The sequence below is a fragment of the Vibrio nigripulchritudo ATCC 27043 genome, from assembly GCF_000222685.1.
Lineage (GTDB): Bacteria > Pseudomonadota > Gammaproteobacteria > Enterobacterales > Vibrionaceae > Vibrio > Vibrio nigripulchritudo.
In genome coordinates this window covers 1-40,443 of sequence record NZ_AFWJ01000212.1, presented here as the reverse complement: position 1 = coordinate 40,443, position 40,443 = coordinate 1, and the positions used below count along the sequence as shown (strand labels likewise).

Below are 40,443 nucleotides of genomic sequence, written 5' to 3'. Positions count from 1 at the left end.
ACCATCAGCAGAAACTCAGAAATTCCTAGACTGGATGGTTGCTGCTGAAGCGCAATCTCTGGTAGCGAAGAAAGGCTACATCACAGTTAACTAATTAAAGCTGTACGAACACTTTGCTCAGCCCGCGAGGGCTGAGCGTTTTCCATTTCGAAACTTTCGAATATGAGTATTTTTTATGACCATCGCGATTAATAGTGAAAAGTCTATGAATGGCGAAAATGCATCAAAACCGCGTCAGCTTCGCAGACAAAAGCGTGTTGACTGGCGTGAACGCATTTTCCACTCTTTGTTTCTTAGCAGTGCCATTATCGGTATTGTTTCTCTTGCCACCATTGCTTACTTCATCTTTGCTGAAAGTATCCCAGCGTTTCAGGAAGCAGGCGTAACAGGCATTGTAACCGGGCAAGACTGGCTACCTCCAGCGCTATACGGTGTCGCAACCATGATTGTTGCATCGGTAGTATCGACCTTTGGCGCTGTGATTGTCGGTGTTCCTATTGGTGTTCTCACCGCGATTTTTATTGCGGAAATCGCACCGAAACGCTTGGCAGATATCATCCGTCCTGCGGTCGAGCTTTTGGCTGGTATTCCATCTGTAGTTTACGGCTTCTTCGGCCTGGTCATCATCGTCCCTTTGATTCAGCAAGTGTTTAATGTACCTGCGGGTAACACCATTCTTGCCGGTATCATTGTGTTGGGTGTGATGATTCTTCCTACTGTTATCACGGTTTCAGAAACCTCGATTCGCGCCGTCCCAAGAACATACAAAGAAGGTTCTCTGGCACTGGGTGCATCGAAAATCTACACCATCTTTAAACTGCTTGTTCCAGCCGCTCGCTCCGGGATCATGACGGGCGTGATTCTGGGGATTGCCCGCGCTCTGGGTGAAACCATGGCAATCATCATGGTAATGGGTAACGCGCCAGCAATGCCTGAAGGCATTCTGGATTCTGCCCGTACCCTGACGGCGAACATTGCGATAGAAATGTCTTACGCAAGCGGTGTTCACGCAAGTGCACTCTACGCAACGGGTGTTGTGCTTCTGGTATTCATCATGGTGTTGAACGCTGTGCTTCTTTACCTGAACCGTGAGAAGGCGAAGTAATCATGAATAATAATCAAGCAATGAAGCTGAAGCAGGCACGCAATTTCAAAGACGGTGTGCTCAATACATTCGTATGGATCTCGGCAGCGTTAACCGTCGGGTTTCTGTTCTGGATCATCTGGTACATCTTGTCCAATGGCTTAAAACATGTTGATTGGGCATTCATTACCGACAACTACACTCGCACAGGCGACGAGCAGGGTATTTTCCCGATGATTGTGTCGACCATCTATATGGTTATCGCGTCCATCGCTGTGGCTGCTCCGCTGGGCATCATGACTGCTATCTATCTAACTGAATACGCCAAAGTCGGTAGCAAGCTGGTGAAAATTATCCGTTTCTGTACCGAATCGCTGGCGGGGATTCCGTCGATTATTTTCGGTCTGTTCGGTATGACGTTTTTCGTGGCGATTCTTGGCTTAGGCTTCTCGATTCTCTCGGGTGCGCTAACACTGAGTATTCTGATTCTGCCAGTGATCATCCGTACTACGGAAGAAGCACTGATGGCGGTGCCACAAACTTACCGCGAAGGCTCTTACGGTCTTGGCGCATCGAAAATCTACACTATCTGGCGCTTGATTTTGCCAAGTGCAATGCCAGGTATTCTTACCTCGGTCATTCTTAGTATTGGTCGTGTCATTGGTGAGTCTGCTCCTGTCTTCCTGACAGCGGGCATGGTTGCTCGTATCCCGGATTCTTTGCTGGATTCTGGTCGTACGTTAACCGTCCACCTATACAAGCTGACAACGGAACTGTTCACCATTGAAGAATGGAATCAGGCTTATGGAACAGCCACTGTCCTTATCGTCGTGGTATTGGTCATCAACATGATCACCAAACTGATTGCAAAACGCTTTAACACTGCAACGTACTAATTCCGCCGCAGCAGACTGACACAGAATTTAAGAATTGAGAGCAAGAAAAATGAACAAGTTTGATATTGAAAATCTAGACCTTTACTACGGCAGCAATCAGGCCCTGAAAAGCATTAACCTGCCAATCCCCTCTCGTCAGGTGACCGCATTAATCGGTCCTTCGGGTTGTGGTAAATCCACCCTTCTGCGTTGCCTGAATCGTATGAACGATCTGATCGAAGGCGTGAAGATTGAAGGCAAGCTGGATATGGATGGCGAGAACATCTACGGCAACATCGACGTAGCGGATCTTCGCATCAAAGTGGGTATGGTTTTCCAGAAGCCGAACCCATTCCCGATGAGCATCTACGAGAACGTGGCTTACGGCTTGCGTGCTCAGGGTGTGAAAGACAAGAAACATATCGATACTGTGGTTGAAAGATCACTTCGTGGTGCAGCATTGTGGGATGAGGTGAAAGATCGTCTGAAGTCGCACGCGTTTGGTTTGTCTGGTGGTCAGCAGCAACGCCTGTGTATCGCACGTACCATTGCAATGGAACCCGATGTGATTCTGATGGACGAACCGACTTCTGCACTCGACCCAATTGCCACCCACAAAATTGAAGAACTGATGGAGTCTCTGAAGCAGGACTACACCATTGTGATCGTGACGCACTCCATGCAGCAGGCACGTCGTATTTCAGACCGTACCGCTTTCTTCCTGATGGGTGAATTGGTTGAACACGATGACACTCAGGTGATTTTCAGCCAGCCGAAAGATGATCGCACACAGGGTTACGTGAACGGCGACTTCGGCTAACAAACGGCTTTATCAGAACCGCTTTTACTGGCATAGACTTATAACTATAAGCGATGGTAACTCTTGCCCCTCCACTGGAGGGGCTTTTTTCTACCCTAACAGTTTGCGTTAGTTTTAATCTCTTCAATCAGGGCGTTAAGTTGAACTACGTATTCCTGATGGTTGGCGAAAGGAACTTCAAAGTCTGTAAAAGCGACGCCCGCGGTAGCGCCTTCAATTGAAAATGAACTGGCAATATTCACCACAGCCTGCTGTTCATCCTGATGGAGTATGTAGCCATCGGCGCGGATCTGCTTTATCTGAGACTGGATCTGAGCTTTCTGAGGTTCTGTCCAGTGGGCTATTCGGGATTCGATTTCTTCGTCATCCAGATCCGCCAGAAGTACCTGTCCAATGGACGACTGAGAGACATGGTAAATATGGTAACCACCTAACCCTTCCGCTGGGCTTTGATCTGCTTTTGCGTGGTACATATAGACCACCATATCTTTCCACAGGACTCCGATAGCCAGAGTGCGATCCGTGTAATTGGTTCGGATGGCAACACTGGTGGCACTGCGAAACAAAACCGAGCTATGAAAGCTTTGGGCCGCCAGCAAATGCACTGCAGGACCGGGCATGTATTTCTTCTGCGCATTCTGTTCTGCCATGCCGATGGATTTTAGCGTTCTGAGTAATCGGTTTACTCGTACGACGTTAATGTCCAGACGCTCTGCCAGCTCTTTGTTGCCAAGTGGGGTATCGCTGGTGGTCAGTTCCTGAAAACAGCGGATCCCATCAATTAAGCTTTGGTTTGGTTGTGACGACAAAGTACTTCTCCTCAAAATCAGGAAGAAGGCTCACGAAACTTCGCAAGTCTTCTTCTGTTTCTAATCATGCCATTCCTTTGGCTTTATACTCAAGTAACCTCAACAAACCCTAACCACCCGTAACCAATGCAGGAAGGAACAGTGTAATAGTCGGGACAAAGGTAATGATCAACAGCGTAATCAATATGGGCAGATAGAACGGAATGATCGCCCGCACTAATGCGCCATAACTCACCTTAGCGATGTCCATCATAATGAAAAGAATCACCCCAAATGGCGGGGTAATCGCACCAATCAACAGGTTAAAAATCATCATGACGCCAAACTGTGTGGGGTCCATTCCAATGGCTTCAACCAAAGGCAGCAGCGTCGGGACACCAATCAGCAAGATGGCGGTTGTTTCCAGCAGCAGACCAGCAATCAGCAACATGCCATTAATCATTAAGAGCAGCACGATGGGGTTGTCTGAAATAGCCAGCAACGCTTGCTGAAGAGTCGCTGGGACATTCAGTACCGATATCAGCCATGAAATTGGCGCAGCGCAGGCGAGAATAAATACCAATGCGCCAATGGTGTAAACCGTTGCTCTCAATGCATTAATGAAATTGCTGTAGGTGAGCTCTTTAGTGGATAAACCGAGTACCACCGCATAGATGGTCACGATAGCCCCTAATTCTGTTGGTGTTGCGACACCCGTCAGCAGACCGCCAATCAAAATAATGGGGGCGAGCAGACCGGGCAGCGCTTTCCACGCGGTATAAAGCACGTGCTTGAACGTGGCTCTGGGCTTTACCGGAGAATAAACCCGACCCGTCACCGACAAGAAGTAAATCAGCAACATCAGAATGCCGCCCAGAAACAGCCCTGGGATAATTCCGGCTAAGAACAGTTTGGCAATTGATTCACCCGAAAGCACCGCGTAAATCACCATGATGACGCTGGGCGGAATGATAGGACCAATGATAGACGACGTCGCCGTGACCGCCGCGCTGAACGCTTTGTCATAGCCCGCTTTTTTCATCGCTTTGATTTCAATGGTGCCCAACCCGGCGGCATCAGCGGTAGCCACACCAGACATACCGGAAAACACAATCGAGGCGAGAATGTTCACATGCGCCAGACCACCATGGATATGCTCCACCAACGCGCGAGCAAAGGCGAAGATGCGATCGGTAATGCCCGACACATTTAACAGGTTACCTGCCAGCACGAACAGGGGAATGGCAAGCAACGGAAAACTTTCCAGAGAGGGCGGAATGCGCTGCGGGATGATTTTGAGACCAGCAGCCGAAAACAGTGGCATACCACCTGTCCATTTCTGAATCAGAATGAACACGACGGCGGCGGTTAGCATCGCAAAGGGAACGGGCATGCGAAGGAATATCAACCCGAACAGAATCGCTAAAAGTAGAAGTGCTTCCATAGTTAAACCAATGCCTCCTGATCCGCTTTGCGTTCAAACATAACGTCATAAGTGATGGACATGCAGATGGAGACGAAGCAGTAGATCAAAGGGACCGAATTGTAGAACGCAATTGGAAAGTTCATCGGCAGTGAAATAGTACTGCGGCGCAGCTCGGTTTTAATGATTGGGCTGATGTGAAACAGCAGAGTAATCAGAGTGACCACAGTAATGATCGACATGATGATACTGAGCGCGCGAGCAATCTCCCCTTTAGGGAATAAATCGACAATGATGTGCCTTTTCTCTTTAGTCGCAACCGCAGCGGATAGGAGCGTCAGCAGAATGAACATGATGGTGACGGCTTCTTCCATCCAGGCAATCGGCGCGTTAAAGAAAAAACGGGCAATAATTTGATAAGCAATGGTGGCAACAATAGCAAGGGTCAGAAACATGCACACAGCCATTTCAATTTTGCCCTGCCAGCTAATCAAGGACTTAAAGAATTTTTGCATTCGAAACTCCTGTGAAATGCATGGGTACGGGCACGCTCAGTTAGGTAAGAAGAAGCGTGCCCTTTGTAGTTATAGTTTCTGTACCGCTTCAAATAAGCCTTTTTTCCACAGACCCTGATCTTCCACCTTGCTAACGGCTTTCAGTGCCGCTTCGCGCAGAGGAGCTGAGTCGTATTCATTGATGGTGGCACCAGCCGCCTTCATCTTAGAAAGCACCTGCTCTCGGCGGTTAGTCGCATCATCGTATGCCCATCTGGACGCGTCCTTGGCAGCCTGAACCAGAAGCTTCTGATGCTCTGCAGACATGCTGTTGAACTTGTCTTCATTAAAGACGATGGTCGATGTTGCCCAGACGTGGTTAGTCAGGTAGATGTTAGGAGCAACTTCATGAAAACGCTGAGCAACAGCCGCAGTTGGGGGGCCTTCCGCGCCGTCTACAATGCCGGTACTCATAGCCAGATACACCTCGCCCCACGCCACCTGAGTTGGCTGAGCACCTAATGCTCCCCATAGCTCAAGGTATGACTGGATTTGCGGGATACGCATCTTTCTGCCTGTGAATGCACCATCTTTACCAAGTGATTTCACAAGGTAAGCGATACGAGGTTCAGTAGGTCCGGCAGAAAGGACACGGATGCGATCTTCTGTGCGCATTTCTTCCGTTAGCCCCTGAAACAGCTCGCTGTCGAAGAAGTCAAACATATGTTGACCGTCGCGGAACGTGAAGCCCCAGGTCAGGATCTGAGTATCGGGAGCATACGAAGACAACCACGCTGCGGCAGTTCCCAGCGCATCGACAGAACCAGAGGCAATCTGATCCATCACCTGCGGTGGTGTTCCTAATTGCGTACCCGTAATGTAATTGACTTTGATTTTGCCGTCAGAACGCTGTTCAACCAGCTCAGCAAAGTGTTTGTTCATCTCGTCCATTGGTGAACCAATGGAGTCGGCGTTAACAAGAACGAACGTTTCAGCGGCAGCAGAAAAGGCTGCTGATAATGCTAAAACTCCGCCCAGTAGTGTGGATTTCATATTCATAATCTTCCTTAATCGTTGTGAACACGATATGCCTATTAGGTTTACCTGCATAAAGGTCAGCAGACCCTGTTGAGAGCGGTAAACGTTATGGATTTCAAACGAGTAGTTTCAAATTCTCCTTGTTTCACTATCGGTTATTTCTGAAAGGTTTGCTTTCAACTTATTGTTATTTGTTCTGCGCAACTTCTTTGAGCATCGCGCTAAAGCTGTATTGGGGTTGATAGCCCAACATCTGCTTGATCTTTTTGTTACTGGTCACGTAGCGAATCGCTTTACCGGGCATGTAGACATTGGTAACCGGCAACCCAAGCTGGTCAGCGATTTGAGGCACATCTTTGTCGAACTCGACCACGTCATCCGGTTCCAGATTGAACACCTGATTCGCCGCGTTTTCGTGAATGGCTGCCAGCAGGACGCCCGCCGCTGTGTCTCGCACATCACAGATGTGCATCATGTAAGGTTTGTTGTCTTCTTCACCATACTGAATGATGATTTGCTCCCCCTTGTCTGCCAAAGGTTTCAGCTTGTCTGCGACCTTCTGATTTCCGAAGAATTCCAGTTGCCTGATCTTCCCACTCAGGAAGAAACGGGCACCAGAAAAGAAAGAGTTGGGGTCGATAAGCTCGTCAGCCGACTGAGTATGAGGGAAACGAAGGACACAGGTTTCCAGCCCCTGCTGCTGGTAGAAAGCCACCAGATCTTCGCCTAACTTCTTGGTCAGTCCATAGAAAGAGCTGGGATTGCGAGGGTGATCTTCCGTGATCGGCAAGAACTTTGCGTTGATTTCCGGGTAGACTTCTCCGGTACTGGCAAACACAAAACGCTTGATGGTGTTCTTTTGGCTGGCAGCTTCAAGCAACATCTGCGTCGCGGTAACATTCGCCTGATACATGGCACTGTTGTCCTGCTTTCGCCAAGACATAAACGCTCCGATATGAAGAACAATTTCAACGCCCTCCATCGACTGATTCAATAACTCTGGATCACTGAAATCTGTCTGAATGTGAGTGTATTGCTCCGCCTCTAAGCGGCTTTCCTGCAAATCCAGCCCTATGACTTGATTGCCTGAATCCAGAAGCTGCTGTGCGAGCACCGATCCAATCCGACCTGAAGCACCTGTCACAAGATACGTTGTCATCCTAATTCCACCTTTTTAATTTCTGTTCTTTTTAGCCTAGAAGGTTATTCATCTATACGAATACCAAAAACCGCAACCGGTGCTCCCTGAGAGTTTCTGAGTGAAAGCCCCAGCTTCTCTAAGGGCTTTTCAGGGTTGAGCTCAATCCGGATTACACCCATTCGGTTGTCGTGGATCTGCCGATAAAGCTGACCATTTACAAAGCACCGAATCTGGTGAGCCAGAAGAGGCATGACCCGATCGTGATGGCGGTATTGCACGCTTTCCAGCGGGTGGTCGTAATCGCAGTCCAGGTACAGCGTCAGAGTTTTAGCTGTTACGGGCTTGTCCCATTCCAGCGTAATATTCGGATATGGGTCGCTCGGTTTTGCCATCCAAACGTTGGGCAATGCTGTCGGTCTTAACGCCCCTTTGGTTAAAGACTGTTTCGAAAACGAGTGCAGAGAAGTTGCCGACTGAAAGGCTATGTTTTGACCTTTTGGTCGTCGCTCCGGAACCCAGAACTCAAAACTGTCGACACCTAACCCTTCAGGTGCGTCCTGTTTCGCTTTAGTACTGACTTTTGCCAGCCCACCTTGCTTAACGGTAAGAATCCCGGCGGCGAAATCCTGACTTAGCCCTATGGACACTAATGGGTTTTTCTTGAAGCAGACGAATTGGTACTGGCTGGCAAACTCACCCTGTAGAGGAATGCTTATCAGCTGCTCACCAGAAGTCAGCGTGTGTTTGTGCTCGGCAACCACTCTTTCCGGGGTGTGATTGCTTGGCTTTTCGGCTACCCGAATCTCAATGGTCAGTTCGGTGGGTTCACTGGCAATGCAGGGCACAGTAATAAGGTGATCCCCAGAATTGGTAACAGGCAAAAGCTGACCGTAACTCTCATTGAGTGGCTTCCATCCACCGGAGTGTTCAAAGCCCGTCAGTCGGTATTCGGAACTGACAGTAATCTTCGCTTCAGAGACCAGATTATCGTGACTTAATGCATCGAAGTCCGGCACATAATGCCCGTCTGCTGAGAGCTGATTTTTCAGGGTATGCATCAGCTCAGAATCAGGCAGTTCATGTGGTAGGGCATTGTGTTTTTTACACACGGCTGCCGCTGTGCCGATTGCCTGCCCAACCGCCGATGAAGTGGCCATCACTCTTGTACTGCCAAACGCAACGTGCGAAGCAGAAAGTAACCGACCATTTAGGAACAGGTTACGAATGTTTTGGCTATACATACAGCGGAATGGGATGCCGTAGATGCCCTTTGCGTGGTATTGGTTGCAACCTTGCTCCTGACCGTAAATGCCGTCAGCAGGGTGAAGATCAATCGACCAGCCACCATGAGATACTGAGTCTGAATGCGGAATTTGCTGAACGATGTCTTTTTGCGTCAGCATGTAGGCACCTTCACCGCGTCGGCTTTCCCGTTTTCCGGGTATTGTTCCGACCCATTCCAGCGCAAGGTTTCTGGCTTCAGGAAACTCGCCGGAATTTTTAATGTAGTTCCATACGCCGTAGACGATCTTCTGAAGCTCAATTTTGATCTCTTCGGACTGATGAATGGTATCCAGCCTTCCACCCCACTCAATCCACCAAAGCGAGCAGCCATGCTCTGATGTTTTAAAGCTGCGATAACGGGGGATTAAAGCGGGAACGTCTTTAAGAGCAAGTTCCGGTGCCACATAGTCGACAGGGTGACCAACGTCTTTGGAGTAGAAATACAAAGAGTGCCCCAGCAGCTTGCCATAGTCTTCGCCGGGAGCCATGGGCTCATCAAACTCCTCAGCCTGTTCTGCGCCCATTCGATACGCAGCACCAGACAAGTGGACCAAAATTCCGTCACCGCTTGAATCGGCAAACAGTGAACCTGTAACGTGATACATGGTGCTGTTTTGAGAGTTAAATCCGTGCACTTTACGGATCTGGTTATCGGAACTTTCGCAGTGAAACACCACGGTGTTCACTAAAAGCGTCAGGTTGTCCTCTCTGTCTGCCCAGTCTTGCAGAATAGAGTCGAAGATCACCGGGTTGCCCCCCGGATTTCGGAACTGATTTTCAAGCAGAAGCTCGTTAATGATCCCGCCTTCGCGAGCCCAACGATTGTTGTTTCCACCATGAGATGTCGCCCCTAACACCCAGAGACGAACTTCACTTGAGGCGTTTCCGCCCAATACCGGTCTGTCCTGAATCAGAACAACCTTAAGCCCGTTTCTGGCAGCAGCGATGGCTGCGCAAAGACCAGACAGCCCTCCTCCGACAACAACTAAATCCGAATCGAGATTCTTTATTTTTAAGCTTCTTGGCTCTGAAGCAGACTCTTTAATCATATTTAATTTCTATAATAGTAATATCTATAATAGAAATGATCATAAAATAACCACTCATCAAATGATGTGACTCAAGTAACAAAAATGTTAATAGCGATGTTGGGACGGAAAAGTGAGGATCTTGGGCGAATCTAACTCTTTGAAAAATAAAAAATGCCTGACGGAGTCAGGCATTGGATTCAGGTATTTGAATTAGAATTTAAACTTCTTATTTAGGAGGGATCTCTTTATCCATGAACCATTGAGGAGGAATCCAGGTTCCATCGATATGCTTGTTACTCCAGCGAGAAATGGCTTGAAGGATCGGCAATATTTCCATGCCTTTGTCTGTAAGCAAATATTGGTAGCGTTTTGGACGTTCCTGATAAAGCTCTTTGGTGATAAGCCCTTCTGACTCCAGTTTTTTTAGTCTCTCTGCCAGTCGGTTTGTCGGGATATGTTCTGGTGAATCAGCCAGTTCACCATAAGTCTTTTTACCGCAGTGCAAGTCCCTCAGAACCACAAGTGTCCACTTGTCACCAAAGATATCTAACCCGTTAACAATCGGGCATCCAGAACGCAAAAATGCAGGTTCGCTACTCGAACTAGTGTTACTCAAAAGGTGCCTCCATGCATAAATTATGTGTTCTTCGGAGTATAAAAAAGTTACTTGCAAAATTGAAGTGACTTATTTAATGTTAAAGATACTTCAATTTCGTAAGTAACTGAGCCAACCGTTCACATGAACAAACAAGGAGAGGTGTCATGAGCAAATTAACAGGGCGGTGTCTATGTGGACATGTTCGCTATGAATGCAATTCAGAAGCAATTATGGGCGGTCATTGTCAATGCAAGGACTGTCAGAAAATTAGTGGCTCTGGCCACATGTCTAACATCGCAGTACCAAGAGGAAGTATTACGTTTTACGGGGAAATGGCTTTTCACGAGAAAGAAGCAGATAGTGGAAACATGATCCGTAGAGGGTTTTGTCCAAAGTGTGGGAGTCACATTTATGCGGAAAACTCTGGTATGCAGGAGATGGAGTTTATTCGAGCGGGCAGTTTAGACGACCTTGAACAATTCCAGCCAAGCATGGTGGTTTATTCCGACAGCGGCGCTTCCTGGGATCACATGCCAGATGAGCTGCCCAAATTTGGAGGTATGCCAAAAATGTAAAAACCGGGCATCTGAAATGCCCGGTATAGTCGACTGGTTATTAATTACAGGTCTTAATAAACGACCAGATTCCCCAGTAATCGTAGTATGGGTTGTAGCCCCACTGGTTGTAGTTAGACTCGAACAGGAAGCCATTCACTACAGCGCGATCACCTACATAGTAGAACTTGTACGGATCCCATTGACCTACACCAGCACACTCATCCGCTGGCGGCGGTGGTGGAGGAGGTGTTGTACCACCGCCATCAGGTGTGATTCCTGATTTCTGGGTGATCCAGGAAACGTAATCCGTCACGTCAGTAAAGGCGGTTGCGGATGTACAGTTTTCCAGCCCCCAGCTAACTGCGCCGAAAACGTAATAGTCGCTGCCAGAACGGGCAACCCAAGGACCGCCACTGTCGCCGTTACATGAGGTAGACGAACGGTCGTAACCACATATGTAAGCGCCAGATACGGAAATGCCGTTCATCAGGCTGGTACATTCAGAATTGGTCACCACTTCCAGGTTCGTCGCCTTCAGTACCGGGCTTCCGGCGTTGGAATTGCGGCTGGTTCTGCCCCAGCCAGATACTTTCAGGCTCTGACCCGGAGCAGCCAGGCTGGCTTTGATTTGAGGAGTTGGCAGTTTCGCTGGTGTATAAGCGGAACTTACGTTGCTGGACAATCGAAGCAACGCAATATCGTTTCCGTTTGCCAGACTACCTGTCCAGTTTTCGTGGACATAAATTCTCGAAACCTGATGTGTTTCCCCTTGCGACGTTCTCAGGTCTGATGCACCAATTCGAATCTGCACCGAGCCAGCGGATGATCGTTCCACACAGTGTGCCGCGGTCAGTACCCACTGAGGTGAAATCAGAGTACCGCCACAAAATTGCCGCCCCGATGAGACTAACGCAACTTGGTACGGCACGGTGGAATGGTTGACGGTTGACCCGCCAATTATTCTCGGTTCCACACTTGGTTCTGCAGCCTGGACTTGTGCCATGCCTAAGGCTGTAACGAACAGCGCGGTAAGCAGGCTGTTTTTTCCTTTCATTTTATTATTTCCTTTCTACATAGACTTGTTACTCAGAAAGTCGTACCTGACTTTCTAAACGAAGCCTGCAGAGACAGCTTAACTAACTGCAAGCGATACACTGACCGACGCCTTCCCTTGCACTGGCGTCAGTCTGGTGTGCTTTTTTCTTGGTGCTATTAAAAATGCAAAGTGACTATTATATTTATTCTTACTATATGAAATGAGTTTCCCTTGTTTTTTGGTTAGCTTTAAAGTAAATAATTAAGTTTGATTTGATTTAATAAATACTAATTGAAAGTCAGATATTAATTATCGACTTTTAAATTTGGTGGTTATTTAAATAGGGGAGTGGCGTTTAAATTAAAAATTCTATTTAGTTAATTGTGAGTATTGTCACTAACGGTATTTTTGTATGGAATTGAAGTCACAGTGCAAAGTTGAAATTCAATTTGATGGTGGTTTCTTAATGTGATTTTACTTCTATTTTTAAATTGTGGTCGATAACTTAATGTTTATATAAGGCGTTGTTTTTAAAGGTTTGTACAGGTATTTTGTAGAGGGTTTTGAAATTACTCCCACTGAATTCTACGTTTAGTGTACAGGTATGTTATATGACTTTTTATTTGAGTGATTGATAATTTATAAGGTTCTAATATTTATCAATTGAGATTATTTCCCATTTAATATTTGAAATTGATCTCATAACTATTTTATAAATTGATTCTTTTTTGATACATGGATAAATGTTGACTTTATTCTGAAGGTTTATCTATTTTATTTTTTAGAAAAATTTCATTTCAACGCATTATTAATACAGAATATTAAAACTACCAATTAACCACTCTTATATTGTGTATTTAATAAGCCAAATAATAAATTTTATTTAAGGGGTGTTTTTGAAAGAGAAAGTATATACCCAAGTGACCTCAAGATGCAGGATTCAGAGCCTCATATTCTGTTTCAGTTCAAGCCTCTCTATACCAAAATCAGGAACGCAGCGGAATGACTGGTCCTTTCCAAGTTCTTTGACGATGAAATGGGACAGAATATGGGCTCCCAAGGGCGAGTTTAACTGACTTTCATACTGCGTTACCGATTTTTGATTTAGAGCCACTAGATCTTCAAATCGGTGTCTTGTCTGAAAGCCAGTTCCCTATTCTTAAATAGAGAAGTCGCTGAACCGAGTATCTTGAGGTCACTTGGGTATGAAGCCAGCATTTCGCTGGCTTGGGTTACTAAACTATTCTATTCATTCTGCTCCTGCATTTAGCCGACCAAGAACATCCAGCCCTTGTTGATGCCAGAAATGCAGCAGGTCGATGAAAATCCAGTTTTCAGCCAGTTTGTCGCCATCGCGTCGGTAGATGTCGATCACTCGCATATCCACGGGTTTATTGAAGGCGGGCATGCCCATAAAGCCGCCTTTTGGGGTTAGCGTTAGATTTGGCCATCCAAAGAAACCACCGAATTCCCCTTCGGCTAAACGGCAAATATGCCCGTTGAAGATTCGGTCATCAAACGCTTCACGAAAAGGACCAGAATGCTGTTTGGCGTAACGTTCGATGGTGTAGCTGGCACCGATTCCGGCTGGTCCCCACCATATCATGTCGTCGTGCCACGTCAGTGCCAGTTCTTCCTCCAGAGACAGCGCATTTTTCCAGTTACCAATATCACTGATCATACTGTTAATGAGTGCCAGTGTTTTATCACTTTCCTCCGGTGACGGTGTATCAATCATCACGCCGTTGTGTGTCATCGGACCGGGTTGCACCATAAATGCCCCCGTTTGTGGCGGAAACGGGTTTACTCCCGCCTGAACCATCAGATGAGGAATGTCAAAGAACATCGCGGTTTGTTGAATTTTGCCATTCGAGACTTCATGAAACTCGCAGTAGCGTAAAAATGCCATCTTATGAGTCGCTGGAATCCCGAGCCAGTTTTGATCCAAAAGCCCCATTAAGTGCCCCATGGAAACCACCCAAACAGAGGAGTCATCGGACAAACTGTTTTGTGCCGCCATCAGCACGTCTTGTCGGCGCTGAATACGTTTTAGGGATTGCTTCAATGGCTGCCAGAACGATGTACTCAATTCATTCAGTGAGTTGATTTCATTGAACGGATGGCACCCTCGCCATTGGTAATGTTCTGAGGTGTGGCGCGCCAGTACTTCCTCCACATTTTCTGGGCTGGCGTTGTCTAGCTCTTTGAAAAATGCCAATACAACCTGTTTGGCATTTTGAGTGTCTGATGACATGAATTTTCCTTATATAACCTGAATCTTGAGGTCACTTGGGTGTAGAACGTTAGCCTTTCACTGCGCCAGCGGTCAGTCCTGATACAATCTGACGCTGGAAGAAAAGCACTAAGAAGAACAGAGGCACCATGGCAGACACTACTGCGGCAACCGCAAACATCACATTGCCTTCTACCTGAGTTGTGCCAAGGAAGCTGGCGATCTTCGGAATCATGGTCTGATTATCCTGGCTGAGCAGCATACCAGTGACGGCAAAATCGTTGTAAGCCAGCAAGAAACTGAACAGCCCGGTCGTGACCACCCCCGGCCACATCACCGGAATGATCACGTGACGAAATGCCTGAAAGCGAGTGCACCCATCCACCATGGCACTCTCGTCCATGTCTTTCGGGATATTCAAAAAGAACGAATGCAACATCCACAAGGTGAAGGGCTGATTGATGGCAACCAGCACTATGATCGTAGTAGGCAAATGCCCCCATAAATTCCATTCGAAGAAGGGCAGCAGGTAACCGGACACCAAGGAGATGTGTGGCATCGCGCGAAACACCAACGCAATCATCAAAATCCATAATGAATAGCGAAAACCGGAGCGCGCCAGCGCGTAGCCGCCCAATGTGCCAATGGTCAGAGAAATCACCACCGCACAAACCACCACGACCATGGTGTTTATAGAAGCGACCCAAAAGCCTTGTTCTACCCATGCGCCGTAATAACCCTTGAAGGTGAACTCACTGCCTGTTTCGACCAGAGTTTTTACCCCATAGATGGCGTTCATCCAGTCAGACTTTGAAAAGAAATCGCCCTGAACTTTAAAGGAGCCCCAGGTGGTCCAGAGGAAAGGTCCTGCCGCCACAATCAACCATCCGATCACAAATAAAATCGAGGCGGTTTTCAGCCATGGGGATTTTTTATCTATTGCTTGTTCCATGTGCATTTCTCCTACGCGGGTTTCTTATTAAATCCACGCCAGGTGCGGATCAGTACAGGGGTAAGCAGAATGGCGATACCCACAATGGTTAACATGGAAGTCGCGGCGGCCGAGCCAAAGAGCTGTGCGTCGCCTTCTTTCAGATCGTGATAAATGATCCAGCTTAGCGAGGTAGCGTTGGCTTCGGCAGCAAACCCAACAATCGGTTCAAATACGCGGAAGTTATCCATCAACTGCATCAGGGCAACGAATGTGACTAGCGGTGCCATATGAGGAATCACAATATAACGAATGCGTTCCCAGCGAGATGCCCCGTCGATCATCGCCGCTTCAACCGTATCCGTTGGTACGGTTTGCAAACCGGCATAAAACACGATGAAAGAGAAAGGAATCGAGTGCCAGACGCCATACACAAACAAGGTGATCCAAGTGAGTGTCGGTGACGCTTTCAACGATAAATCGGGATCATCAAATAAGATTTGCAGTGAAGCGCCAATCACACCGTCGGCATCGATCATCCAGAACAGAATCAACGAACCGATAAGTGGCGTAACAATCATGGGCAGAAGCGAGAAGAAGATCGTCGGTCCTTTGAAAAGCTTGGGCAACGCATTTACTCCAAGCGCGACCAGCATCCCCAAAACAATCACTAGCGGCGTAACAATAAAGGTATAACTGAGGGTAAAAATCAGCGCCTTGTAAAACGGCATATTCAGCAGTTTCGAGGTGAAATCAGACAGAGACTCTGAGCTGTCCCACGCTTCGCCCACTTCGGAAAACGCCAGATGATTTCGGTTAGTGTAGGTGCCGAAACCGTTGAAGCGTCCTAACGGTTGCTCCTCACGCAGTTTGTTGGTGGCATCCAAATCGATGGCAGTGGTTTTGGTGCAGCCAAAAGGACCACACTGTTCGGTTTCTATCACCACTTGCTCGTGCTCGACATAAAGCGACTGCACAAAAATGGAGACGATGGGAAAAGCGATCAACAGAATCATGATCGTCAGAGACGGCCACATAAACTGCAAAAAAGTGCGATGGGGCATACGTATAACCTCAATGCCAGACACCACTCCCTCTGACTTTTCTCAAGCGAGAGGGAGTGGGAGAAGTGAATTACAAGAACCCTTGTTCTTTCGCAGACGCGGTATAAGCGGCTTCGGCATCTTTCAATGCCTGTTCTGCGGACTCTTTGCCTTGCAGGAAGTCGGACAGTTCAGAACCAAGTGCGGAGTGAAGCGACCCCATATAAGGCAGCATTGGGTATGGGCGCGCTTTGTTTTGCACAGAGTCGATAACCCCTTTAGCCGCATCGTTAGGCTGATAGCCTTCAATCAGCCAGACCGCTTTTTCGCTGTTGGCTTTCATCATTTCTGTTGAAGTGGCCTTAACCATCACTTTGAATGTCGCTTCGGCATCTGCGTCTGAAAGATTCTTAGAGACTGTCCAGCCATCCCACCATAATGTGGTGGCAGGCAAACCGCCTTTCTCCAGCGATGGGGTACTGACTAAACGAGTGGAAGCCACAATGTCTGGCTCAGATCCTTCATCGTCTAAGATGGCACTGCCGCGCGATCCCCACATCACGGCAAACGCCACTTTTCCGTCTTCCCATAACGACTGAGTCACGTTGGAATCAAACGTCAGATAGTCTGGGTTAGACAGTTCCGTCAGGGCTTTGAGCGTATTCAGTGCTTTCACCCCCATCGGGTTGTTGATATTGGGCTGTGCGCTGTTGCCTTTAAAGAAATCACCGCCCGTTGCGCAGTACATATTGATGAATTCCTCACCGAGGTTCCAGCCAGTTTTGGTGTTCAGGGCAATAGGATTAGACATAATGCCCTTGTCGCGAATGACTTTCGCCGCAGCAATCAGTTCGTCGTAGGTTGTTGGCGGCTCTACGCCAGCCAGTTTAAGGATGTCTTCGCGGTAGAAGAGATGCTGACTGTTCGCCATGAATGCTACAGCCATGACTTTGCCATCCACACGAATCAACTGAGAAGGTTGCAGGCTGGCACCGTATTTAGCCACTAAATCATCCAAAGGACGAACCAAGCCTTCGTTAAGTAACGGAACAATCGAGCTGGTGGAGACGATAGCGCTTGAATACTTCGCAGGGTTGGCTTTGAGTGCCGCTACCTGAAGATTACGGTGGTCTTTCGTCTGGTTTTTGGTCACCGTGACTTTATCGCTGGCGCACGTTTCTGCCATGTTGGCCACGGCGTGCAATGCAGGGAAGTCGTTGGAAAGAATGCTTACTTTACCCGACTCCACTCCACAACTCGCGTACACGTTGCTTGCGCTGGCGATGGCGACGGTGGCAGCAGCACGCAACGCCCATTGAGTTACATTTGCCATGTTTTCTACTCCTTTAGCTGGCAGCATCAAGTGGGCAATACCACGACAGGCGGCTGATTTCGCCGTTAAACGACTTGGATAACTCAGCAGCACTTCCTTGCCCTTTTCCTAAAAAATGGGAACGTATGCAAAAATCCTATGCTTTAAAGTTACGTTTGATCAAGATTTGTATTTTATTTGTGAATAAATTGTATTTATTTATTTAACTTTATGAATTTAAATAATTTATTTTAATTTCTAAGTGTTTTGAGTATCGCTGTAACTCTTTGAATTATTGAAAATATCCGGTTTTTCACACTTTTTGATTGAATTGTTATTAGTGTGATCATCTTCTAATTTGCTTAAATTGTGACCTTGTTGATTAAAAAGTCGTCTGATAATTTTGAATACGTACCCAAAATTTGAAAAAGGACATTTCATGGCGGAAATACAACTACGACACGTCAATAAGCGTTGGGGCGGATTTATCGGGGTCAACGACTTTGATTTGACGATCTCCGATCAGGAGTTCCTGGTTTTGCTTGGTCCCTCCGGTTGTGGAAAAACCACCACCATGAGAATCATCGCAGGGCTTGAAAGCGTTTCTGATGGCGAAATTCTGATTGACGGAAAAGTGGTGAACGAGCTTGAACCAAAGGATCGAGACGTCGCCATGGTGTTCCAGAGCTATGCGTTGTATCCGAATATGACGGTGTATGAAAACATCCGGTTTCCGCTCAAGGTACGTAAGATCGACCCAGAAACTCACGATGAAAAGGTCATGAAAGCCGCAGAGATGGTCGAGCTAAATGAGTTCTTGCATCGCAAACCTTCAGAGCTGTCTGGCGGTCAGCGCCAGCGTGTGGCTTTGGCTCGGGCGATTGTGCGTGAGCCGAATGTCTTTTTAATGGATGAACCCTTATCTAACCTCGACGCAAAATTGCGTGTCTCGACCCGCGCGCAAATCAAGAACCTGACACACGAGCTCAAAGTCACCACGATTTACGTGACGCACGATCAAATCGAAGCCATGACTCTGGCCGATCGTGTTGTTGTCATGAACAAAGGGGTGGTTCAGCAAGTGGGTTCCCCAACCGAGATTTACAACAACCCTGCCAATACCTTTGTGGCGAGCTTTATTGGCTCCCCGGCAATGAACTTAGTGGAAGGTACGATTACCGACGGCACATTCGAAGCTGAGGGGATCACCATTTCTGGTCTGGATGCTTCGTTGTCTGGCAAGGTCACATTAGGTTTCAGAGCGGAGGACGCCAGTTTGAGCGGGGAGTCTGCTCAGGTTCAGGCTGATGTGTATTCCATGGAGCTTCTGGGTGACGCCACCATGATCACCGCCAAAGTTGGTCATGCGTTTGTCGCAATCAAGGCGGACAAAGATTTCAGAATCGATATTGGTCAGCCCTTTTCGGCACACATTCCCATTGCTTCATGTCACCTGTTTGATGCACAGACCGGAGCGCGAATTTCCCCTGTTTTGGCGGAGGCATCATGAAAGGTTCAAGACCTCAGCAAGCTGAATTATCCCGCGATACCGATATGAGCAAAACCGACGAAACCCGAGCGGTGATCGAAGGCATGGTTGACGGGTTAAACGATCACCGAATTGACGACATAGGTCAGTTTTTCTCTCAGCAGTTTCGTTGGTTAGGCAATCAAGGATGTGGCAGGAAAAACGGGCTGCAAGAGTTTCAGGAAAACTGGCAGCGACCTTTTCAAGCGGCATTTTCCGACAAATCGTGTGTCGATGAAGCGCGTTTGTATATGGGGGAATGGGCAGCAGCATTTGGTCGACAGGAAGCCACCCACAGCGGCGAGTTTATGGGCGTTGCCCCTACAGGGAAAAAAGTGGAAATCCGCTATATGGATTTCTGGAAAGTGCAGGACGGAAAAATTGTCGACAACTGGGTCATGGTGGACTTTCCCCATGTACTTGCGCAGTTAGGGGTGGACGTCTTCAACGGTGAAGGCTGGGAAGCCTATGACCGGGGCGAACGAACCCCACCAAGACCACAGCGATAGAAGCAATCAAACAGGATGAATGGAAATCATGACAATTGAATATTTAAAAAGCAGCAAACCAGAGCAGGACAAAGCGTCAGATAACGCCAAGGTTGCATCTGTGGTCGCCGATACACTGGCGTACATCGAACGCGAAGGCGACAAAGCGGTACGTGAACTGTCGGATAAATTCGATAGCTATTCCCCAGACTCATTCCGACTCTCTGAAGAACAGATCCAAGCTCTGATTGCCAAAGTGCCTGAGCGGGATTTGGCGGATATTCAATTTGCACACGACCAAGTAGTTAATTTTGCCAAAGCACAGCGCGATTCCATGCAAGATATCGAAGTGGAGACGCTGCCCGGTGTGATATTAGGTCACAAGCATATTCCGGTGCAAAGTGTTGGCTGCTATGTCCCTGGTGGCAAATTCCCCATGGTGGCTTCGGCGCACATGTCGGTAGCCACTGCCAAAGTGGCAGGGGTTCCGCGCATTGTTGCCTGTACTCCTCCTTTTAAAGGGGAGCCGAACCCAGCGGTTGTAGCGGCTATGCACATCGGTGGTGCCGATGAAATTTACGTGATTGGTGGCATTCAGGCTGTAGGCGCCATGGCGATTGGCACCGACACCATCGACCCTGTTCACCTGTTGGTAGGCCCCGGCAATGCCTTTGTGGCAGAAGCCAAGCGCCAACTTTTCGGGCGAGTGGGCATCGACCTGTTTGCCGGACCAACCGAAACCATGGTGATTGCCGACGACACCGTCGATGCAGAAATGTGTGCCACAGACTTGTTAGGTCAGGCGGAGCACGGTTTTAACTCCCCCGCGGCTTTGGTGACCAACAGCCGAAAACTGGCAGAAGACACCATGGCTGAAATTGAACGCATCCTTAAGATTCTGCCGACGGCGGAAACCGCGTCTGCCAGCTGGGAAGATTACGGTGAAATCATTCTCTGCGAAAGTTACGAAGAAATGCTGCAAGTCTCGGAAGACAAAGCGTACGAGCACGTGCAAGTGATGACGGATCGCGACGACTGGTTCCTAGAAAACATGACCTGCTACGGTGGTTTGTTCTTGGGAGCAAGAACCAATGTTGCCAACGGCGACAAGGTGATTGGCACCAACCACACTCTGCCAACCCAAAAAGCGGGACGCTACACTGGTGGGCTGTGGGTAGGTAAATACCTGAAAACCCACAGCTACCAAAAAGTAACAACCGATGAAGCCGCCACTCAAATAGGTGAATACGGTTCGCGGCTTTGTATTCTGGAAGGGTTTGTTGGTCATGCCGAACAGTGCAACTTGCGAGTGCGTCGCTACGGCAATAAAGACGTGCCCTACGGACAACCGGCTCAGTAACGACTGATGGAGGTGGCAATGTCAGATTCCCAGCATGCAGCAGAACAGTTATTCAGCCTGCTAGCACAATGGCGACAGTCTCTTTATAAGGGAGACATCGCCTTAGCCCGAATGCAGGTGGGCTCTGTTTTTGCTTCCGACGCCACGTTTCACATGTGCGCGCCATTTGGGGATTACCATTCGCCTGCGGACTGGTTCGATGCTTGTGTTACTTCACTTGCTGATGCGATGCCGGATCTGGAGCGACGTGATTACATTGTTATCTCGGGCATAGATGCCGACCAAAATGGGTGGATAGGGTGTGCCGGTTATTACTGCGGCACCTTTATCAAACCTTGGCTGGACATTCCGGCTACCGGGCACTTTGCCCATATGCGGTTCCACGAATTTTACCGGATGGAAGACGATGCCATCGTCGAAGCGCAAATCATCTGGGACATTCCAGAACTCATGATGCAAGCCAACGCCTGGCCGCTGGTGCCGTCATTAGGGCGAGAAGGTTTAGTGCCAGCACCTGCAACCTGCGACGGTATCGACAATACATGGAGCCTCCCTTTGCGGAAATCAGAAAAATCGCAGAAATCAAAGGCTAGCCGCCAACACGTTTTGGATATGCTGGAGCACTTGCAGCGTTATCCGAGTCAGGGTGGACCAGAAGTGATGGCGCTGGATCGATTCTGGCACCAAAACCTGAGCTGGTATGGTCCAGCTGGCATCGGCACCTGTCGGGGCATTGCGGGCTTTCGACACTGGCATCAAATACCGTTTCTCAATGCCATGCCAGATCGCGGTCAGCATGAAGAAGAAATCGACGCACACTTTTTTGCCTCTGGTGAATATGTCGCGGTAACAGGCTGGCCCAATATGTGTCAGACACTGACGCACGGCGGCTGGCTAGGCATCGTCCCATCTGGAAAGAAAATCACCCTACGCAGTCTGGACTTCTGGCGACTGGAAGACGGAAAAATTCGGGAAAACTGGGTACTGGTGGACTTAATCGACGCCTATTCACAACTCGGTATTGATGTAATTGCCAGAATGAAAGAATTCAATAAAGCTCGTGTGATTGGCGACATCCAACTACCACAGGGAATGTGATATGAAAATTCTTCCAACTTCACCCGGATTCGATTTAACAGGTAAGCGAGCTTTGATTTGTGGCGCATCGTCGGGCATTGGACTGGGGTGCGCTGCTGCATTAGCAGAAGCTGGGGCTCACGTTACGCTTGCAGCGCGCAGAGCGGATTTGCTTGAAGACGCTAAGCAGCAGTTTGAACGCCAGCAATGGCAGGTCGATGTCCTGCAAATGGATGTTGCAGATATTGAAGGTACTCAGGCACTGATCCATCAGCAAGAAGCGTTTGATGTGTTGGTGAACTCCGCTGGGTTAGCTCGCCATTCCGATGCGTTATCGACTCAGCCTGACGACTACGACGCCGTGATGAATGTGAACGTGAAAGGGGCATATTTCTTATGCCAGGCAGTGGCGAAAAAGCTGATTGATACCAACCGAGGTGGAAGCCTTATCACCATATCAAGCCAGATGGCGCACGTTGGTGGGCTGGAGCGCGCTGTCTACTGTGCCTCAAAGCACGCGGTTGAAGGCTTTACCAAAGCCATGGCCATCGAATGGGGCAAGCACCAGGTTCGGGTCAATACCATTTGCCCGACTTTCATCAAAACCGAATTAACAAAAAGCACGTTTGAAAACCCTGATCTCCGAGCGTGGATTGAGAGCAAAATCCACATTGGAAGAGTGGGAGAAGTCGAAGATGTGATGGGCGCGGTGGTGTTTCTCGCCAGTGACGCGTCCGCCATGATCACCGGCACTTCGTTACGTGTGGACGGAGGTTGGACAGCAGAATAATGGCAAATGAAAAAGTTACCTCAACCGATGTCGCCAAACACGCTGGTGTAAGCCAATCTGCGGTGAGCCGCGTATTCACGCCCGGTGCATCGGTATCACAGAAAACCATGGACAAAGTGAAGAAAGCCGCGGATGAGCTTGGGTATCGCCCCAATTCGCTGGCACGTGCCATGGTATCAGGCAAGAGCCGAATCATAGGTTTAATTGTGGCGTATCTGGATAACCAGTTTTACCCCGATGCGTTAGAAAAACTCTCCAATTCTCTGCAAGAACAGGGCTACCACGTTCTGATGTTTATGGCATCCAAGACAGCAGACTCCATCGATTCTGTGGTGGAAGAGATTCTGGATTATCAGGTCGATGGCATTATCGCGGCTTCGGTCGCCATGACTTCAGAGCTCGCCGAACGGTGCCGCCAGGCCAACGTACCTATTGTGTTGTTCAACCGTTCTCAGGAAGAAGGGGATTTTTCTGCGGTGACCTCAGACAACTTTGTTGGTGGTCTGAAAGCCGCTCAGTTCCTGATTCGGGGTGGTCATAAGAAATTCGGCTACATTGCCGGTTGGGAAGGCGCGTCTACTCAGCGCGATCGCGAACTGGGCTTCAAAGCCGGTTTATCGCAAGAGGGGTTTGAGCTACATGCCAGAGAAGTCGGGGATTTTTCGATGGAAAAAGCCAAAGAGGCTACCCGAAAGATGTTCCGAAACGATCCGCCTGATGCGCTGTTTATCGCCAATGATCACATGGCACTTGCGGTTATGGACACCTTGCGCTTCGAGTTGAACATCAAGGTGCCAGAGGACGTGTCCGTCGTGGGGTACGACAACGTTCCTGCGGCAAGCTGGCCGAGTTATAACCTGACCACACTGAGCCAGCAAGCGGACGCTATGGTCAGTGAAACCATACGAATTTTGCTTCAACAAATTGATGGTGACAGCGCGTCACCGCAGAAAATTGCCATCGGATCGCCGCTCGTGATCCGAGGCTCAGCCAAATTGCCAAAGGACATTAACTAGATGATGAAAGGATTCGACAGCAAGTTTCAGGACTTCCCCGATTACATTCTGTCCATCACCAAAGAGATTTGGGAAGACAGAGAGATTGCGACGCTAGAGCATTACTACTCACCCGATATTATCGTTCGCACACCTGCCAGTATTTCAGTGGGAAATGAAGGGGTCATTGCTGCCACCTTATCGACATTACATGAATTTCCAGACAGGCAACTGCTGGGGGAAGACGTGATATGGAGTGGCACGCCTGAAACGGGCATGTTGTCCTCGCATCGAATTCTTTCTACAGCGACACATTTAGGAGACGGCATTTTCGGTAACGCCACGGGCGCACCGCTCAAGTACCGAGTGATCGCCGATTGCCACGCCATCAACAATCAGATCAATGACGAATGGCTGATTCGGGATCTGGGTGCCATCGTTAAACAGATGGGCTGGGAGCCAAAACAATATGCTCTCACTCAGATCGAAAATGAAGGGGGAGCGCAAACGTGCACAGTGCCCTTTACTCCGGAACAAGACAAGAAAGGACCGTACCAAGGCACAGGAAACGACAACGCCTACGGCAAACAGTACGCCGAAGTGCTCAAGCGCATTATGAATGCCGATATTGCCTGCATTCGAAATGAATACGATCGTGCTTGTACGGGTGAATACCCATGTGGTGAAACCATCCACTCTTGGGCTGGGATTGAAGCCTTCTGGCAAGGGTTACGAGCCAGCTTCCCGAACGCAGAATTTACCATAGAACACCAAATTGGACGCGAAGATCCAATGATGCCACCGAGAGCCGCCATTCGGTTCTCATTACAAGGAAAGCATGATGGGTGGGGGCGATTTGGCGCACCAACGGGGGCAGACGTTTATGTCATGGCAGCCGCTCATGTCGAGTTTGGCCCTTGGGGCATTCGACGCGAGTTTGTTGTATTTGACGAGACCTCCGTCTGGAAACAAATCGCTCTGCATACAGGGTAACTCAGTCTAGTGAGTTGCATGATCGGGATTGGGTGTTCAAGCCGCTCAACCCGATGAATTTCGCTTATTGCTGACATGACGGATGCAAGACGGCTTAGTACTTGTCCGCGTGTTGGAATCCAAAGGAGATAACGAGAATGGAAAGCCCACAATGGGTGCGATTTGGGGAACTCAAACCCTGTCGCACAGCATTTATTGATGCTCATACACCCGGTTCATCACAAAAAGAAAACTTCACGATTATTGGCGGGGGAGTCTCGGAGAGCCCTGACCAGCATGTACATATTACTGCCACGCCGGGCTTCAATATTGGAGCAGCAGGTCAACCGCCAAAGTGCTTTAACTCATTGCATTATCACCACACGGCAGAAGTCTTTTTCGTGTTGAAAGGTCGCTGGCGTTTCTTCTGGGGGCACGATGGTAAAGCCGGAGAAGTGACGTTATCGGAAGGCGACATCTTTAATATCCCAACACACGTTTTCCGCGGTTTTGAAAACGTAGGAACTGATTACGGCATGATCATGTCCATTCTGGGCGGCGATGATGCCGGTGGTGGCGTTGTATGGGCACCTCAGGTGTTAAGAGATGCAGTCGCGCATGGTTTAAAACTGAGTGAAACCGGCAGGCTCTACGACACCAAAAAAGGGGAGAACCTCCCTGAAGGCGTGAAAGAGATGCCTATGCTGACTCAAGAAGAACTTGACCAGATTGGTCAGCCAAGTGTTAGCGAAGTTGTCCCGAAATACGTGGCACGCTACCTCGACATGATGGCTCTGGCGAACGATAAGCCATGCAGTGTGATCGGTGAAAATGCCCTTATCGTCGATAAGCCGGGTTTTGAAGTCGATTTCTTTAACCACAATACGCCACAAGCCAGGTCGTATCACGCAGAGCAGGATCAGGTTTTGATGGTGATGTACGGTCATTGGCAAGTTCAGTGGGGGCAAGACGCCGTCACTTTAAATCCGGGTGACACCATCTGGATGCCAGCTGGTAGTGACTACTCACTTTCGGTGACTGCGTCTGGCGACGCAAGTTTGTACCGAATCAGCAAGACACTCGATAGTGCCGGACCAACATGGACTCCCAAACGATGAATACACCGCTGGTATTGCTGCCCGGCATGATGTGCGACGAGCGGTTGTTTGACGCTCAGGTGGCGGAGTTCAGCTCTGAGCGACAGGTTATTGTTTTGCCTGTAACGCAAGCTGACAGCATGCAAGAACTGGCGAAGAAGGTGCTTGAAAAAGCGCCTTCCACTTTCGCGCTGGCGGGATTGTCGATGGGTGGCATCGTTGCCATGGAAGTCTTCAGGCAGCAGCCCGAGCGCATTGAGCGTCTGGCGTTACTAGACACGAATCCCCGGGCAGAGCTGGACGAAGTGAAACAAGGGCGAGCAAGGCAACTGGATCGCGTTGCAAAAGGCGAGATGCTGAAAGTGATGAGTGAGGAGATGATCCCAAGATATTGCCACCGAGATTTCCCCAATCCCAGTATCGACAAGCTTTGCCTGGATATGGCAAATGAGCTGGGGAACGAAGTGTTTGTTCGTCAGTCGCTGGCATTGCGGGATCGCCCTGATCAGCAACAAACGCTGACCACCGTCATTCAGCCTACCCTGATTCTGGCTGGGGAAGACGATCAACTCTGCCCGTTAGACAGACACGAATGCATGAAAGCGCTAATTCCTCATGCCACACTTGCCCTGATCCCCAAAGCGGGGCATCTGACAACTTTAGAGCAACCGGAGGCGACAAACGCCGCTTTGCGCGCGTGGTTAGAATCATGAACGAGTCTTTATTAAAGCTATTACAACGTGTAGATACGCCAACGGTGTGCAATGCCATCGAAGTGGCACAGGGTAAACGCGGATTCGACCGCTTTACCAAGCAGACCATGCTGATTTCAGACACTAGGTGCGGGGCAATGGTGGGTTATGCGAAAACAGCCCAAATTGCTGCGCTAGAACCGGCTCAGGAACCCGCCGATGTGATTCGGGAAAGGCGCATGACGTATTATCGTTATATGTCGGAGTCCCCATTCCCTTCTGTTGCTGTGATAGAGGATATCGATTTCCCCAATGCGATTGGTGCTTATTGGGGAGAGCTGAACACCAATATTCATAAAGGGTTTGGGATGAGTGGCGTGGTCACAAACGGTGTGATGCGCGATCTTGATGACCTGCCGGAAAATTTCCCTGTGCTCGCGGGTTCTATTGGTCCAAGCCATGGGTTTGTGCACGTAAAATCCATCGACCAGCCTGTCAGTGTAATGGGGTTAACTGTGGAACCGGGCGAGCTGATTCATGCGGATCGCCACGGCGCACTGGTGATTCCAAATGAGGTTTTACCTGGCTTAGAAACCGCGATCACCACCTTGCTGGCTAACGAGCAAATCGTTTTGAAAGCCACTAAACAGGACGACTTCGATTTTGAGGCGTTTGAAAAAGCATGGGCAGAGTTTGAGCGAGTTCGGACTTAATAATCCCGCGTCTCAGACGTTAGATAGAGTATGTGAAAGATTTATCTTTTCTCCGTAAATGACCGCTCAGTAACTTTCTGAGAGGTTCTCCAATGAGACAATGTGACTTGGTTTTAACAGGTGGCATTGTTTAAGTTGGAGAGGCTATGATTTCACATTTCATTTTTTACGTACTGGATCAGGAAGCAAGCACCCGATTTTACGAACGTGTTCTCCTGTCCAGCCCAGTACTCAACGTTCCCGGTATGACTGAGTTTCAATTAGATCAGGGTTCGAAACTTGGATTGATGCCTTACGAGGGGATAAACCGACTGCTAGGTTCACACCTTACTTCACCCGATCAGGCATGTGGCAATCCAAATTCCGAGTTGTATCTGACTGTGGATGACCCATTTGAATACCATCAACGCAGCTTAAAGCACGGAGCGACAGAACTCAGCCCTGTTCAAGAAAGGGATTGGGGGGCTCTGGTTGGATACAGCAAGGATATAGATGGTCACATTCTGGCTTTCGCAAAACCAAGCTAGTACCGGGAAGGAAATCAAGACGTTGAGTCAGGCTGCTATCCTTATAAGAATCTGTTGACCTTACCCCTAGGGTAAGGTTTAGAGTCGGGATGCGATTGACTTAAAGGTGCGCTATGAACAGACGATTAAAAACAACCTGGATTACAATGCTCAGCATTGTTGCCTTGTTGTTTTCAGGGTTTGTCACCAGTGCCCCTGTTATGATGATGACAATGGCGGAACATCAGATTGAAAGTAATGTTTCTCCCTGTCATGCCAGTTCCTCTCCTATGGCAGATAACCCATCTGCTCACAAATCGCATTCCCCAGACAGACCCATCCATTCATTGATGGTGGAAAGCGGCAAAAACAACGCGTCAGACGCTTGTTCTTCCGCGTCCCATGAAGGACATACCTGTTGTGCTGCTGTGTGTGGTGTCACTTTTGTGCCTTTGCTTACTCGTAGCTCGATGAATGTGGCAGACTTTGCCCTTGCTCCAATTGCTTCCATCACTATCGGTGATGCACTTTCTCGTACTCAATCCCTTTTCCGACCCCCAATCACTGAATCCATTTTCTGATTTCACCGCTTCTGAATGAAGCCCGATTTATTGGCGCATTGCGCCCAGATTTTGGATATACACAGTGACAATACAATTTAGAAAGCTCGCACTGGTTGTTGGTGTAAGCTTGGCTGCAACGCCTTTATGGGTGGGTGCTTCCGAGTCTTCATCGATAACGACCAAGCAAGCTGGATCGACTCAAGTGGCACGTTATGAACCCTTGATGCAATTGATTCATGCCGCCATAGAACAAGACGCTGCCAGAAAGCAGTTCTACACTCAGTCCCTTGCCATGCGCGAGATGGGCGTGGCCAGCGCCACATTGATGGACCCAAAAGTCAAAGTCGGATTTGGCGGTTTACCCATCGACAGTTTTCAGTTCGATCAAGACCCGATGACCAACCTGTCGGTTGGGGTCATGCAGCAATTTGAGCGCGGTTCAACCCTAGAGCTCAACCAGAAAAAAGCCAATCAGCAGGCGCAGGGTGTGAACCTTAAGGTCGAAGCCAGAGAACTGGACATTGCCAACAGCATGACCACCCTTTGGCTTGAGCTTGGGTATCAGCAGGTAACGGAGCAAATCCTAAGAGAGAAAAAACGCCTGATGACGGAGCTGGAAAGCTTTGTCAAAACCAACTATTCCAATGGGAAAAGCGAAGCGCAGGACTTGCTAGACGCTCAGCTTCAAGTGGCTAAGCTGGACGAAAAACTCGAAGCCAACCGACAAATGCAGCGTCGTCTGATGGCTCAGATGTCCGAGTGGCTGGGTGCAGGCTGGCTCGACAGTTTCGCTTCTTCGCAGCGTAAACTGGAGGCGTCTAATCAGCGTAACTGGCTGAAACTGGAACAAGTACTTGATTCAACGCCTGATGCCTCCAGACATTACACTGCGCTGCGATTGCACCCAATGGTGAAAATGGCAGACAGCCAGATTCAGGTCAGTAAAACGCAGGTGGACATTGCCGAACAGGCGTACACGCCACAGTTTGGCATCGAGGTGATGTACGCCCACAGACAGGCCAACAACATGCGAGGTGAACCAGCATCGGATTTGGTCAGCGCGTACCTCACTTTAGACATTCCGCTATTTACGGAAAACCGACAAGACAAAAACAAGTCTGCCGCGCAATATCAGGTTGGAGCGGCGCAGCTTCAAAGAGACACCTTACTTCAGCAAATGAACGCCAAGGTGAACACCCTTCTGAGTGACCGAATCAATCTGCAACAGCGATTGGCGCGTTACCAGTCTTCCCTTATGCCTCAAATCAACGCGCGGATTCGTGCGGTAGAGCGGGGTTATCAGAACAACACCGCCCAGTTCAGCGATGTGATTGCCGCCTCTAACGATGAGCTGGCACTCCAACTTGAACAGCAACGGTTGCTGGCTGACCTGAATGTGGTGAACAGCAATCTCGCGGCTCTGCTCAGCGCCTTTGAGTTTCAGGTCAAATCGCCTGAGCTCACGCACACCTATCGCTCAAGTCAATAAAGGAAACAACAAATGAAAACAATGCAAGTTGCCGCCGTTGCGCTTTTGGTGGGCGGAGCCCTGGGGTATGGGGTGAATCATTACGTCGCAGGTGAAAACCACAATATGGGTGCTGTTGCCAGCCCAGCAGCCAGCTCCAATGAACCTTTGTACTGGGTCGCGCCTATGGACCCGAATTACCAACGAGACAAACCGGGGAAATCACCAATGGGAATGGACCTTGTTCCCGTTTACGCAGAAGACTTGAATGGCGATAACGATCAGCCGGGCACGGTCAAGATTGATCCATCGGTCGAAAACAATCTCGGGGTGAAAACCGCCTCGGTCAGTCGCGAGCCGTTGGCACCAAAAGTCGACACCGTAGGTTACATCGCCTTTGATGAAAGCCAACTCTGGCAAACCAATGTGCGTGTTGCTGGTTGGGTAGAAAAGCTGTTCATCAACGCCGTGGGGGAGAAAGTCAACGAGGGAGACGTACTGTTCACCCTGTATTCGCCTGAACTGGTTAAAGCGCAGGAAGAACTGATCAGTGCTTACCAGACGGGGCGAAAGGGCTTAGTGAAAGGGGCGACCGAACGCCTGTTGACACTGGGTGTTGACCGAAGCCAGATCCGAAACATCACCCGTCGCGGTCGAGCGTCGCAAACCATCGAAACCAAAGCACCTGCGGATGGCGTGATAGCCAGCCTGAACATTCGTGAGGGTGGGTATTTATCGCCTTCTCAGGCGGTGATCAGTGCCGGACCGCTCGACAACGTGTGGGTCGATGCTGAAGTGTTTGAGCGTCAGGCACACTGGGTGAATGCAGGCAGCAACGCCAAGATGACTCTGGATTCTGTTCCGGGTAATGAGTGGCAGGGTGAGGTGGATTACATCTACCCGATTCTCGACCCTAAAACCCGCACGCTTCGTGTCCGACTGAAATTTCCTAATCCTCAGGGTGATTTGAAACCCAACATGTTCGCCAATATCACCTTGCAACCCGTCAGCGAAGAATCGGTGCTGACGATTCCTAAATCGTCGGTGATTCGCTCTGGTGGCATGACCCGAGTGGTGCTTGCCGAAGGAGAAGGGAAATATCGCTCCGCCCGCATTCAGGTCGGGCGTGAAGCGGGTGAAAAAGTGGAAGTGCTGCAAGGGCTGAAACCGGAAGATCGAATTGTTACGTCTGCTCATTTCATGCTGGATTCTGAATCGAGCCAAACCGCCGATCTGGCGCGCATCAACGGAGTGGAGGCAGATGCCGAGACCGTCTGGGCGAAAGGGGAAATCACCGATGTCATGGAAGGACACCGGATGCTGACCATCAATCATCATCCTGTACCGGAGTGGAACTGGCCAGGCATGATGATGAATTTCACCTTTGCTGAAAACGTGGAAATGAAAGGGCTTGGCAAAGGGCAAGCCATCGATTTTGAAATGCAGAAAACCGAGTCCGGTCAATACGAAATTGTGGACTACAAAGTGGGGGAAAGCGTTCTGGCGAGTGAAGTCTGGTTAACCGGAGACGTCACTCTATTGATGGCGGATTTCGGGATGATCACCCTAAGCCATTCACCCGTTGCCGAGTGGAACTGGGAAGCAGGAGAGATGAATTTCACGGTTGAGGAAGGCATTGATCTTACCGAGTTTCAGGAAGCCCAAAAGGTTCGATTTCGAGTCGAAAAGCAAGGAAGCGAATATCGACTTAAGCAAATAGAAGCTGAGGGCTGAGTATGATAAATGCAATCATTCGCTGGTCCATCAGTAACCGATTCTTGGTGCTGATTTCTACCTTAGCTCTGGTGCTCGGTGGACTTTACAGTGTGAAAAACACGCCTGTGGATGCGATTCCGGATTTGTCAGATGTACAGGTGATCATCAAAACCAGTTACCCCGGTCAGGCACCTCAAGTGGTGGAAGATCAGGTGACCTATCCGCTGACAACCGCCATGTTAGCGGTGCCCGGAGCCGAAACCGTGCGCGGTTACTCCTTCTTTGGAGATTCGTACGTTTACATCATCTTCAATGACGATACCGACATGTACTGGGCACGTTCGCGGGTGTTGGAGTACCTCAGTCAGGTTGCCCCTAATTTGCCTCCGAATGCAAAGCCAACGTTGGGACCAGACGCCACGGGAGTCGGTTGGGTTTACAGTTACGTACTGCAAGATAAAACCGGTCAGCACGATCTGGCTCAGCTACGCAGTCTGCAAGACTGGTTCTTGAAATACGAATTGCAAACGGTCGATGGCGTATCGGAAGTTGCTACTGTGGGCGGCATGGTCAAGCAGTACCAAATCCAGATAGACCCTGCCAAATTACGGGCTTACAACCTGACGTTGCAGCAAGTGAATATGGCGATTCAAAACGGCAATCAGGAAACTGGCGCGTCGGTGATTGAAGTAGCCGAAGCTGAACACATGGTACGTACCACGGGTTATCTGAGCAGCATTGAAGATATTCAGTCGCTGCCGTTAAAGGTCACCGAAAAAGGCACACCACTGCTGCTTGGCGATGTGGCAGACATTAATCTCGGACCCCAAATGCGCCGTGGTATTTCTGAGTTTAACGGCGAAGGGGAAGCCGTAGGCGGTGTGATCGTGATGCGCTTTGGTGAGAACGCCAGTGAGGTGATTGCCAAAGTCAAAACTAAGCTGACCGAGTTACAACGCAGTTTGCCTGAGGGCGTTGAGATTGTGGCGACGTACGACCGCTCTACGCTGATCAACGCGGCGGTGGAAAACCTTTGGAAGAAACTGGCAGAAGAGTTCATTGTGGTGGCGATTGTCTGTGCCTTGTTCCTGTTCCACATTCGTTCTTCTTTGGTTATCGCGCTGAGTTTGCCCGTTGGGATACTGGCTGCGTTTATGGTCATGCACTGGCAGGGTATCAACGCTAACATCATGTCGCTTGGGGGAATCGCGATCGCCATTGGTGCCATGGTGGATGGGGCCATCGTCATGATCGAGAACGTGCACAAGCACATTGAGCGCACGCCCCTGACCGATAAGAACCGCTGGCAAGTCATTGGCAAAGCGGCGGAGGAGGTGGGCGCCCCCCTGTTTTTCTCGCTACTCATCATCACATTGAGCTTCGTTCCCGTGTTCGCTTTAGAAGGTCAGGAGGGGAAAATGTTCTCGCCCCTCGCGTTCACTAAAACTTATGCCATGGCGGCATCGGCTGGGCTGGCGATTACGCTGGTGCCTGTGCTTATGGGCTACTTCATTCGCGGAAAGGTACTGCCAGAGCACCGCAATCCGGTCAACAAGGGGCTGGTGGCGCTGTACAAGCCGCTGCTCAGTATCAGCCTGCGTTTTCCTAAAACTATGATCGTCTTAGCGCTTGGGCTGATGGCTTCTGCCTATTACCCAACCAGTAAACTGGGCAGCGAGTTCATCCCGCCACTGGATGAAGGCGATTTGATGTATATGCCGACGACCTATCCCGGTATTTCAATTGGTAAAGCGCGAGAAATATTGCAGCAGACCAACAAGCTGATCAAAACCGTGCCTGAGGTGCACACTGTGTGGGGCAAGATTGGACGGGCTGAAACCGCTACCGATCCTGCTCCGCTGACGATGATTGAAACCGTTATTCAGCTTAAGCCCAAATCGGAATGGCGAGCAGGGGTGACGTCTGAGTCTTTGCGGAAAGAGTTTGATGATCTGGTTCAGTTCCCTGGCTTAACCAACGCTTGGGTTATGCCGATCAAAACCCGCATCGACATGCTGGCAACTGGCATCAAAACCCCGATTGGCATAAAGATAGCGGGTCCTGACCTTAAGGTGATTGAAACCATAGGTGCAGAGCTCGAACCCATCCTGAATGATATTAGCGGCACCGCTTCCGTTTACGCAGAACGTGTAGCGGGTGGACGCTATGTCACCATCGACATCAAACGCCGCTCGGCTGCCCGATATGGTTTGAGCATTAAAGATGTTCAGCAAGTGATCTCGACAGCGGTCGGGGGCATGAACGTGGGCGAAACCATTGAAGGGCTGGAACGCTATCCGATCAATGTTCGCTACCCACAGGAGTATCGTAATTCTGTGGTGATGTTGGAAAACCTGCCTTTGGTCACACCAAACGGTGCGCGTATTGCCCTCGCCGATGTTGCCGACATTCGTTATGAAGATGGCCCCCCAATGATCAAAACAGAAAATGCTCGCCCCAACGGCTGGGTGTTTGTCGATATTGAAGGTCGTGATCTGGGCTCTTATGTGGCCGAAGCGCAGCAAGTTGTGGCTAGCGAGTTATCGCTTCCCGCCGGATATTCGCTGGCTTGGTCGGGGCAGTACGAATATATGGAGCGAGCGAAAGAGCGCTTGAGTGTCGTCGTACCGATCACCATTGCCATCATTATGCTGCTGCTCTACTTCAGCTTCCGACGTGTCGGAGAGGTGCTGATCATCATGCTGACATTACCACTCGCCATGGTTGGCGGTTTGTGGCTGATGCACTACCTCGGTTACAACTTCTCCATTGCGGTTGGGGTCGGGTTTATCGCTTTGGCAGGGGTGGCGGTTGAGATTGGGGTCATCATGCTGGTTTACCTCAATCAAGCGTGGCATTACAAAAAGCTCGATGCAGCAGAAACAGACACCGCATTGACGAAAGACGACCTGAGCAACGCCATTCGTGAAGGGGCAGGGCTGCGTGTTCGCCCAGTCATGATGACGGTTCTGACGGTAATCATTGGTTTGATACCAATCATGTATGGGGATGGCACGGGTTCTGAGGTGATGCAGCGCATTGCAGCCCCAATGATTGGCGGTATGGCGTCGGCACTGTTACTGACTTTGTTGGTGCTCCCTGCCATTTTCAAATTGTGGAAACAACGCGAAGTGCGCGAGTAACTCTAGATCAGGGTTACCCGCTGGTTGACCCTGAATTCAAATTCAAAAAAAGAAGGATATTCAGATGAAAAAATCAATCATTGCACTGATTCTCGGTATGGCAACAACCGGCGTTTTCGCTCAAGGAATGGACCACTCTAAGATGGATCATTCCAAAATGGATCACAGCAAGATGGACCACTCCAATATGATGAACATGGAAGGCATGTCGGATGTAGGGATGCCCGCCAAAGGCGCGAAGCCAGACAAGGTAGTACATGTTATTTTGAGCGACGACATGACCATCAAGTTTAAGAAAGAGGTGGATATCGAGCCTAATGATGTGGTTCAGTTTGTGGTGATCAACACTGGAAAGATCGACCATGAGTTTGCGATTGGTTCACTTGCAGAGCAGGAAAAGCATCGCGCCATGATGAAAGAGCAAGGCGCACATGCTCACGATACGGGTAGTGCTGTGACGGTTAAGCCCGGCAAAGCGAAACAATTGACGTGGCACTTTCATGGTGACACCAATGTCGAGTTTGCCTGCAACATTGCTGGGCACTACGAAGCAGGCATGGTGAAGTCGATTCAAATCTAAGTAGAATTCATAGCTCATTGAGATTGAAACTCGGGCGGTATTCGTATCGTTCGAGTTTTTCTAATTTACATTGTAAATTCCTCCAATATTTAGAGGCTGTTTAGTTTGATTTCCTTAGACTCTTGCAACACATCAGGGAGGAGAAATCACAATGTATATTGGAGAGTTATCGAAAAAGACCGGAGTCAGCGTTAAAGCGATTCGACATTACGAAGACATTGCGTTGATAAAATCCCCCCAACGCGATGGCAAATACCGAGTCTACGACGACAGTTATATTCAAGTGCTAGGCATGATCAAAGCCGCCAAAGGGTTAGGGTTTACTTTGGAGGAACTTCGAACCATTGCGAAAGCCAAAACACAGGAAGGCTTGGTGCCGATGGACTTACTGAAAGCCGAACTGCAAAAAAAGCGCACCGATATTCTTGTCAAAAAAGCGGAGTTGGAAAAAAGACTCAAAGAAATGGATGAGCTGGAAATCAGCGTTCAACATTACAATCAGTGTCTATTGGAAAATATTAATCAATAATTTTTTGGTAAATAGGTGTTGACTCTCCCCTATACGGGAGACTTTAGGATGAAGACCTCAACAGACAAAACAGAGGTCAACATTATGAAAACGGCATTCATCACAGGCGCAACATCTGGCATTGGTTTCGAATTTGCAAAGTCTCTTTCTGAGCAAGGCTACGCACTGATCGTTCACGGACGCAACCCTCAGAAATTGGCAGAACTCGAACGCCAAATTGAAGGCGTCACACAAACCATTTGTGCTGACCTGTCCGATCCGGTTACGCATGCTCAGGTGATTCAACAGCTTGAAGCTTATTCCAACTCCATCGACGTTGCCATTAATAATGCAGGTTACGGATTGTATGGTGCGCATATCGAGCACACGTCGGCACAAATACAGCAAATGGTGTCGGTCAACGTGTTAGCGCTGACTTCCTTGAGTGAATACTTTGTCAGACGAATGGAAAAACAGGGCAAAGGATACCTAATGAATGTGGCGTCTACCGCTGCTTATCAGCCTCAGCCTTATATGGCAGCGTATGCGGCCAGCAAAGCGTATGTCGCCAGTTTTACTGAAGCCTTAGCCGTAGAAATGAAAGGCAAAGGTGTGAACATCACTTGTTTGTCACCGGGGCGAACAGATACTGGCTTCTTTACTTTCGATGGCAAAGACGAGTCTAGCTCAGGCTCGGGGACATTTGCGGCAAAATACCGAGTCAGCCCAGCAAAAGTCGCACAGAAAGGGTTGGATGCTTTGTTCAAGGGACGTTTTAGAGAGATTCCGTTTCTAGACAATAAGTTCTACGTTTTCCTGAATCGAATTCTGTCTAAAGATGGGATGCTGAAAATGTACAGCAGCGCGATGAAGAATGTATAAAATCAAAGCTATTTGATGCCACTGTTTATGAGTATATTGGAGAGGATGGAAACGGTTTTACTCAAGTTTCCCTTCCTTCCTCTAATTCAGGAGTTTGAAGCAGTATGGAAAAATTAAGTTGCGCGCTTGTCCCTTTTTCGGAAGATGATTTTGAGCATCTGACTGATTGGATAGTGTCAGAAGAGCTTACTTACCTTTGGGCTGGTCCCACTTTTCAGTATCCGCTTACTCATGAACAATTACGCAAGCACTGCCAGCAACCAGAAGTTATCCCTTTCTTGATCAAATATGATGATCAGGCAGCCGGTTTTGTTGAACTCAACCGACAATCAGAAACGCACTGCCGTATCTGTTTGGTGTTTGTTTCGGATTCGTTCCGCGGCAAGGGCATTTCAAAAACTATCCTGACAATGCTTGCTGATGTGGCTAAGAATGATTATGGCTGTAACAAACTCAGCCTTGCAGTATTCAGTCACAACCAAAGGGCAAAAAAGGTGTATCAGTCGCTTGGGTTTGAAACCGTTTCGATTGAAAAAGAAGCCATGCACTTCAAAGAAAATGTCTGGGATCTAGAACGAATGGAAAAGTTGTTATAGATTTGTTTTTCAAACAATTATGAGCAAATTTATGAGTATAGAAATAGTCGAAAAAGCGCCGACTCCTGAAGAGTTTGTAGCCATGAGGATTACCGCGGGTTTGTCTGCAAAGTCACTGGAAGCCGCCAGAATAGGACTACCTAATTCACTTTATGCAGTATCAATTAGAGACGAAAGCAAACTTATTGGAATGGGGCGAGTCGTCGGCGATGGGGCATGCAACTTTGAAGTGGTAGATGTCGCGGTTGACCCGAGTTATCAAGGTAAAGGGCTGGGCAAACAAATCATGCAGTACATTGATGCGTACATCGCTTCTGTGGCGCTTGAAGGTTCCTATGTTTCGATGATTGCCGACGAGCCGGAATTCTACCAGAAGTTAGGCTACAGATTGGTGTCACCAAGAAGCCATGGAATGACCAAGAAATTTGCTCCTAAACACTCCTAGTATTTACACTGCACGCAAAGGACAGTAATGACAGTTAAGTTTGCCCCTTCCCGCGATCGAGATTACGCCGAAGATCTCACAAAAACCAATATGGCTCCTTACTACCAAAAACGCGGGATTGATTGGAGCCATGAGTTGTTTGTGAAAAGCTGGGAAGAGTACGACAACTTTGAAGTAATTAGCGAAGACCTGCGAGTCGGAGTTGTACGATTTACCTACGAAGAGAACATTACTTACCTTCGAGACTTTCAGCTGTCTTCTGAATTTCAAGGCAAAGGAATTGGGTCTGAAAGCCTGAAGCTGGCACTAGCGCATGCGATGCAGCGTGGCTCATCTGAAATTCGTCTTCGTGTATTCAGCGAAAACCCCGCTGTGGCTTTGTATCGAAAACACGGATTTATTCTTCTGTCAGAAGAAAATGCGTTGATAACGATGAGCTTAAAAATTGACTAGGATTTCATTTGATACGAAGGGCTAAAAAGACGGATATTCACGCACTTGCGACGCTGATTCATAATGCATGGCAGAAAGATCTGATAGAACTGGTTTCTCCAAGCGTATCCAGTTTATTTACCATTGATTGGTTTGCTTCAAAATTGCAGAAAGACTTAGAGCGAGAGTCAGCGTTTTCAAAGGTTTTCGAGCGAGATGGTTCCATTGTTGGGTATGCAGCAGGCAGATACAGTGAAGAAGACGATGTTGCTGAACTGATGGGCTTATATGTTTGCCCGAGCGCCCAAAATCAGGGAATTGGAAGTGCGCTGATTCAAGATGCAAAGTCGTATTTTTGCGATAAGAAAAAGAACGCTATGATTGTTTGGACTCTGCTAGGAGCAAAAAATAATGCTTTCTACAACAGGCATAATCCAGTTCGGAAGAAGGAGCGAGACATAACGATATCTAAGCTTAGCTACCGCGGTATTGGTTATGTCTACGCGCTGGATGAACCTTCAAGTCTTTGTCTAGTCCTAAAATAGGTTGACGCTTTTTTATGAAGCCAGTAGATAATCCCTGCTGGCTTTTTCATGCACTTCACTCGGGGTTTTCATCCCCAAGCTCATGTGCGGCCTCAAGTCGTTATATATCGATATCGACTCTTTTACTAACACTATGAGCTCCTTCATCGTACTGCATTGATAGAGCAAGAACTCACTCTTTAGTATCCCGTTAACTCGTTCTGCAAGAGCGTTTTGATAACAGTCATAACCGTCCGTCATTGATGGAACCATGCCGTTAGCATTTAACTTTTCTTGATATTCTGACGAACAATACTGTAGACCTCTGTCTGAGTGATGGATAGTGGCTGCATTTGTTTTCCGATTCATGATGGTCATGTCTAACGCTTTTACAACATCACTCGCTTTCATTTCATTACTCAGTTCATAGCCCAATATTTTTCGAGAGTAAGCGTCCGTAACTAACGAGAGATAGTGTGTACCTTCATCTGTTTTTACGTATGTGATGTCGCTGACAACAACTTCTTCTACATGGTTAACTGCTCTTTCTTTTAGCAGGTTAGGATGTTTTCTTAACCAATGCCTGCTGTTCGTTGTCTTGGTGTAGTTCTTCCTTGGTTTGACTAACATATTCTCGTTTTTTAAATACTTAAATAGACCGTCTCGCCCCAGCTTTATCCCTAACCTCTCAAGCTGAGGTTTAATCAGCAGGTATAGCTTGCAAGTGCCGACCCGCGGCATGTACTGCCGCCAATACATCACCATTCCTTTCACTGGCAAAAGCTCATCAACACGCGCTTCTAGGCGCTGTTTCCATTGATACACTGCTTGTCGAGATAAATTGAACTGTCTGCATGCAGAAGCCAGCTTTACTTTTCCTTGCTCTTTGGCGAGCCAGAGCGTTCGGCTAAGTACTTTTTTTCCAAATCAATTCCGTAGTCATCTTTAAGAAGCTCAACCATATCGCCATAAATCATGTTTTTCATTTCGGCGTTGGCAAGGGCTTTTTCAAGGCGCTTAATCTTTTGAGCAGGTGTTTCTTTGGATTTAGACATTGGAGAGTGCTCTATTGGTTTCGACCAATCCAACTTACCATGTTTTCTAAGCCAAACAAGAACGGTACTGCGCCCCTGAATGCCATAGTGAGCTTGAGCCTGTTTGTATGTCATCTCGCCTTTTTCAACTTGGGCTACGACAGCCAATTTAAAGCCTATTGTGTAATCTCGCTGTGAGCGCTTTGTTGTTGTATTACTTGAAGAGTTCATTGATAAGTCTCCAAAGTGTCAACTTATCTCAGGACGGGACACTTCTTTAAAACAACAAGCCAGTGACAACATCACTGGCTTTTTTAGTTCTTTGATTCTTGAGTCGGTTAGACCTTAGCGACTTTCTTTGGCCATGGGTCATCGAACTCTCCGCCGTTTTTCCACAGTTCCAGTTCTTCATCCGTTAAGAAACAGCGATTTAACGCTTCGATAAAGGTATCGGCTTCGTCACTTTGACCAATCACGGTCAGTCGGCATCGGCGATCACCAAACCGACTTTCAACGGCATCGATTTTCTCCTGTATTATGGCTCTCTGTTCTGGAGTGAAGTCTTGTGATTCATCATGAATAACAGATTCACGCCAGAATCCTACTACCTCAAGCCCAACGTTTCCGTTTGCCTGACTCCACAGTA

38 protein-coding genes and 3 pseudogenes are annotated in these 40,443 nt (G+C 48.6%); 27 read left to right on the top strand and 14 right to left on the bottom strand.

Annotated elements, in window-relative coordinates; all coding sequences use genetic code 11:
- The 4 genes and pseudogenes from RH89_RS29695 to pstB all read left to right on the top strand — a co-directional run.
- Nucleotides 1–94, top strand: a pseudogene (locus RH89_RS29695) (phosphate ABC transporter substrate-binding protein); the annotation flags it as partial.
- Between the two features lie 81 nt (nucleotides 95–175).
- Nucleotides 176–1,105, top strand: a complete 930-nt coding sequence (gene pstC, locus RH89_RS15395) for a phosphate ABC transporter permease subunit PstC (RefSeq protein ID WP_004403859.1) — start codon at nucleotides 176–178, stop codon at nucleotides 1,103–1,105.
- 20 nt (nucleotides 1,106–1,125) lie between these two features.
- Nucleotides 1,126–1,980 carry a phosphate ABC transporter permease PstA gene (pstA, locus tag RH89_RS15390; protein ID WP_038125012.1) on the top strand — a complete coding sequence of 285 codons (855 nt, stop codon included), beginning with the start codon at nucleotides 1,126–1,128 and terminating at the stop codon, nucleotides 1,978–1,980.
- A 49-nt stretch (nucleotides 1,981–2,029) separates the two neighbouring features.
- Nucleotides 2,030–2,779: a phosphate ABC transporter ATP-binding protein PstB gene (gene pstB / locus RH89_RS15385; protein WP_004403855.1), complete on the top strand. Its 750-nt coding sequence runs from the start codon at nucleotides 2,030–2,032 to the stop codon at nucleotides 2,777–2,779.
- Between the two features lie 95 nt (nucleotides 2,780–2,874).
- Here pstB and RH89_RS15380 read toward each other — a convergent pair whose 3' ends face one another.
- The 7 genes from RH89_RS15380 to RH89_RS15350 all read right to left on the bottom strand — a co-directional run bounded on the left by RH89_RS15380 (nucleotide 2,875) and on the right by RH89_RS15350 (nucleotide 10,594).
- Nucleotides 2,875–3,588 carry an IclR family transcriptional regulator gene (locus RH89_RS15380; RefSeq protein WP_004403853.1) on the bottom strand — a complete coding sequence of 238 codons (714 nt, stop codon included), beginning with the start codon at nucleotides 3,586–3,588 and terminating at the stop codon, nucleotides 2,875–2,877.
- Between the two features lie 109 nt (nucleotides 3,589–3,697).
- A complete protein-coding gene (locus RH89_RS15375) occupies nucleotides 3,698–5,011 on the bottom strand; it encodes a TRAP transporter large permease (protein ID WP_004403850.1) in 1,314 nt (437 codons plus the stop codon).
- Between the two features lie 2 nt (nucleotides 5,012–5,013).
- Nucleotides 5,014–5,505, bottom strand: coding sequence for a TRAP transporter small permease (locus tag RH89_RS15370; RefSeq protein WP_004403849.1), 492 nt, complete (start codon nucleotides 5,503–5,505; stop codon nucleotides 5,014–5,016).
- Nucleotides 5,506–5,574: 69 nt separating this feature from the next.
- On the bottom strand, nucleotides 5,575–6,543 hold the full coding sequence (locus RH89_RS15365) for a TRAP transporter substrate-binding protein (protein ID WP_038146278.1): 969 nt from the start codon (nucleotides 6,541–6,543) through the stop codon (nucleotides 5,575–5,577).
- 166 nt (nucleotides 6,544–6,709) lie between these two features.
- A complete protein-coding gene (locus RH89_RS15360) occupies nucleotides 6,710–7,681 on the bottom strand; it encodes an NAD-dependent epimerase/dehydratase family protein (protein WP_004403845.1) in 972 nt (323 codons plus the stop codon).
- A gap of 44 nt (nucleotides 7,682–7,725) precedes the next feature.
- Nucleotides 7,726–9,996: an FAD-dependent oxidoreductase gene (locus tag RH89_RS15355; protein WP_004403842.1), complete on the bottom strand. Its 2,271-nt coding sequence runs from the start codon at nucleotides 9,994–9,996 to the stop codon at nucleotides 7,726–7,728.
- Between the two features lie 208 nt (nucleotides 9,997–10,204).
- Nucleotides 10,205–10,594: a winged helix-turn-helix transcriptional regulator gene (locus tag RH89_RS15350; RefSeq protein WP_004403837.1), complete on the bottom strand. Its 390-nt coding sequence runs from the start codon at nucleotides 10,592–10,594 to the stop codon at nucleotides 10,205–10,207.
- 146 nt (nucleotides 10,595–10,740) lie between these two features.
- On the opposite strand from RH89_RS15350, the gene RH89_RS15345 reads away from it, so the two are divergent.
- A complete protein-coding gene (locus tag RH89_RS15345) occupies nucleotides 10,741–11,151 on the top strand; it encodes a GFA family protein (protein ID WP_022595784.1) in 411 nt (136 codons plus the stop codon).
- Between the two features lie 40 nt (nucleotides 11,152–11,191).
- Here the strand turns inward: RH89_RS15345 and RH89_RS15340 are convergent, their stop codons facing one another.
- From RH89_RS15340 to RH89_RS15320, 5 genes are all read right to left on the bottom strand, one after another.
- Nucleotides 11,192–12,187 carry a S1 family peptidase gene (locus RH89_RS15340; protein ID WP_004403828.1) on the bottom strand — a complete coding sequence of 332 codons (996 nt, stop codon included), beginning with the start codon at nucleotides 12,185–12,187 and terminating at the stop codon, nucleotides 11,192–11,194.
- Between the two features lie 1,231 nt (nucleotides 12,188–13,418).
- Complete coding sequence (locus tag RH89_RS15335) at nucleotides 13,419–14,423, bottom strand: ester cyclase (protein WP_004403826.1); 1,005 nt, start codon at nucleotides 14,421–14,423, stop codon at nucleotides 13,419–13,421.
- Nucleotides 14,424–14,472: 49 nt separating this feature from the next.
- Nucleotides 14,473–15,354 (bottom strand): carbohydrate ABC transporter permease, encoded by an 882-nt coding sequence (locus tag RH89_RS15330; RefSeq protein WP_004403824.1) that lies wholly within the window; start codon nucleotides 15,352–15,354, stop codon nucleotides 14,473–14,475.
- 11 nt (nucleotides 15,355–15,365) lie between these two features.
- Nucleotides 15,366–16,397, bottom strand: coding sequence for a carbohydrate ABC transporter permease (locus tag RH89_RS15325; protein WP_004403822.1), 1,032 nt, complete (start codon nucleotides 16,395–16,397; stop codon nucleotides 15,366–15,368).
- Nucleotides 16,398–16,467: 70 nt separating this feature from the next.
- A complete protein-coding gene (locus RH89_RS15320) occupies nucleotides 16,468–17,709 on the bottom strand; it encodes an ABC transporter substrate-binding protein (RefSeq protein ID WP_038146285.1) in 1,242 nt (413 codons plus the stop codon).
- A 418-nt stretch (nucleotides 17,710–18,127) separates the two neighbouring features.
- Between RH89_RS15320 and RH89_RS15315 the strand changes: the two genes are divergently transcribed.
- From RH89_RS15315 to RH89_RS15210, 22 genes and pseudogenes are all read left to right on the top strand, one after another.
- On the top strand, nucleotides 18,128–19,198 hold the full coding sequence (locus tag RH89_RS15315) for an ABC transporter ATP-binding protein (protein ID WP_004403815.1): 1,071 nt from the start codon (nucleotides 18,128–18,130) through the stop codon (nucleotides 19,196–19,198).
- On the top strand, nucleotides 19,195–19,725 hold the full coding sequence (locus tag RH89_RS15310) for an ester cyclase (RefSeq protein ID WP_004403813.1): 531 nt from the start codon (nucleotides 19,195–19,197) through the stop codon (nucleotides 19,723–19,725). The genes RH89_RS15315 and RH89_RS15310 overlap by 4 nt, the downstream gene beginning before the upstream one ends.
- 28 nt (nucleotides 19,726–19,753) lie before the next feature.
- Nucleotides 19,754–21,064, top strand: coding sequence for a histidinol dehydrogenase (hisD, locus tag RH89_RS15305; RefSeq protein WP_004403808.1), 1,311 nt, complete (start codon nucleotides 19,754–19,756; stop codon nucleotides 21,062–21,064).
- Between the two features lie 18 nt (nucleotides 21,065–21,082).
- Nucleotides 21,083–22,162, top strand: a complete 1,080-nt coding sequence (locus RH89_RS15300; RefSeq protein WP_004403807.1) for an ester cyclase — start codon at nucleotides 21,083–21,085, stop codon at nucleotides 22,160–22,162.
- A gap of 1 nt (nucleotide 22,163) precedes the next feature.
- Nucleotides 22,164–22,931 carry an SDR family NAD(P)-dependent oxidoreductase gene (locus RH89_RS15295; protein ID WP_004403805.1) on the top strand — a complete coding sequence of 256 codons (768 nt, stop codon included), beginning with the start codon at nucleotides 22,164–22,166 and terminating at the stop codon, nucleotides 22,929–22,931.
- Nucleotides 22,931–23,947 carry a LacI family DNA-binding transcriptional regulator gene (locus RH89_RS15290; RefSeq protein WP_004403802.1) on the top strand — a complete coding sequence of 339 codons (1,017 nt, stop codon included), beginning with the start codon at nucleotides 22,931–22,933 and terminating at the stop codon, nucleotides 23,945–23,947. Before RH89_RS15295 ends, RH89_RS15290 begins: the two co-directional genes overlap by 1 nt.
- 3 nt (nucleotides 23,948–23,950) lie before the next feature.
- Entirely contained in the window at nucleotides 23,951–24,919 is a 969-nt protein-coding gene (locus RH89_RS15285; RefSeq protein ID WP_038146283.1) for a nuclear transport factor 2 family protein, read from the top strand.
- 137 nt (nucleotides 24,920–25,056) lie between these two features.
- A complete protein-coding gene (locus RH89_RS15280) occupies nucleotides 25,057–26,016 on the top strand; it encodes a cupin domain-containing protein (protein ID WP_004403799.1) in 960 nt (319 codons plus the stop codon).
- A complete protein-coding gene (locus RH89_RS15275; protein ID WP_244410423.1) occupies nucleotides 25,998–26,708 on the top strand; it encodes an alpha/beta fold hydrolase in 711 nt (236 codons plus the stop codon). Before RH89_RS15280 ends, RH89_RS15275 begins: the two co-directional genes overlap by 19 nt.
- On the top strand, nucleotides 26,705–27,400 hold the full coding sequence (locus RH89_RS15270) for an RraA family protein (RefSeq protein WP_004403794.1): 696 nt from the start codon (nucleotides 26,705–26,707) through the stop codon (nucleotides 27,398–27,400). The genes RH89_RS15275 and RH89_RS15270 overlap by 4 nt, the downstream gene beginning before the upstream one ends.
- 146 nt (nucleotides 27,401–27,546) lie before the next feature.
- Complete coding sequence (locus tag RH89_RS15265) at nucleotides 27,547–27,927, top strand: VOC family protein (protein ID WP_004403788.1); 381 nt, start codon at nucleotides 27,547–27,549, stop codon at nucleotides 27,925–27,927.
- A 113-nt stretch (nucleotides 27,928–28,040) separates the two neighbouring features.
- The gene (locus RH89_RS28765; RefSeq protein ID WP_050811544.1) at nucleotides 28,041–28,487 is read left to right on the top strand and encodes a hypothetical protein; all 447 of its coding nucleotides are present in this window, start codon (nucleotides 28,041–28,043) and stop codon (nucleotides 28,485–28,487) included.
- A 64-nt stretch (nucleotides 28,488–28,551) separates the two neighbouring features.
- Nucleotides 28,552–29,958: a TolC family protein gene (locus RH89_RS15255; RefSeq protein WP_004403782.1), complete on the top strand. Its 1,407-nt coding sequence runs from the start codon at nucleotides 28,552–28,554 to the stop codon at nucleotides 29,956–29,958.
- Between the two features lie 12 nt (nucleotides 29,959–29,970).
- Nucleotides 29,971–31,671, top strand: a complete 1,701-nt coding sequence (locus RH89_RS15250; RefSeq protein WP_004403777.1) for an efflux RND transporter periplasmic adaptor subunit — start codon at nucleotides 29,971–29,973, stop codon at nucleotides 31,669–31,671.
- Nucleotides 31,672–31,673: 2 nt separating this feature from the next.
- Nucleotides 31,674–34,796 (top strand): efflux RND transporter permease subunit, encoded by a 3,123-nt coding sequence (locus tag RH89_RS15245; protein WP_004403774.1) that lies wholly within the window; start codon nucleotides 31,674–31,676, stop codon nucleotides 34,794–34,796.
- Between the two features lie 64 nt (nucleotides 34,797–34,860).
- Nucleotides 34,861–35,376, top strand: coding sequence for a copper-resistant cuproprotein CopI (gene copI / locus RH89_RS15240; protein ID WP_004403771.1), 516 nt, complete (start codon nucleotides 34,861–34,863; stop codon nucleotides 35,374–35,376).
- 151 nt (nucleotides 35,377–35,527) lie between these two features.
- The gene (locus RH89_RS15235) at nucleotides 35,528–35,905 is read left to right on the top strand and encodes a MerR family transcriptional regulator (RefSeq protein WP_004403769.1); all 378 of its coding nucleotides are present in this window, start codon (nucleotides 35,528–35,530) and stop codon (nucleotides 35,903–35,905) included.
- A gap of 48 nt (nucleotides 35,906–35,953) precedes the next feature.
- Nucleotides 35,954–36,766: an SDR family NAD(P)-dependent oxidoreductase gene (locus RH89_RS15230; RefSeq protein WP_004403766.1), complete on the top strand. Its 813-nt coding sequence runs from the start codon at nucleotides 35,954–35,956 to the stop codon at nucleotides 36,764–36,766.
- A gap of 104 nt (nucleotides 36,767–36,870) precedes the next feature.
- On the top strand, nucleotides 36,871–37,362 hold the full coding sequence (locus RH89_RS15225; protein ID WP_004403758.1) for a GNAT family N-acetyltransferase: 492 nt from the start codon (nucleotides 36,871–36,873) through the stop codon (nucleotides 37,360–37,362).
- 31 nt (nucleotides 37,363–37,393) lie between these two features.
- Nucleotides 37,394–37,807 (top strand): GNAT family N-acetyltransferase, encoded by a 414-nt coding sequence (locus RH89_RS15220; protein WP_004403756.1) that lies wholly within the window; start codon nucleotides 37,394–37,396, stop codon nucleotides 37,805–37,807.
- Between the two features lie 24 nt (nucleotides 37,808–37,831).
- Nucleotides 37,832–38,260, top strand: a pseudogene (locus tag RH89_RS15215) (GNAT family N-acetyltransferase); the annotation flags it as partial.
- 8 nt (nucleotides 38,261–38,268) lie between these two features.
- Nucleotides 38,269–38,784, top strand: a complete 516-nt coding sequence (locus tag RH89_RS15210; RefSeq protein WP_004403754.1) for a GNAT family N-acetyltransferase — start codon at nucleotides 38,269–38,271, stop codon at nucleotides 38,782–38,784.
- A 12-nt stretch (nucleotides 38,785–38,796) separates the two neighbouring features.
- Here the strand turns inward: RH89_RS15210 and RH89_RS15205 are convergent.
- Both RH89_RS15205 and RH89_RS15195 read right to left on the bottom strand, forming a co-directional pair.
- A protein-coding gene (locus tag RH89_RS15205; protein WP_086027444.1) for an IS3 family transposase occupies nucleotides 38,797–40,028 on the bottom strand; the annotation gives its coding sequence in 2 pieces (ribosomal slippage) (nucleotides 38,797–39,686 and nucleotides 39,686–40,028; 1,233 coding nt in all).
- Nucleotides 40,029–40,135: 107 nt separating this feature from the next.
- A pseudogene (locus tag RH89_RS15195) lies at nucleotides 40,136–40,443 on the bottom strand (cobalamin biosynthesis protein CobW); the annotation flags it as partial.

What these genes read in the sequence shown, in the direction of transcription:
- pstC (WP_004403859.1), top strand. Translation starts at nt 176, where the DNA reads ATGACCATCGCGATTAATAGTGAAAAGTCTATGAATGGCGAAAATGCA.
- pstA (WP_038125012.1), top strand. Translation starts at nt 1,126, where the DNA reads ATGAAGCTGAAGCAGGCACGCAATTTCAAAGACGGTGTGCTCAATACA.
- pstB (WP_004403855.1), top strand. Translation starts at nt 2,030, where the DNA reads ATGAACAAGTTTGATATTGAAAATCTAGACCTTTACTACGGCAGCAAT.
- RH89_RS15375 (WP_004403850.1), bottom strand. Translation starts at nt 5,011, where the DNA reads ATGGAAGCACTTCTACTTTTAGCGATTCTGTTCGGGTTGATATTCCTT.
- RH89_RS15370 (WP_004403849.1), bottom strand. Translation starts at nt 5,505, where the DNA reads ATGCAAAAATTCTTTAAGTCCTTGATTAGCTGGCAGGGCAAAATTGAA.
- RH89_RS15365 (WP_038146278.1), bottom strand. Translation starts at nt 6,543, where the DNA reads ATGAATATGAAATCCACACTACTGGGCGGAGTTTTAGCATTATCAGCA.
- RH89_RS15360 (WP_004403845.1), bottom strand. Translation starts at nt 7,681, where the DNA reads ATGACAACGTATCTTGTGACAGGTGCTTCAGGTCGGATTGGATCGGTG.
- RH89_RS15355 (WP_004403842.1), bottom strand. Translation starts at nt 9,996, where the DNA reads ATGATTAAAGAGTCTGCTTCAGAGCCAAGAAGCTTAAAAATAAAGAAT.
- RH89_RS15345 (WP_022595784.1), top strand. Translation starts at nt 10,741, where the DNA reads ATGAGCAAATTAACAGGGCGGTGTCTATGTGGACATGTTCGCTATGAA.
- RH89_RS15340 (WP_004403828.1), bottom strand. Translation starts at nt 12,187, where the DNA reads ATGAAAGGAAAAAACAGCCTGCTTACCGCGCTGTTCGTTACAGCCTTA.
- RH89_RS15335 (WP_004403826.1), bottom strand. Translation starts at nt 14,423, where the DNA reads ATGTCATCAGACACTCAAAATGCCAAACAGGTTGTATTGGCATTTTTC.
- RH89_RS15330 (WP_004403824.1), bottom strand. Translation starts at nt 15,354, where the DNA reads ATGGAACAAGCAATAGATAAAAAATCCCCATGGCTGAAAACCGCCTCG.
- RH89_RS15325 (WP_004403822.1), bottom strand. Translation starts at nt 16,397, where the DNA reads ATGCCCCATCGCACTTTTTTGCAGTTTATGTGGCCGTCTCTGACGATC.
- RH89_RS15320 (WP_038146285.1), bottom strand. Translation starts at nt 17,709, where the DNA reads ATGGCAAATGTAACTCAATGGGCGTTGCGTGCTGCTGCCACCGTCGCC.
- RH89_RS15315 (WP_004403815.1), top strand. Translation starts at nt 18,128, where the DNA reads ATGGCGGAAATACAACTACGACACGTCAATAAGCGTTGGGGCGGATTT.
- RH89_RS15310 (WP_004403813.1), top strand. Translation starts at nt 19,195, where the DNA reads ATGAAAGGTTCAAGACCTCAGCAAGCTGAATTATCCCGCGATACCGAT.
- hisD (WP_004403808.1), top strand. Translation starts at nt 19,754, where the DNA reads ATGACAATTGAATATTTAAAAAGCAGCAAACCAGAGCAGGACAAAGCG.
- RH89_RS15300 (WP_004403807.1), top strand. Translation starts at nt 21,083, where the DNA reads ATGTCAGATTCCCAGCATGCAGCAGAACAGTTATTCAGCCTGCTAGCA.
- RH89_RS15295 (WP_004403805.1), top strand. Translation starts at nt 22,164, where the DNA reads ATGAAAATTCTTCCAACTTCACCCGGATTCGATTTAACAGGTAAGCGA.
- RH89_RS15290 (WP_004403802.1), top strand. Translation starts at nt 22,931, where the DNA reads ATGGCAAATGAAAAAGTTACCTCAACCGATGTCGCCAAACACGCTGGT.
- RH89_RS15285 (WP_038146283.1), top strand. Translation starts at nt 23,951, where the DNA reads ATGAAAGGATTCGACAGCAAGTTTCAGGACTTCCCCGATTACATTCTG.
- RH89_RS15280 (WP_004403799.1), top strand. Translation starts at nt 25,057, where the DNA reads ATGGAAAGCCCACAATGGGTGCGATTTGGGGAACTCAAACCCTGTCGC.
- RH89_RS15275 (WP_244410423.1), top strand. Translation starts at nt 25,998, where the DNA reads ATGGACTCCCAAACGATGAATACACCGCTGGTATTGCTGCCCGGCATG.
- RH89_RS15270 (WP_004403794.1), top strand. Translation starts at nt 26,705, where the DNA reads ATGAACGAGTCTTTATTAAAGCTATTACAACGTGTAGATACGCCAACG.
- RH89_RS15265 (WP_004403788.1), top strand. Translation starts at nt 27,547, where the DNA reads ATGATTTCACATTTCATTTTTTACGTACTGGATCAGGAAGCAAGCACC.
- RH89_RS28765 (WP_050811544.1), top strand. Translation starts at nt 28,041, where the DNA reads ATGAACAGACGATTAAAAACAACCTGGATTACAATGCTCAGCATTGTT.
- RH89_RS15250 (WP_004403777.1), top strand. Translation starts at nt 29,971, where the DNA reads ATGAAAACAATGCAAGTTGCCGCCGTTGCGCTTTTGGTGGGCGGAGCC.
- RH89_RS15245 (WP_004403774.1), top strand. Translation starts at nt 31,674, where the DNA reads ATGATAAATGCAATCATTCGCTGGTCCATCAGTAACCGATTCTTGGTG.
- copI (WP_004403771.1), top strand. Translation starts at nt 34,861, where the DNA reads ATGAAAAAATCAATCATTGCACTGATTCTCGGTATGGCAACAACCGGC.
- RH89_RS15235 (WP_004403769.1), top strand. Translation starts at nt 35,528, where the DNA reads ATGTATATTGGAGAGTTATCGAAAAAGACCGGAGTCAGCGTTAAAGCG.
- RH89_RS15230 (WP_004403766.1), top strand. Translation starts at nt 35,954, where the DNA reads ATGAAGACCTCAACAGACAAAACAGAGGTCAACATTATGAAAACGGCA.
- RH89_RS15225 (WP_004403758.1), top strand. Translation starts at nt 36,871, where the DNA reads ATGGAAAAATTAAGTTGCGCGCTTGTCCCTTTTTCGGAAGATGATTTT.
- RH89_RS15220 (WP_004403756.1), top strand. Translation starts at nt 37,394, where the DNA reads ATGAGTATAGAAATAGTCGAAAAAGCGCCGACTCCTGAAGAGTTTGTA.